Genomic DNA, 45,731 nt, shown 5'->3' on the forward strand with positions numbered 1-45,731 from the left:
GCTCCCGGCCGGGGCTCCAGCTCGTCGACGATCTCCTCGACGGTGACCAGCGACCGCCGAGCCGCCAGCACCGCCTCCTTCTGCACTCCGGCGATGCCCCAGAGCTGGACGTTGCCCGCCCGGTCCGCACGCTGGGCGTGCACGATGGTGACGTCCGGGTTCAGCGCGGGAACGGCCGTGAGCACCTCGCCGGTGAACGGGCAGGTGATCGGCTTGATCGTCTCGGTCTGGGCGGCCAGATCCGTGCCGGTGTAGCCACGCAGCACCGCGAACGGCAGCCCGGACGCGCCGGCGACGTACCTGTTCGCCATGCCCGCGTGACTGTGCTCCTCGATCTCCAGCGGCACCGGCCACGAGTGCTGGACGGCGTCCCGGAACCGGTGCAGTGAACCGACTCCGGGATTGCCGCCCCACGAAAAGATGAGCTTGCGCGCGCAGCCGGCGCCGATCAGCTGGTCGTAGACGATGTCCGGGGTCATCCTGACCAGCGTGAGGTCCTTGCGGCCCTGACGGATGATCTCCTGCCCGGCAGCAACGGGGATCAGATGCGTGAAGCCTTCCAAGGCCACAGTGTCGCCATCGTGCACCAACTCGGCCACCGCATCACTCAACGACACCACCTTCGCCACGGCTGATCTCCCTTCCCGAAGAGCGTTCGTATCGCGCACACACGTTCTACATATGAACATACGCCTAGACGTGGCGATCGTCCAGCGATTACCTCGTCCGGGTGGGTCAGTGGCTCTCAGGCAGCCATTCGACGACCTTGAAATCACCGCGCTCGACAGTCTCGGCGGGCGCACTGCTCAGGCATTTCGGCACCGACCCGGTGCCCGCGGTACCGAGCACCCAGCTGTAGCCGACGCGGTCGCGCCTGCCGTGGTCGTACACGGTCATGCCCCGGCGCACCCCCTGCAGGCCTGGCACGTTCGTGGCGGTGACGACGCCGGTCACCACCGCGACCGGGCCACCCACGAGCAGGCAGTCGACGGCCCCTTCGAACCAGCCCGACTCCCCGCCGAACGCGTGAAAGACACGGAACGTGCCGCGCGCGCCGGTGGCGAAACCGTGCGCGTCGAAGGTGAACTGGACGTCATCTCCCGCTGGGCGGTACATCTTGGCGTGCCCCACCAGGCTCGGTTCCGGCGGCTTGGCTTCGGCGGCACTCGCCGTGCCGGTCGCGGCGAGCACGAGCGCGGCACCGACGGCCGCGGCGTAGTTGCGGTACATCTGATTACCCCCTTGTCTGCGCGGGAATTTCCCGCCGCGACAAGGGTCTCGATGCCACGGCCGCAGCGGCTCACCCGCGGAGGGGAACCCGCTCCCCCACAGAGGGGGCCCGCCAGTGCCTTAGGCTGTCGATGTGCGACCAAAGATCGCCGTCACAAGGCGGATTCCAGACGAAGCGATGCGGGTACTGGCCGAAGCGGGCGAGGTGGTCGTCTCACCGGAAGACCGGCCGCTGACCCCCGATGAGCTGCACGAACTCATCCAGGGCGCGTCCGCCGTGGTGAGCATGGCGTTCGACCGGATCGACCCGGCCAAGATCGGCCAAGAACTCCGAGTCGTCTCCAATGTCGCCGTCGGCTACGACAATCTCGACGTTCCCGGATTCGCCGAGCGCGGCGTGATCGTGACGAATACGCCGGGTGTGCTCACCGACGCCACGGCCGATCTCGCGTTCGGGCTGCTGCTGGCGGTGACACGGCGGCTCGGCGAGGGCGAACGGCTGTTGCGCGCGAAGCAGCCGTGGTCGTTCCACCTCGGGTTCATGCTCGGAACCGGCCTGCAGGGCAAGACGCTCGGCATCGTCGGGCTCGGCCAGATCGGGCAGGCCTTCGCCAAGCGCGCGCTCGCCTTCGGCCTGCGGATCGTCTACTCAGGACGGTCCCGTGTCGCCCCCGAGATCGAAGAGGCCTTGGGCGCCAAGTACTTGCCGTTCGACGAGCTGATCGCGTCGTCGGACTTCGTTTCACTGCACTGCCCGCTGACGCCGTCGACCCGGCACCTGATCGACGCGGACGTCCTGCGTGCCATGAAGCCGAGCGCGTACCTGGTCAACACCACGCGCGGCCCGGTCGTCGACGAACCGGCGCTCGCGGACGCCTTGCTGGCAGGCGAGATCGCGGGCGCGGCGCTGGACGTGTTCGAGAAGGAGCCCGAGGTGGAACCCCGGCTGCTGGAGCTGGACAACGTGGTGGTGATGCCGCATCTGGGTTCGGCCACCGTCGAGACCAGGACCGAGATGGCACTGCTGGCCGCGCGCAATGCCGTGTCGGTGCTGGCGGGCAACGGCCCGATCACCGAGGTGCGCCCGTGAAGGTCGTGGTGGCTCCCGACAAGTTCAAGGGCAGCGTGACCGCGGTCGAGGCGGCCGACGCCATCGCGCTGGGCGTGCTCGACGCACTCCCCGATGCCTCGGTGGTGCGCTGCCCGGTCGCCGACGGCGGCGAGGGCACACTCGACGTGCTCGCGGCCGCCGGCGCGGAGATCGTCTCGGTGCGCGTCAGCGGGCCGCTCGGCACACCGGTCGACGCCACGTACGCCGTGCTCGACGGCTGCGCGTACGTCGAGTCCGCACGCGCCTGCGGGATCGAGTTCGTCACACCGTCGCCCTCGGTTTCCTTGCAGGCCAACACTTATGGCGTCGGCGAGCTGATCGCGCACGCGCTCTCGCGCGGGGTCGGGCGGCTGGTGCTGACCGTCGGCGGGACCGCTTCGACCGACGGCGGCGCCGGCATGCTGCAGGCACTGGGCGCCCAGGTGCTCGACGGCTCGGACGCCCCGATCGGGCTCGGCGGCGGCCCACTGCGCGAAGTGTCCGAAGTGGACTTGACGGCGGTGCTCACCCGGCTGTCGGGCATCCAGATCGGCGTGGCGACCGACGTGACCAATCCGCTGCTCGGCCCGTCCGGCGCGGCCGCCGTTTTCGGCCCGCAGAAGGGCGCTTCACCCGAAGAGGTCGCCGAGCTCGAAGAGGCACTGACCGCTTGGGCACGGGCATTGCACGTGATCGGCGCCGACGTCGCCGACATCCCGGGTTCGGGTGCGGGCGGCGGTATCGCCGCGGCGGCACTCGCACTGGGCGCTTCCGTCGAATCGGGCTTCGACCTGATCGTCGGCCTCACCGGGGTCGAGTCCGCTTTGGACGGTGCCGACCTGGTGATCACCGGCGAGGGTTCCCTTGACCCCCAAAGCCTCTTGGGCAAGGCCCCGGCCGGAATCGCCCGCCGCGCCAAGGGAATCCCCCTGCTCGCCATCGCGGGCCGGATCGCGCTGGACTCCTCCCAGCTCGCCTCACTCGGCGTCGTGGGCAGCCGTGCGCTGATCGACCACGCCCCGTCGCTCGAGTACGCGCTCGCCAACACCCCGGCCCTGCTGCGCGCCCAAGCCGCCGACCTGGTGCGGACCTGGGCTTCCACCACTTAGGCCCTGGAGTTATTGAGAGGAAAGCCAAATGTGGCGTGCTCGTGGTCTGCTGGTGAAGGCTCCCTTCACCAAGTTCTGGTTGGTGAAGGCTCCCTTCACCCAGCTATGCGGGGTGAACTAGGCCCTCATCGGGCAGTGTTGGGGTGGCGCGAAGGATTTGCGTCGTCCAACGCAGCAGGGGAATCCCTCGCTCAGCCGCGAAATGCCGTGCGCGAGTGGTGACTCTGCTCCGTTGGACGCAGCAGAGTTACCACTCGCAGCCCGTCCGAGCCTGGCGAGGCGAAGACCCCGTCGACCGGCCCGGAGCACGCCACATCTGCCATTCATTAGCCCGAAAGCCACTTCCGCCAGGTCTTATCTGACGAAAGTGGCTTTCGGGGGATCACACCTGACGAACGTCGCTTTCGGGCTAAGACCCGCGGCTAGGCGAGGGGTTGGTCGGGTTGCTGGAGTACGGCGAAGTTCAACTGGCCTTCGTCGTCTCGCTGGACGTCCAGGACCTTGTCGTCGAGGATTTCGGCGGCTCCCTGTTCGAGGAACACCTTGGCGCCGGCGTCGGTGCCGAGAATCTGGTCGCCGTTCTGTGGTTCGGCCGCCACCGACAGCGCCAGCGCCGGTTCGGTGTCTTCGCCCTGCTGCATCGCGAACCGGACACCGGCTGTCTCTTCGTCCAGTTGCGCGGTGAGTGCGCTGATCGCCTCGGCGGCGGCTTCGGTCATCGCAAGCATCTTCGGCCTTCCCTTCGGTCGGTTTCGCGCTTCGCCACCCACCGTAGGGGCAGCAGGATCGTGTCGCCGCGTGAGTGGGCCGACTATGCTTCAGCTCATGCCGGACGATCCCCCGAGATTCACGCTCGGACCTGAACTCCTGGACAGGCTCCTCGAGCATCTCGCCGCACGGGTGGGCAGTCTCGGGGCCGCGCTCAGCACCGCGGACGGCCAGCCGAGGGTGATCCGCGCCACCGGCGACGCCTCGGAATTCGAGGCGCTGCAAGCGAAACTCGACGAGGGGCCGACCAAGCAGGCCGTCGAAGATCGCGAAGTGGTCCATTCGGCGGACCTGCGCCACGACGAACGCTGGCCGCAGCTGGCGAGAGCGTTGGCCGCAAGGGAAAAAGTGGTCGCGCTGGCCGTCACCGGCGGCTGGGACGACGACGGGCCGGTCGTGCTCACCGTCTATCTCGACCACGATCCGACGCCGGAGGACATCCGCGCGATCGAGGAGATCGAGCCGGTGCTCGCGGTTTCGGCCGCGCTGATCGAGTTCTGCGCCGGCGAGGTGGTCAAGGTCGACCAGCTGGTCGGGATGCTCGAATACCGGCGCGTCATCGAGCAGGCCAAGGGCATGATCATGGCGACACGGCGCTGCGACGCCGCCAGCGCGTTCCGCACGCTGGTGAGCACGAGCCAGCACTACAACATCAAGCTCCGCGAACTCGCCGTCGCCACGGTCGAACACGTCGGCCACGCGCCCGCCGAGAGCGGCGCCGAGGAGCAGCTCACGCCGCCCGCCGACGCGGCGCGCAAGGCGGCCGCCCAGATGTGGAACGCGCTGCGCTCAGGGTGACTCGCGGAGCGACTCGGCGACCGAGCCGCCCGCCACATCCGCCTGCTCTTCCGGTTCCGGGTCCGAGTGCCGCCGGTAGACGTGTTCATCGGGCGCCACCTGCTCGATGTCCGGCTCGATCGCGTCGATCGAGTCGTCCAGCTGGTCGGGCGGCGCGATCGCCAGCGGTGTTTCCGGGACCACGTCACCGCCGACGTCCGGCTCCTCCTCGCTGAGCCGCTGCTCCAGCGACTCGCCCTCGCGCACCTCCGCCGCGGTGGTGCCGAACCGGTCGGCGGCGCTGTAGTGCTCGGCGGGCTCCACCCCGGCCTCCACCGGGTCTACGCGCAGTTCGTCCTCGTCGAGCGCTTCGGCGGTGGGCAAGGTGTTAGGTTCTTCCGGACCACTCAAGGCGGTCTCCTTCCGTCTGGGTCACCGACTGCGTACCCGCTGAAACCCCCTGGTCAAACCAGTCGTCCAGATCACACTTTCCTTACTTCACGAGTTTGTGAATCCGAGTATCGTTCGAGGTATGACCATGGCCGTGCGGGAGCCACCGGCTTCCTCCCGGGAGGACCTGGGGCGCCACGCCGCCTGGTACGTCCTCGCGGGCGTGGTCGCGACAGCCACGCAGGCCGTCCTCTTCCTCTTGTTACGCCCTGAAGTCGGCTCACAGGGCGCGAACCTCATCGCGATCGCCATCACCACGGTCGGGAACACCGAGTTCCACCGCCGCGTCACCTTCGAGGGCCGCCAGAGCAAAGCGGCGAAACGGCATTTTCAGGACCTGCTCACCTTTTGTTTCTACGCGGGATACGGCTCACTCGTACTGGCCTCACTCGACGTGCTCGTCGCGCAACCCTCGGCCTTATTGGAAGCTGCCGTATTGCTCGCCGCGAGCCTGGTCGGGGGCATAGTCCGGTTCGCTGTGCTGCGCTGGTGGGTCTTCACTCGCGCCTAGGCGCTAAGGTCCGGGGCGTGCCAGGAAGCGACACCGAACCGGACTATCGCTTCACCCTGGCCAACGAGCGGACCTTCCTCGCCTGGATGCGCACCGCGCTCGGCCTGCTCGCCGGCGGCGTCGCCGCCCACCAGCTGGTTCCGGGGCACGGCACGGCGAAGACGGCACTCGCCACGCTGTGCGTCGTGCTCGCGGCCATGGTCGCGGTGGCGGGTTACCCACGCTGGCGCCGCGTCCAGCGCGCGATGCGCCGGGGCGAGCCCTTGCCGCGCAGCTTGATGACACTCGTCTTGACCTGCGGAATGGTCGTGATCACCGTGCTGGCCGCGATCTTGGTGCTGGCCGGATGACCACGGACGGGGCTCAAGCGCAGCGCACCGGGCTCGCCTGGCGGCGCACGGCGATCGGCGCCGTCGCGTGTTCGCTCCTGCTGCTCCACGGCACGGCGGTCATCCCCGCCGTCTTCGCCGGTTTCACCGCGGTGCTGCTGGCGATCGCCGGCCGTCACCGCGAGCGCCAGCTGAGCGCTGCACAGCCTTCCGCGGCAGGCGCCGTTCTGGCCGCCACCGCTTCGTTCGCCGTCGCGGCCACGGCCGTCACGACCCTCATATCCGGGTGGGACTGGTAATGGACTTACTGATCGTCGCCAAGCAGGTGCTCACCGGTCCGGCCGGTGAACGGGTGGAGCAGGGCGCGGTGCTGGTGCTCGACGGCAAGATCGCCGCTGTGGGCGGCGAAGCCGAGCTGACCGCGCCCGATGGCGTGCCGACCGTCCACTATCCCGATTCGACAGTCCTACCGGGACTCGTCAACGCGCACGTCCACCTCGCCTTCGACACCGGCGCCGACCCGGTCGGCACACTGCGGGCGAGCGACGACGAGACACTCGCGGCCGGAATGGCCGAACGGGCGCGTCAATTATTGGACTGCGGTGTCACCACGGCGCGCGATCTCGGCGACCGCGGCGGCCTCGCGCTCGACCTGCGCGATCGGATCGCGCGCGGCGAGCTGGCGGGCCCGCGCATCCTGACCGCGGGCGCGCCGCTGACGCCACCGGGCGGGCATTGCTGGTTCCTCGGCGGCGAGGTCGACGGCGACGAGCAGATTCGCGCGCGTGTGCGCGAGAACGCGGCGCTCGGCGTCGACGTGATCAAGGTGATGGCCTCGGGCGGCCAGCTGACGCCCGGCGGCGCGGACATGTGGGAGTCGCAGTTCGACGCGCGGCAGTTGCGGGTGATCGTGGCCGAGGCGAGCAAGGCCGGGCTGCCGGTGGCGGCGCACGCGCACAGCACCGAGGCGATCACCGCGGCCGTCATGGCGGGCGTGTCGACCATCGAGCACTGCACCTGGCTGGGCCAGGACGGGACGTACGACCCCCGCCCGGAGATCGCCGAAGAGATGGCCGCGCGCGGCATCGCGGCCTGCTCGGCGATGAGCGGCAACTGGCGGCGGCTGATCGACGTGCTGGGCACCGAACGCGCGGTGCGGCTCTTCGGCAGGCTCCGCTGGCTCGACGAACTGGGTGTCCCGCTGCTGATCGGCACCGACGCCGGGCTGCCCGGCTCGGTCTTCGACGATCTGACCGGCAGCCTGGAGCTTTACGAGCACGTGGGCTTCGGCAACGAGCGGATCATCGAACTGGCGACCACCGGCTCGGCGACGGCACTGGGCCTGGGTGACACGACCGGACGAGTGGCGCCCGGATTCGCCGCCGATCTGCTCGTCGTCGACGGCGATCCCACTACCGAATTGACTGCGCTGCGTCAAGTACGGCTGGTTTTGGCGGGTGGTCGGCAGCACATCCTGCGAGATACGAATCGCACTGTGCGCTGACTGATCTCGTTTGCATAAAGCAGGTTGCTGCTATCGGGGTATCTCTAGTTGAAATCTGGACTGTTGGTGCCGCTCGGCCTACAGTTACGCTCAGTCGCTACGACGGCAAGTAAGACGTGATCTTTTGGAGTACTTGCCGTTGAGAAGTTACTAAGCGTGGACCCCCGACGGCGACTCGTCGCAGGGTCGCCGGGGAGACGACCATGCGAGCCACTTTCCGCACGACAGAACAGGCGCCCGCATTCACTGCGGCGCCGGTTCAGGGTTATGTCACGCCTGAAACGCTACCGAGACCCGGCGGCAGGCTCACCAAAGAAGACCTCGACCCCTTGGTCAAGGACGCCGGCGAGGGGAACCCCGGCGCCATCCAGGCACTGCTGCGGCTGATCGGCCCTGTCGTCGTCCGCTACTGCCGTGCCCGCCTCGGCGGCCGCGACCTGTCCTACCTCTCGGCCGACGACGTCGCGCAGGAGGTCTGCCTCGCCGTGCTCAAGGCGCTGCCGGACTACCAGGACCGAGGCGGCTCCTTCCTCTACCTCGTGCACGCCATCGCGGCCAACAAGGTCGCCGACGCCTACCGCGCCGTCTCCCGCGACCGCTGCGACCCGGTGCCCGAGCTCCCCGAGCGCCCGCTGATCGAAAACGGGCCGGAGAGCCACGCGCTGCACATCGACCTCGGCGCCCGCCTCGGCAAGCTGCTCGGCACCCTGCCCCGCGTGCAGCAGGAGATTCTCGCGCTGCGCATCGCGGTCGGCCTCTCGGCCACCGAAACCGCCGAAGCGCTCGGCATTTCCGCTGGCAACGTCCGGGTCACCCAGCACCGCGCGCTCACCAGGCTCCGCGCCATGGTCACCGCCGACGAAGATTTCTAGGCCCCTGTCACGGGCTTGACACTCGATCTTTAAGGTTGTCCCTCTAGCGGTTGAACACCCAGCCGCAGCGCGCCGGTCCCCCGGGACCGGCGTTCGCGCGAAGCGAGACGCTGCCAGCTGTGGTCCCCGGCCGCCGTTCCCTCGCTCGCGCGCCCACGACGGGATCGACGAGCCAGGGAGCAAGGTGTCGTTAAGGGAGTCCGACGGCTTCGAGGTCGACCAGCGAATCCAGGAACTGCGCGACGAGCTGGACGGCCTACGGCGCGCGCTACGCACGCGCGCGACCATCGAGCAGGCGATGGGTGTGCTCATCGTCGCGCAGCGCTGTGGTCCTGATCAGGCGTTCCGGACGCTGGTGCGGTTGTCCCAGCAGCACAACATCAAGCTGCACCGGATCGCGCAGATGCTGGTCCGCCTCGCCTCGACCGTCCCGCCGGAGCAGCTGGAGCCGCTGCTGCGCCAGGCCATCGCGTCGTCACCTCAGCTCGAGGACGACGAACCGGTGTGGAAACCCGACGGCGATCTGCTCGACCGGGCACGCGCGCTGCTCGAAACGGAATCCGCGCCGGCGCTCGCGTCGCTCTACGAGCTTCTGGTCGACCGCGGCTGGTTACCTCCATACGAGGTACTGGCCGGGTTGGGTAAAGACTCGAAGGACCGGTGAATTCGAGCGCCGGGAAACCGTTCTCACGAATCGAGGGCGTAAGCGCGGCGCGCCGTGTGCTCGAACACCTCGCCGCGCTCGAGGTCCGACAGCGGGCCGGTGAGCGACAAGGCGGCGTCCACCACGACCTCATAGGAGGCCGCGAGTTCGCAGACCGGCCAGTCCGAGCCGAACATGACCCGCTGCGCGCCGAACGACTCGAAGACGTGCTCGGCGTGCCGCCGCAGCTGCCCGACACGCCACTGGTTCCAGTCGGCCTCGGTCACCAGGCCGGAGAGCTTGCAGTACACGTTCGGCCGCTCGGCGAGTTTCGCGAACTCGTCGGCCCACGGCTGCCATTCGCCGCTCGCGATCGGCGGCTTCGCCGCGTGGTCGAGCACGAAGGTCATGTCCGGCAACGCGTCCACTGCAGCGCGGGCCGCCGCCAGCTGCGGTGTCCGCACCAGCAGGTCGTACGCGAGGCCCGCGCGGCCGACCTCGGCGAGCCCGCGGATCACCTCCGGCCTGGCGAGCCAGCCGGGGTCGGGCTCGTTCTCGACCTGATGCCGGATACCCACCAGCGGGCCGGAGTTCGCGAGCCTGGCCAGCTGCGAGTCGACGTCCGGATCGGTCAGGCCGACCCAGCCGACCACGCCGGCGATGATCGGCTCGTCCGCGGCGGTTTCGAGGAATTCGACGGTCTCCTCGACCGAGGACACCGTCTGCACCAGCACTGTCGACCGCACCCCTGCCCGCCGCGTCACCGCGCGGAGATCGTCCACTGTGTAGGGACGCCGGATCGGGTCGAGCGCGGACGCCGACATCCACGGGTAATCACGCCGGGACGGATCCCACAGATGGTGGTGTGCGTCGATCACGGCCGTACTCCCGCCTCCACCACGGTGTCCGCGCGCAGCAGACCCGCCCCGATGAGCTCGGACCACAATGCCGCCGGCACCGTCTTGCGTGCACGCGAAACGTTGACTGTCACCTGTTCGGGCGAATGTGCGCCGACGACGACCGAAGCGACGGCCGGATGCGCCGAAGGCAGCGCGATCGCGGCATCGGGCAGTTCGACGCCGTGCTTCTCGCAGATGGCCGCGATCCGTTCCGCGCGGGCCACGAGTTCCGGTGGCGCGTCGGCGTAGTTGTACTTCGCGCCAGGGCGGTGCGTCGCCAGGATGCCGCCGTTGAACACGCCGGCGGCCATCACCGCCACCTTGCGCTCCACGCACAGCGGCAGCAGTTCGTCCAGCGCGGGCTGGTCCAGCAGCGAGTACCGGCCCGCGACCATGATCGCGTCGAGATCGGCGCGGCGGATGAACTCGGCGAGCATCCCCGACTGGTTCATGCCGACGCCGATCGCCCGCACGACGCCTTGCTCCCGCAGTTCCGCCAAAGCGGGAACCGCACCGGCCATGGCTTCGGCGAAGTGGTCGTCCGGGTCATGGATGTAGGCGATGTCGACGCGGTCCAGCCCCAACCGGGTGAGACTGTCCTCAAGGGAACGCAACACCCCGTCACGGCTGAAATCCCAGCGTCGCAAGAAGCTCGCGGGCACGTCGAAACCCTGCGTGTCACGCTGCGAGACGCCGCCGGGGTCCGGCTCCAGCACCCGGCCGACCTTCGTCGACAGCACGAACTCGTCGCGGGGATACGCCGACAGTGCGGCGCCGAGCCGCCGCTCGGAAAGTCCCAGCCCGTAATGCGGTGCGGTGTCGAAGTAACGGATGCCCGCGTCCCACGCCGTGGACACGGTCGCGCGGGCCGTGTCGTCGGAGATGGCGTGGTAGAGATTGCCGAGCTGGGCACAGCCGAGTCCCAGCCGGGTCACGTTCAGACCAAAATTCAAGGTAACTCCCAAACCAGCGAGATGCCCGAGTCCTTGCCGGAGTAGTCGTCCTCGACCTCCAGCAACTCGGCCATGCGAGCCTGCCACGGAATGTTCGCGGCGTGGTCACGCAAGGCGTCACGCATCGCCGCGTAGTCGTCTACCTCCACCACGTGAAAGAGGTCGCGGCCATCACGCCAAATACGCCAGGAGTGCACTCCTGCCTCGCGTAACGCGGTGTCGAGGTCCGGCGGGATGACCGCGTGGACGCTTTCGTACTCCGCTTCCTTCCCCGGTTTCAGCCGGGTGTGCAATGCGACACGCTGGGGCATCGCGCCTCCTTCAGGCAAGACATGGCAGTCTGGACAAGAACACGTTCAAACATCCGAGGACTAACACGGACTTCCGGGGAGGCGGGTCGGACATGCCGGTCACCGACGTCGCGATCGACAAGATCAAAGACATGATCATCTCGGGCGAGCTGGCTCCTGGCGACCGGCTCCCGAAAGAGGCCGAACTCGCGCAGCGGCTGGGCCTGTCCCGCAGTTCACTGCGTGAGGCTGTCAAGGCACTGTGCCTCATCAGGGTGCTCGACGTCCGGCAGGGTGACGGCACGTACGTCACCAGCCTGGAGCCGAACCTGTTGCTGGACGCGATGACCTTCGTCGTCGACTTCCACCGCGACGACACCGTGCTCGACTTCCTGGCGGTGCGCCGGATCCTGGAGCCCGCCGCGACCGCGCTGGCCGCGCTGCACATGAGCGAAGAGGACATCGCGGAGCTAGGCGAGCTGCTCAACGAGCTCGCCGACTCGCCGACCGTGGAGGCGCTGGTCGCCAACGATCTGCAGTTCCACCGCAAGATCGCCGACGGCTCCGGCAACCCGGTGCTGTGCTCCCTTCTGGACAGTCTTTCCGGCCCCACCGCGCGTGCGCGGATCTGGCGCGGCCTCACCCAGGAGGGTGCGGTCGCCAAGACCCGCGAGCAGCACATGGCGATCTACGACGCGATCGCCGCCCGCGAGCCGGAACTGGCCCGGTCGTGGGCGACGGTCCACGTCGCAGGCGTCGAGCAGTGGCTGCGCAACGCCTTGGGCACCGCCGACGACGTGCCCGTGGAGCCGTAGGGACACGGGTAACTCCCTTTACGTCTGGGGTTTTCCACCCGCGAACCGGGAAATGATCAGCGCCACCAGGATGATGCCACCGTAGATCGCGGTGATCCAGAAGACCGGCACCTGCGCCAGGTTCAGCAGGTTGTTCACCACGCCGAGCAGCAGCACACCGGTGAGCGCACCGAACATACTGCCTTTGCCGCCGTCGAGGGAGATCCCGCCGATGACCGCGGCGGCGAAGACGGTGAAGATCATCCCGTCGCCCTGGTTGGCGTTGAGCGCGCCGACATAGCCGGTGAGCACGAGCCCGCCCAGCGCGGCCAGCACACCGGCGGCCACGAACACCAGCCAGGAGATGCGGTCCACCCGGATACCGGCGGCCCGTGCGGCTTCGCGGTTTCCGCCGATCGCGTAGAGCGCGCGGCCGACGCGGTGATAGCGCAGCACGAACCCGGCGACGGCGTACGCGACCGCCGCGAGCCACACCGACATCGGCAGCCCGGCGAACGTCGTGGTGGCCAGGTCGGTGAACGCGTCCGGCAGGTCGAACAGGGTCTTGCCGTTGGTGGAGCCGATCAGCAGGCCGCGCAGGATGGTCAGCATCGCCAGCGTCACGATGAACGCGTTGAGCTGGAGCTTGACGATCAGGAACCCGTTGACCGCGCCGACCAGCGCGCCGATGAGCAGCACCACCAGAATGCCCGCGAAGGTCGGCAGTTCCGTGCCGAACCCGGCGGACACCGCGGGGATCACCAGCATGGCGCCCAGCGCCGGCGCGATGCCGACGGTGGATTCCAGCGAGAGGTCGAACTTCCCGGAGATCAGCACCAGCGACTCGCCGAGCACGACCAGCGCCAGCGCGGCGGACGCGCCGAGGATGCTGATCAGGTTGTCGACGCCGAGGAAACTGTCGTTGACCAGCGCGCCGAAGATGACGACGACCACCAGCGCCGGGAGCAGCGCGAGTTCACGCAGCCACCCGATCCGTTTTTTGGCCGGTGCGGCGGGAGCCGCACTCTGGCTCTTCGCGAGGACTTCAGTCACCGATCTCGACTCCTTCGATTTCCGCCACCAGGTCACCGTCGGACCAGCCGGCCTGGTGTTCGGCGACCACGGCGCCCGCGCGCAGCACGAGCACCCGGTCGCCGAGGCGCAGATCGTCAAGCTCGTCGCTGACGATCAGCACCGCCTTGCCTTCGGCGCGCACCCGGTCGACGACCGCGAGCAGCGCCTCCTTGGACTTCACATCGACACCGGCGGTGGGGTTGATCAGCACCACCACGCGCGGGTCGCTCGCGAGAGCGCGCGCGAGCACCACCTTCTGCTGGTTGCCACCGGAAAGGTCGGACACCGGCTGGTCGGCGCTCGCGGCCACCACGCCGTAGTCGGCGATGGCGGCGCGGGCGTTGCCGCCGCGCGCGGCCGGTGACGCGATGCCGGCCGGGCCGAGCCGGTCGAGCACGCTCATCGTGGCGTTGTCCGCGATGGACATGCCGAGCACCAGTCCCTGGTGGTGGCGATCCCTTGGCACACAGCCGATCCCGGCCTTGAGCGCGGCCGGGACACTGCCCGGTTTGAGCGGCACGCCGTCGATCTTGACGGTGCCCTCGGTCGGCTTGCGCAGGCCGTAGAGCGTCTCGGCGAGCTGGTGCTTGCCACTGGCGTTGCTGCCCGCCAGGCCGAGCACTTCGCCCTTGCGCAGGCGGAAACTGATGCCGGAGAAGGAATCCCCGGACAGGTTGTCCACGGTGAGCGCCTCGGCCGCGCTGTCGTCCAGCGGGTCGCGCTCGGCCGCGTCGCGCACCGAGAGGCCACCCTGCTCCCCCGTCATCGCGGCGACGAGGTCGGCGCGGCCGAGGTCGGCGACCGGCGCGGTCAACACATGCCGAGCGTCACGCAGCACCGTAACGGCTTCGCAGACCTCGTAAACCTCATGCAGGTGATGGGAAATGAACAGGAAGGTGACGCCACTGGCCTGCAGCTCGCGCATCCGGTCGAAGAGCCGCTCGATGGCCTGGCTGTCGAGCTGGGCCGTCGGCTCGTCGAGCACGATGAACCGCGCGCCATAAGACAAAGCTCGAGCGATCTCGACGAACTGACGGTCCTCGACGGACAGTTCGCCCGCCAGCGTGTCGACGTCGACGGCGACGCCCCACGAGTCGAGCAGCTCACGCGCCTGGCGGCGCAGGCGACTCCAGCTGATCATGAAGTTCTTGCCGGACTGCCTGTTGAGGAACAGGTTCTCCGCGACCGTCAGCTGGGGAATGACGGTCGAGTGCTGGTACACACAGGCGACCTTCTGCCGCCAGCCGTCACGATCGGCCAGCGGCGGCGCCGGTTCGCCGCCGAACTCGACCGACCCGGTGTCCGATTTGGACAGTCCGGTGAGGATCGAGACCAGCGTGGACTTACCGGCGCCGTTCCGGCCGACGAGCGCGTGCGACTCGCCGGGCCGGACTGTCAGGCTGACGTCGGACAAGGCCACGGTCGGACCGTAGCGCTTGCCGACACCGAAAGCACTGACCACCGGGGCGGCGGCTCCCGCAGTGGCTGGCGCGGTCATAAGTTGTTGCCCCACAAAGCCTTGTCGTCGACGTTGTCCTTGGTGACGACCGGCGCGGGCAGCTGGTCCTCGAGGATGCCGGGGTGGGTCTCGACGATGGTGCTGCCGTGGTCGGTCGGGCCAGGCTGGAACTTCTCGCCTGCCATGGCCTTCTTGATCCAGTACATGCCGTACTTGGCGTAGTCGTCGGCAGGCTGCGAGACGGTGGCGTCGAGCTCGCCGTCACGGATCGCCTTGAGCTCCTGCGGGATGCCGTCGTTGCTCACCAGCACGATGTGCTTGGGGTCGCCGACCGGGAAGAAGAGGTTCTTGCGCTTCAGCGTCTGCAGCGTCGGCGCGAGGTAGACGCCACCGGCCTGCATGTACACGGCCTTGATGTCGGGGTTCGCGGTGAGCAGGCCTTCCAGCCCGGACGCGGCCTTGTCGGCCTTCCACTCGGCCGCGATCTCCAGCACCTGGACACCGGCGTACTTGGTCTTCATGCACTCGCGGAAGGCCTCCGACCTTTCGCGGCCGTTGACCGAGGAGAGGTCGCCCATGATCTGCACGACCTTGCCGGAGGTGACCTTGGCGCCGATGGCGTCACACGCCTTGACGCCGTACGCCTTGTTGTCGGCGCGCACGACCATGGCGACCTTGCCGCTTTCGGGCGCGACGTCGACGGCTACCACCGGGACGTTCTTGTTCTCGGCCTGCTTGAGCCCTGCGACGATGGCCGCGGAGTCCAATGGGGTCACCACCAGGCCCCTGACGCCCTGGTTGAGCAGGTTGCCGATGTCGGTGATCTGCTTGGCGGAGTCGCTGTCGGCGTTGACCGTCGGCAGCGCGTCCACACCGGACTGCTGCGCCATCTTCGGCACGTAGTTGTTGTAGGCCTGCCAGAACGGGGAGGTCAGCAGCGGGACGGTCGCGCCGACCTTGCCGCCCTGCGCCTGGCCGCCGTCACCGGCTGGTTTGTCCTTTGTGGAGCCACAGGCTGTGAGTGCGAGACTGGCCATAGCCGTCGCGGCGGCCACTTTCAGCAAAGATGCGCGCACCGGATCCTCCTTGATGCCGGATGGGAAAAGCTCTAGTTCTTCGGCCGTAAGCGCAGGCCGTACATGCCGCCGTCGACGGCCAGCGCGGTGCCGGTCGTGGAAGCCGACAGCGGGCTCGCCAGGTAGACGATCGAGTTGGCGACCTCGCCTGCGGAGACGAGGCGGCCCATCGGCTGGCGTGCTTCGAGCGCGGCGCGCTCGGCGACGGGGTCGTCGGCGTTGTCGAGCAGCCTGCCGACCCACGGGGTGTCCGCGGTGCCCGGCATGACGCAGTTGACCCGGACACCGTCCGGCACGTGGTCGGCCGCCATGGCGAGGGTGAGCGCGTGCACCGCGCCCTTGCTCGCCGAATAGAGCGCACGTGCGGGCAGGCCCGACCAAGCGGCGATCGAACAGGTGTTGACGATCGCCGCCGACGGCGACTTCTTCAGGTGAGGCAAGGCGGCGCGGGCGACGCGGACCATGCCGACGACGTTGACGTCGAGCACACGGTGCCACTCGTCGTCGTCGTTGGCTGTGACGTCACCCTGCGCGCCGATACCGGCGTTGTTGACGACGATGTCGAGGCGGCCGAACCGGTCCACGACCGCGTCGATGGCGGAGGTGACCTCAGCGGCGGAGCTGACGTCACACCGGAAGCCGGTCAGGCCTTCGGGCACCTCGTCGGGCTTCAGGTCCAGCACGGCCACGGTGGCTCCGCGAGCGGCGAGCAGCTCGGCCGTCGCCAGGCCGATCCCCGAAGCGCCTCCGGTGACGGCGGCCACCAGGCCTTCGAAATCAGACATCAGGTCTTAACTCTCCGTCCATTCGGGACCGTCCGGGAACAGGAAACGCCGCAGCGTCGCGTCGTGCATGCGGCTGGAGAACCCAGGTGCGGTCGGTGCCACGTAACGGCCGTCGCGGACGATGGCCGGGTCGGTGAAGTGCTCGTGCAGGTGATCGACCCACTCGATGGAGCGGTCGACGTCACTGCCCGAAACCGAAACATAGTCGAACATCGAGAGGTGGCGCACCATCTCGCAGAGCCCGACCCCGCCTGCGTGCGGGCACACCGGGACACCGAACTTGGCCGCCAGCAACAGGATCGCGACGTTCTCGTTGACGCCGCCGACACGCGCGGCGTCGAGCTGCAGCACCGAGAGCGACTCCGCCTGCAGCATCTGCTTGAACACCACGCGGTTCTGCACGTGCTCGCCGGTGGCGACCTTGATCGGCTTGAGCGCCTTGGCGATCGCCGCGTGCCCGAGCACGTCGTCCGGCGAGGTCGGCTCCTCGATCCAGTACGGGTCGTACGGGGCGAGCTGGTTCATCCACTGGATGGCGGTGGTGACGTCCCAGCGCTGGTTGGCGTCGACGGCGATCCGGATGGCCGGTCCGACCGTCTCGCGGGCCAGTTTCATCCGGCGGACGTCGTCCTCGACGTCGCCGCCGACCTTGAGCTTGATCATCTCGAAGCCGTCGGCGACCGCTTGCTCGGAAAGCCGGACGAGCTTCGAGTCCGAGTAGCCCAGCCAGCCGGGAGTTGTGGTGTAGGCACGATATCCGTGACGCAGCAAGCGTTCCGTGCGCTCGCCACGGCCCGGCTCGGCGGCCTTGAGAATGTCGATCGCCTCTTGCTCGGTGAGCGCGTCGGAGAGGTAGCGGTAGTCGACCAGCCCGGCGATCTCCTCCGGGGTCATCTCCGCCAGGAATCTCCACAGTGGACGGTCAGCGTGCCGGGCCGCCAGGTCCCACGCGGCGTTGACGACCGCGCCGATGGCCATGTGCGCGACACCCTTTTCCGGGCCGAGCCAGCGGAACTGCGAGTCGCCGATCAGATCGGCCGACAGCTTGGCCAGCTCGGACGCGGTGCGGGGCACCCGCTTGCCGACCACATGCGACTCGAGCGCGCTGATCGCGGCGGCCTGCACGTCGTTGCCGCGGCCGATGGTGAACGCGAGGCCGTAGCCGTCGGGGCCGGTGTCGGCCTTCAGCACGACATAGGCGGCCGAGTAGTCGGGGTCCTGGTTCATGGCGTCGGACCCGTCCAGCTCCCGCGACGTGGGGAACCGGACGTCCATGACCTCCATGCCGATGATGTGCGCCATGTCAGGCCTGCCCGACGGACTGCTTCTGGCGGCCGAGGCCGTCGATTTCCAGTTCGATCACGTCACCTTCACGCAGGTACGGCTTGGGGTCAGGCTGGCCGAGCGCGACGCCTTCCGGCGTGCCCGTGTTGATCAGGTCGCCGGGGCGCAGCACCATGAACTGGCTCAGGTAGTGCACGATCTCGGCCACCGTGAACACCATGTCCTTGGTGGACGAGTCCTGCCACTTGTGGCCGTTGACCCACAGCCGCAGCCCGAGCGACTGCGGGTCGGGCACCTGGCTCGCCGGGGTCAGCCACGGCCCGAGCGGGTTGAAGTTCTCGCACGACTTGCCCTTGTCCCACTGCCCGCCCCGGAACAGCTGAAACTCGCGCTCGGAGACGTCGTTGGACACGACGTAGCCCGCGACGTAGTCGAGCGCGTCCTCGACGCGCTCGATGTAGCGGGCGGTCTTGCCGATGACGACGCCGAGTTCCACCTCCCAGTCGGTGCTGGTGGACTTGCGCGGGACGAGCACCTGGTCGTTCGGCCCGACGACGACGTCGGCCGCCTTCATGAAGACGACCGGCTCCTTCGGGATCTCCGCGTTGGTCTCCTCGGCGTGGCGCCGGTAGTTGAGGCCGATGCAGACGACCTTGCCCGGCTGCGCGATCGGCGCGCCCACCCGCAGGTCCTGGGCGTTTTCGATCGACGGAAGCTCGCCACGCTCCAGCGCGGCGGCGGCCCGGGCTATCCCGTCAGCGGCCAGGAAACCGCCGTCTATGTCGGCGGTCAGCGAGGACAGGTCGTGGATCGTGCCGTCCTCGGCACGCACGAAGGGGCGCTCACTTCCCGGTTCACCGAGACGCAACAGCTGCACGGACGTTCCCTCCCGCATTGACTACCCAGACATCCGATGTATATCGCATCGCCAGGCAGGTATCTAGGGTTCGATCGGATTAATGTCGAAAATTGATCGGATCAGTTCATACGATCACTTCCGCTCGTCGGGAAGCTTCCGGCCGCATGGGAATATTTACCCACGCTAAGCAAGTTTCGCACTGTGGGAGAACTACTGGGTGGGAGTCAGATGAGCACAACCATGGCGGAGCCGACGGCATCCGTGCAGGTCAGACCACACAGCAGGCTGCGGTACGCGCTGATACTGGGCGGCCTTTCGGCGTTCGGGCCACTGTCGATCGACATGTATCTGCCCGCGTTCCCGTCGATGACCGCGGACTTCCACAGCGCGCCGTCGACGCTGCAGCTCACCCTCTCCGCGTTCATCATCGGCCTGGCCATCGGGCAGGTGGTCATCGGACCGCTCTCCGACGCGTTCGGCCGCCGCAGGCCACTGCTCGCCGGCCTCGCGCTCTACGTGATCGGTTCCGTACTCTGCGCGTTCGCCCCGACGGCCGAACTGCTCATCGCGGCACGCGTGGTGCAGGCCATCGGCGCCGCCGCGGGCATCGTGATCGCACGGGCAACGGTGCGCGACCTCTTCTCCGGCATCGCGATGACCAAGTTCTTCTCGATGCTCATGCTCGTCAACGGCCTCGCCCCCATCCTGGCGCCGATCATCGGCGGCCAGGTACTCCGGGTGACCTCGTGGCGCGGCGTCTTCGTCGTGCTGGTCGTATTCGGCGTACTGCTGCTGACGGTCGTCGCACTCGCACTGCCGGAACCACTGCCTCCTGAGCGGCGCGTGCCCGCGCGACCGCGCGCGATCCTGCGCACGTACCTCCGCCTGCTGCGCGACCGGACGTTCATGGGCTACACGCTCGCGTCCGGCCTCATGTTCGCAGGCCTCTTCGCCTACATCTCCGGCTCGTCGTTCGTGTTGCAGGAAATCTACGGCCTGAGCCCGCAGGCGTACGCGCTCGCCTTCGGCATCAACGGCATCGGCATCGTGGCGGTCGGCCAGCTCAACGGCGCGATCGTCGGCCGCTTCCCCGAGCGCGTACTGCTGCGCTTCGGCCTGTACTGCTCGGTCCTCGGCGGCGTGCTCGTGGTGCTCGCTGTCGCGTGCGACTGGGGTCTCATCGGGCTGCTGATCGGCCTGTTCGTGGTCGTGTCGAGCATCGGCATGGTCGCCCCGAACGCGAGTTCACTCGGCCTGGCCGAGCAGGCGGGCAACGCGGGCGCGGCCTCGGCCCTCATGGGCGTGCTCCAGTTCCTGGTCGGCGGCCTGGCGACCCCGTTGGTCGGCCTGGGCGGCCCCGGCACCGCGCTTCCCATGGTCATCGTGATCGCGAGCTTCACCTCGCTGGCGCTGCTGGCCTACCTCACCCTGACCGGGAAAAAAAATCCCAATGCGTCGTTAGTCATCTCGTAGGGACCGAAAGACGCATTGGGGCTTCTGCGGGGTAGGCGAAGCGATGGGTCGCTCGCCGTGGGTTTGGGTTGACGGGTCGGATCCAGGGCGGTCCCGTATGAACATTTCCGCTGTCTGGGCCGGATTCCGTGGTGGGTCGCTGCGGAAATATCCGTACGGACCGAGGGCACGCTGGCCACAATCCGTTGTGGCTCACCAAAAATCTCCGCCCGGGACTTGATGCCCGCCTTGGCTGCGGGTCGGGCTACCTCGACCGTGGGCGAGCGATGACGGCTGTGAGATGCGCCGGTCGTTGTGCGGGGGTGTCCCTATGGAAGTTGTCAAACTAGCAGTGGCTCGGGGTGCTGGTAGTAGGCCTTGTTGCGGAGCATGGCGTAGAGGACGTCGCAGCGTCGGTGGGCGAGGCAGATGAGGGCGACGTTGTGTTTCTTGCCTTCGCTCGATTGGGTCGTAGTAGGTGCGGCTGGTCGTGTCGGACAGTGCGGTGAGGATGTCCTCGACTAGTTTCGCGCCCATGCGCGGGGTGTGCTTGGTCGCGATCGAGGCGAGTTTGCGGCCAAACCGACCCCGTGGTGTTCGCTCTTGCCGACGTCCAAGCCGAGGAACACTCCGTAACCGTTGTCCATGCACGGTGTCTTTCGTCTCGTAGCGTGCCGGTCGCCAGTCAGGCATCGACGGCCAGCAGCCACGCCTGCGACGAGGCCTACCCCAACACCGGGCGGCACGTGTCCCTATCAGCGGTCCCTCGATGCCACCCAAGCCCGGTGAGCCCCCGGGATCATGGGAAAGACAGGGGACTAAGTCATGCCGGGCCCGGCGACCGCGGCTCCTTGACCAAGAGCCACGAAGAAGGTGACGAAGTTTCGGCCACTCAGTGGCCAGAATTCCTGCACACGCGATGGGCCGGTGGGCCGCGCGTCCGGTTTCAGGTTCGGCTGGTGTGCAGGGTGTTGCGGCGGGGCGTGCGTGCGGGGTCGATGAAGGCTGGTGGGATGAATTCGGGGTAGCCGTCGGTGGCGATGCGGACTTCCCAGTCGCTGGAGTGGATGAGGCGGTGGTGTCTGCCGCAGAGCAGCACGAGGTTGTCGATCTGGGTTTCCCCGTGGTGTGCCCAGAAAACGATGTGGTGAGCGGTGCATCGCTGGGGTGGCGCATCGCATCCGGGGAAGGCGCAGCCGCCATCTCGGATGGCCAGGGCGAGCCGTTGTGCTGGGGTCGCCAGGCGCTGAGTGCGGCCGACGTCGAGGGGTGCGCCCTGAGCGTTGAGGGTGACCGGGATGATCTTGCAGTCGCACGCCAGGATGCGGGCCTCGGCGGCACTGATGTCGCCGACGAGATCGAGGCAGGCCCGTCCGATCCCGGTCTTGAGTTCTTCCAGGCCGATGGTGACCACCAGGTGCACGCTGTCCCCGGCCTGGGTGGGGATCTCAGGGGCTGGCCATGCCGATCTGAACGAATTCGGCGAATGCATCCCCGAGCCGTTCCCACTGTGACCGGGTGTCCCGGCCTTCTTCTTCGGTGGCGGGGCGGGGTTTGGCGAGGGGGTCGAGTGCGGCTTTGAGGCGGGCGATGGTTTCGGCGTCGGTTGTGATCTTCACGCCGTGGGTGCCGTCGCGGTGGGTCACGAACCCGAGTTCATGCCGCGGGGCGGTGGGGTCGGGGTCTTTGGGTTCGCGTCCGTCGGGGTCGAGCCGATCCCGCAAGTTTGTGGCGGCCTGACCGATCTGGCGGGGCCCGGCGGTGCGGGCGAGGTCGACGAGGATCTGCTCCCCGGTTTCCCGTTCCTCGGCCGATACCCAGGCGGGCAATGCCGCGAGTCCGGTGATGATCGGATCCAGCTGTGCCGCACCCAGGTCCCCGTCCAGCGCGGCCGAAGCGGCATACGGGGCTAGCGCGGGAATCCGGGTGCCGCCGTCCTGACGCGGGTTGAGCGCGCGAGCGCGATCGACGCGGGCTTTGGCTTCGGCGGGTTTGATCTGCACCCAGTCGACCAGTGCCTGCGACAACACCGCGTATCCGGTTACGTCCTTCACACCACGGGATTCGATCTCCGCCAGGATCTGGCCCTGCTCCGCCCTCCAGACGGCGCTTCTCCCGTTCCCGTGCGACGTAGTTCATGAGCAGCGCGTCCTTCCGTCGCAGCACCACTCGGGCGGTGCTGCGACGGAAGGACTTTCGGTGCTGACCATGACTCCATCTTACCTGCGCCCAGAGTCATATGCCACTAGACACGCTGGGTTTTCTGCTTTTCTTGGCCACGCGGACTTCGGGGCAGCCCGCCCCACCACGCAAGGCGGGCAACGAGCCCCGCGCGGAGTTTTCGTTGAATTACAACGGATTGTGGCCAACGCGCCCTCGGTCCGTATGGATATTTCCGCAGCGACCCACCACACAACACGACCCAAACAGCGGAAATGTTCATACGGGACCGCCCTGGAGCCAACCCAAACCGACCAAGGCCCAGGGCAAGCCAAAAAATCCCAATGTGGCTTTCGTCAGGTCTGATCTGACGAAAGCCACATTGGGATTTTCCCAAGCGAGGGGTCAGACCAGGGAGCCCAGGTCAGCAGTGCGCAGCTGATCAGCGGTGACCGTAGCCCGACCGTCCACAAGAGACTTCAGCGCATCCCCGTCGTCCCACATGTTCACGTTCATCGCGGCCGTGACCTGCCCTTGGCGCACCCAGAACGCGATGAACTCGCGCGAAGCCAGGTCACCGCGCACGACCAGTTCGTCGGTGTCGATGTCGGCGATGCCGCGGTATTCGCAGCCCAGGTCGTACTGGTCGGTGAAGAAGTAGGGCGAGTTCAGGTACGGCTCGTTCTCGCCGATGAGGTTCCCTGCCACGTGCGTGCCCTGGTTCTTCGCGTTCGCCCAGTGCTCGACGCGGACGCGTTTGCCGTAGCGCGGGTGGAAGTGGGCCGCGATGTCGCCTGCGGCGTAGACGTCGGGGGCGGCCGTGCGCAGGCCCGCGTCGGCGCAGACGCCGCCGTCGTCGGCGATCTCGAGGCCGGCGGCGTGCGCGAGTTCGACGCGCGGTGCGACGCCGACGGCGACCAGCACCAGGTCGGCGGTGAGCTCGGAGCCGTCGCTCAGCCGGACGCCGCGCACCCCGTCGGGGCCGCCGGTGAACTCCGCGACTCCGGCGCCGAGGCGCCAGGTCACCCCGTGCTCGCTGTGGAGATCGCGGAAGACCGCGGAGATGTCCGGCCCGAGTACCGGCTCAAGCGGGCCGGACACCATGTCGACCACGGTCACTTCGCAGTCGTGCTTACGGGCGGCCGCGGCGACCTCCGTGCCGATCCAGCCCGCGCCGACGACGACCACCCGCTCGGCTTTGGCGAGGTCCTCGCGCAAGCCCAATGCGTCGTCGAGGGTGCGCAGCGTCCGCAGGCCCGGCAGGTCCGCGCCGGGTACCGGCAGCGAACGCGGGCGCGAGCCGGTGGCGAGCAGCAGGCGGTCGAAGCGGTGCTCTCCCCCGTGGCTGTCGAGGACCAGGCGGGCGCCGAGTTCGATGCGGGTCGCGGTGACGCCGCTGCGGAGATCGACGTTGTGCTCGGCGTAGAAGTTCTCGTCGCGTACCCAGTCCGGCTCGTCCTTGTCGCCGAGCAGCAGCCCCTTCGACAGGGGCGGCAACTCGTACGGGCGATGCTTTTCGTCGCCGAGAACGAGAATTTCACCCGAATAGCCGCGCTCTCGCAGGCTCGCCGCGGCGGAGGCACCCGCCAGCCCGGCTCCGACGATGACGATGCGTTTGGGCTCCGACATGGGTTTTCCTCCCGGCACGGCGCGAGTATCAGTCGCACGCTACCGCTGTTACCGGTTTCCGGCATGCCCGCGAAACTCGTCGGTAGATTTTTCCGGATTCCCGCGTCACGCGCGTCACACCCGGTCGTCCCAGCAGGGCACGCACCAAAGATTCGCCAGTCCAATCGGAGGGCAGCAGCCGTGGTACCGCGAGACGAATGGTCGATCAACTGCCGGGATCTAGCAGGCAGGCGCCGCGACGTCACCGTATTCGTGAGCAGCGACAAGGTGGTGCTCGTGGCTCCGCCCGGCGAAGCCGCGGTGCTCGGCCCGTTGGACGTCGGCAGACTGCGCGCGGCATTGCGCGACGCCGTCGTCGCCGTGGCCAACCCTGAGAGCGACTGACCTACCGTTCTTACTGACGAGTAGGTAAGCTCGGTGCATGACGGGCTACTTTGTCACAGGAGCGACCGGTTTCCTCGGAAAACGCCTGGTCACCAGGCTGTTGGCGAGAGAGACGACAGAGACCGTGCACGTCTTGGTGCGTGAGACGTCGCGGAACAAGCTCGCCGCGCTGCCTTGGGCGGCCGATGACAGAGTCGTGCCCGTGGTCGGCGATCTGACCGAGCCCGCGCTCGGCGTCGATCCGACGCAGTTCACCGGGATCCCCCACGTCGTGCACCTGGGCGCGATCTACGACCTCACCGCGTCCGACGAGGCGAACCGGATCGCCAACGTCGAAGGCACCCGCAACGTCCTCGCGTTCGCCGCGGCCGCGAAAGCCCAGTGGCTGCACCATGTTTCGTCGATCGCCGTCGCCGGTGACCACGCGGGCAAGTTCACCGAGTCCGACTTCGATCTCGGCCAGTCGTTCACGTCCCCGTATCACGCGACGAAGTTCGAAGCCGAGAAACTCGTGCGCGCGCAGGACTCCGTGCCCTTCAAGATCTATCGGCCGTCCGCGGTCGTCGGCGACTCGCGCACCGGCGAGATGGACAAGATCGACGGCCCGTACTACTTCCTCCCCGCCATCTCCCGCCTCGCAGCGCTGCCCAAGCGGCTGCCACTGGCCGGGCCGGATCTGGGCAGCACCAACCTGGTCCCGGTCGACTACGTGGTCGCCGCCATGGATCGCCTGATACACGCCGACGCCCCCTCCGGCAGCACCTATCACCTGGCGTCGCCTCGCCCGCAGTCACTGCACGAGGTCTACAACGCCTTCGCGCGCGTGGCGGGCGGCCCGCGAATCGCCCGCACGCTGCCCGCCGGAGTACGTACGGTCGGCACGCGCCTCGCCTCGCTGGCCGCGCGCGGCGTCGACAAGATCCCCGGCGGAAGGCAAGCCCGCGCGAGCGTGTTGAGCGAACTCGGGATCCCGCTGGAAGTCTTGCCGCACTTGAGCATGGCCGTCGACTTCGACACCACGGCGACCCGTGCGGCACTGCCGGACCTGAACCTCCCTGAGCTGCGCGAGTACGCCGGGCCGCTCTACCGCTACTGGCGCGAGCACCTCGACACCGACCGCGCACGCCATCGCGGCTTGACCGGCAAGACCGTGCTCATCACCGGTGCCTCTTCCGGCATCGGCCGGGCGTCCGCGCTGGCCGTCGCACGCCGCGGCGCGACGGTGCTCTTGGTCGCGCGGCGCGCGGACCAGCTGGAGGAGGTCCGGCGCGAGATCGTCGCCGAGGGCGGCAGGGCGTTCGCGTACCCATGCGACCTCACCGACGGCGACGCGATCGACGCGCTGGTCAAGGACGTCCTCACCGAGCACCCGGTCGACATGCTGGTCAACAACGCCGGCCGCTCGATCCGGCGCTCTGTCCACTTGTCGACAGAGCGTTTCCACGACTACGAGCGCACGATGGCGGTCAACTACTTCGGCCCGGTGCGGCTCACACTCGGCCTGCTTCCTTCGATGGCCGCGCAACGCTTCGGCCACGTCGTGAACGTGACCACCCAAGGCCTGCAGACGGACACGCCGCGCTTCTCCGCTTATCTGGCTTCGAAAGCGGCTCTCGAGGAGTTCGGCCTGACCGCCGGGCGCGAGACGCTTTCGGACGGCATCACGTTCACGTCGGTGCGGATGCCGTTGGTGCGCACGGACATGATCACGCCGACGGGCTCGTCTTACCGGGTCATCCCGTCGAGCAGCCCGGAACGCGCGGCGGCTTTGGTGGTCAAGGCCCTGGAGGAACGCCCGGTCGTGCTCAGCCTGCCGGAGGGCCGGGCGGCCGAACTCGCGACGCTCGTCGGCCCGAGGTTCATGCGCTTCGCCGCGCATCTGGCTTACCGGGCGATGCCGGAGTCCGCGCCGGAAACCCGCCACCTGCCGCGCAAGGCTCCCTTGGCGTCGGTGGCGGGCGCCGTGACCCGGCTCGCCTGGCGTCGTCGCGGTTAAGCGAGCAGGCCCTTGGCGATGTGCGTGACCTGGATTTCGTTGCTGCCCGCGTAGATCATCAACGACTTAGCGTCGCGCGCGAGCTGCTCGACGCGGTATTCGGCCATGTAGCCGTTGCCGCCGAAGAGCTGCACGGCCTCCATCGCGACCTCGGTCGCCGCCTCCGAGGAGTACAGCTTCATCGCCGACGCCTCCGCCAGCGTCGGCAGCTTGCCCGCGCGCAGGCGCTCGATCGTCTGGAAGACCATGTTCTGCACGTTGATCCTGGCGATCTCCATCTTCGCCAGCTTCAACTGGACCAGCTGGAACCGACCGATCTCCTGGCCCCACAGCTTCCGGCTCTTCGCGTACTCGACGCTGAGCCGGTGGCACTCGTTGATGATCCCGAGCGCCAGCGCCGCGACCCCCATCCGCTCGTACGAGAAGCTCTCCCGCGCGCTGGCCTCGCCGCCGGACCCGAGCAGCCGGTCCGGCCCGAGCCGGACGTCGTCGAAGAACAACTCGCCGGTCGGCGACGAGTTCATGCCCATCTTCTTGAACGGCTTGCCCTGCGTGAGACCCGGCATTCCCTTGTCCAGCACGAAAGTCAGCACTTGACGGTCGCGCGGCGCCGAGCCGTCGTCCAGTTTGGCGTAGACGACGATCGTGTCCGCGTACGGGCCGTTCGTGATGAACGTCTTCTGTCCATTGAGGACGTAGTCGTCGCCGTCCCGCCGGACATGGGTCTTCATGCCACCGAATGCGTCGGAGCCCGAGTCCGGCTCAGTGATCGCCCACGCGCCGATCTTCTCGAAGGTCGCGAGTCCCGGCAGCCAGCGCTCCTTCTGTTCGTGCGTGCCGCGCGCGAGGATCGTCGCCGCGGTCAGCCCGATGCTGACGCCCATCGACGCGACGATGCCCAGGCTCACCCCGGCCAGCTCGCTGACCGCGATGAGCGCCATGCCCTCCTGCCCGACCGGCCGCTTTCCGGAGCCGGATTCCTTGGACAGCAAGGATTTCACGGCCTGCGCCGCCATCACGTCGATGCCGAAGGCCGCGAACAGCTTCCGGATGATGTCGTACGGCGGCAGCTCACCGCTTTCGAGCGCGTCGGTGTGCGGCCGGATCTCCTTGGCGATGAACTCCCGCAATGCGTCCCTGATCATCAGGTCGGTCTCTGACCATTCGATCATGCCCACGCACCCAGCCGGTCCCCCACGTTCTCGACGGTCCACGGGCCGTCGGTCTCGGTCGTCTGTACGGCGTGCCAGCCTTCCAGCAACGAGATCGCGCCGCCCTGCACCGCGAACAACTTGCCGTTGTGCGGGCATTTCTCGGTCGACAGGTACGCCACCAGCGGCGAGATGTTGGCCGGGCTGAACGCGTCGAACTCGCCCTCTTCGACCTCCTGCGCGAAGATCGCGCCCATGCCGGGTGTCGCGAGGGTGAGCCGGGTGCGTGCGATCGGCGCGATCGCGTTGGCACGCACGCCGTAGCGTTCGAGTTCCTGCGCGGCGACCAGCGTCATCGCGGCGATGCCCGCTTTGGCCGCGCCGTAGTTGACCTGGCCCGCGTTCGGCATGAACGTGCCTGACGCCGAGGCCGTGTTGACGATCGCGGCGGTGACGGGCTTGCCCGATTTCGCCTGGGCTTTCCAGTACGCGGCGGCGTGGCGCATGGTCGCCATGTGTCCCTTGAGGTGCACGGCGATCACATCGTCCCATTGGGACTCATCAAGGCTCGCGATGAACCCGTCACGCAGGATGCCGGCGTTGTTGATCAGCAGATCGAGGCCGCCGAACGTGCCGACGGCCTGCTCGACGAGTGCCTCGGCACCCTTCCAGTCAGCCACGTTGTCGGTGTTGGCGACCGCTTTCCCGCCCGCCGCGACGATTTCGTCCGCGACCTGCTGCGCGGGTCCCGAGTCGGCTCCGCTGCCGTCGTTGCCACCGCCGAGGTCGTTGACGACCACGCTCGCGCCTTCGCGCGCGAAGAGCAGCGCGTGCTCGCGGCCGATGCCGCGCCCGGCGCCGGTGATGATGGCGACGCGTCCGTCCAAGACTCCCATTTACCGCTCCTCCGCGATGACGGCGAGGCCGTCCTTCACCACGACGTCGTCGCCGACTTTTGTTTCGTACGCATAGGCTTCCGTGCCGGATCGCCAGATCTGAGTGGAAATGTCCTGGCCGGGCAGCACCGGCTTCGAGAACCGGACGGCGAGCCGCTTGAGACGTTCGGTGCGCGAGTCCGCGACCTCGGTGAGCACAGCCCACGACGTGAACGCCAGCGTGCACAGGCCGTGCGCGATGATCCCCGGCAGCCCGGACATCTTCGCGATCTCCTCGTCGAGGTGGATCGGCATCGGGTCACCGGATGCGGGCGAATACCGGAACGTCTGATCCTCGTCGACGTGCTGGACGACCTTGGCGACCGGCGCGTCGCCCCGCAGCGCCTCGTCGAACTTGTGGCCGGGAGCGAGCGTTCCCCGCGTCTCGCCCGCGTTGAACTTGCGCACGAACGTGGTCACGTACTGCTCGTTGACCAGCTCGCCGCCCTCGGTGCGGCACTCGATGTAGGTGGCCGAGCGGGTGCCGTTCTCCAGCCCCTCCCAGCCGATCATCTTGGCGCGTGACACCAGCTTGTCGCCTGGCCGGATCGGCCGGTAGAACACGAAGTCCTGCTCGCCGTGCACGACACGCGGGATCAGCTCGACCGGCATGACCTCGACGGCCGGTTCGAGCAGCGAGTCGAAGACCGGGACGATCGCGAACACCGGCGGCGCGATGTCGCCCGCGCGGTGTTCCTCGATCGGGTCATTGGTGGCCTCGGCGTAGGCGATGATCCGCTCGCGGGTGACCTCGAACCGGTTCTCGCCGGTCCACCGGTCGAGGCCTTCGGGGTCGAAGTTCATCCGACCAGCTCGGCGAACTTGGACAGTGAAGCGTCGAGGTTCTTCTTGCCGTCCTTCTCGACGGCCTTTCCCAGCGCGCCGACGATCATCTGGCCGGTGAACTCGGCGTCGATGCTGGCCGTCGACCCGCCAGGGGCGTCCACAACGGACAGAGCGAACTTGACCTTGACGCCCGCCATCCCGGTGCCGGAGATCGAGAGCTTGGACGGCGCCTCGAACTCGTCGACCGTCCATTCGATGGTGTTCGGCATGCCGAGCATCGTGACCACTTCGGACACCTTGGCGCCCTTGGCGAACTCCGTCGGCACGTCACCCTTCCACTTGGTGTGGATGGTCAGCCACTTCTCGAAGTTGTTCGGGTTCGAGAATTCGGCCCACACCTTGTCGGGAGCGGCGGGGAGGTCGACGGAAGCACTGATCTGGCCCATGGTTCTCCTTTAGCGGTTCGCGTGCTGGTAGGCGGTGACGACGGCGGCCCCGCCGAGCCCGATGTTGTGCTGCAAGGCGGCGGTGACACCGTCGACCTGGCGTTCGCCTGCGGTGCCGCGCAGCTGCCAGGTGAGCTCGGCGCACTGCGCGAGCCCGGTGGCGCCGAGCGGATGTCCCTTGGAGATCAGCCCGCCGGACGGGTTGACCACCCAGCGGCCGCCGTAGGTGGTGTCGTTCGCGTCGACGAGCTTGCCGCCCTCGCCCTCGGCACACAGGCCGAGCGCCTCGTAGGTCAGCAACTCGTTGGCGGAGAAGCAGTCGTGCAGCTCGATGACCTGGATGTCCTCGGGGCCGAGCCCGGACTGGTCGTAGACCCGCAAAGCCGCTTGCTTGCTCATATCGGCACCGACGAGCGCGGCGGCGGACTTGGAGTCGAAGGTGCTGCGGAAGTCGGTGGTCATGGCCTGGCCGACGATCTCGACGGCCTGGCCGGCGAGACCATGTTTGTCCACAAAGGACTCACTGGCGATGATCGCCGCGCCGGAACCGTCCGAAGTGGGCGAACACTGGAGCTTGGTGAGCGGCTCGTAGACCATGCGGGAGTCCAGGATGTCCCGCAGCGAGTACTCGTCCTGGAACTGGGCGTACGGGTTGTTGACCGAGTGGCGGTGGTTCTTCTCGCCGATCTTGGCGAACTGCTCGGCGGTCGTGCCGTACTTGTCCATGTGCTCGCGGCCCGCGGCGCCGAACATCCACGGCGCGGGCGGCATCGCGAACTCGTACAGCTCGCCGAGCGCGAGCATGTGGTTGAGCATCGGCTGGACCCGGTCGTCGTAGGTGGAGCCGAGCGAGCCCGGCTTCATCTTCTCGAAGCCGAGCGCGAGCGCGCAGTCGACCGTGCCGCTGCGCACCGCTTGCGCGGCAAGGAAAAGCGCGGTGGACCCGGTCGAGCAGTTGTTGTTGACGTTGACGATCGGGATACCGGTGATGCCGAGCTCGTAGACGGCACGCTGGCCTGCGGTCGACTCGCCGTAGACATACCCGACATACGCCTGCTGGACCTGTTCGTACGCGATCCCGGCGTCTTCGAGCGCCGCGGTGCCGGACTCGCGCGCCATGTCCGGGTAGTCCCAGTTCTCGCAACGGCCGGGCTTCTCGAACTTGGTCATCCCGACGCCGACCACATAAGTCCTGTTCGCCATGGGCGCGAACATACCAACAAGACTGTATGTTTATCAATGGTTATGAAGCTCGCGGGCGCGGTAGGTTAGCCTTGCCTACGTGGTCGCTACAGAAACCCGCCTGCACGGGGACGCGCTGACGCTTGCTTACGACGGGCGCACGGTCGCCGAGGAACTCGCGGTGTCCATCCCGGACCGCTCGTTCACCGTCATCGTCGGCCCCAACGCCTGCGGCAAGACCACACTCCTGCGCGCGCTCGCGCGGATGCTGAAGCCGCGCAAGGGCTCGGTGTTCCTGGACGGCCAGGTCATCACGAGTTACCCGGCGAAGGAGGTCGCGCGCAGGCTCGGCCTGCTGCCGCAGAGCTCGATCGCGCCGGACGGCATCACCGTGTCCGATCTCGTGTCGCGTGGCCGCTACCCGCACCAGAAGCTGCTGCGGCAGGCGTCGGCCGAAGACGGCGAGATCGTCGCCCGCTCGATGGCCGCGACCGGTGTCGACGACCTGGCCGAGCGCCTGGTCGACGAGCTCTCCGGCGGCCAGCGCCAGCGCGTGTGGATGGCGATGGCGCTCGCGCAGGAGACGGACCTGCTGCTGCTCGACGAGCCGACGACCTATTTGGACATCGCGCACCAGATCGACATCCTCGACCTGTGCGCGGATCTGCACGCCGCGCAGGGCCGGACCCTGGTCGCCGTGCTGCACGACCTCAACCACGCGGCCCGCTACGCCACCCACATGATCGCGATGCGCGGCGGCCAGATCATCGCCACCGGCGCACCCGAAGACGTGGTCACCGAAACCAACGTCGAGAAGATCTTCGAACTCCCCTGCCGCGTGATGCCCTGTCCCGAAACGGGCACCCCGCTCGTCATCCCCAAGGCAGGCCGTCGCCTGCACTAGTACCTTGGCAGGGGAGGTCTCATGACACAGGAACTTTGGTCCACAGTAGACGATTACCTCACCACGACCCTGTCCCCGGACGACGCCGCGCTCGAGGCGGCCAGGCGCCGTTCCGATGACGCCGGGCTGCCGCCGATCGCGGTCGCGCCCAACCAGGGCAAGCTTCTTTACCTGCTGGCGAAACTGGCAGGCGCGCGCCGGATACTCGAGGTCGGCACGCTCGGCGGCTACAGCACGATCTGGCTGGCCCGCGCGCTGCCGTCCGACGGCGAGCTGATCACGCTGGAGTTCGACGCCAAGCACGCCGAGGTCGCGCGCGAGAACCTCGCGGCGGCCGGTCTCGGCGATCGCGTCGACATCCGGCTGGGCCTGGCCGCGGAAACGCTGCCGACGCTGGACGGGACGTTCGAGTTCGTGTTCATCGACGCGGACAAGGTGAACAACCCGACCTACTTCACCGAGGCGCTGCGGCTCACCAAGCCGGGCAGCGTGATCGTGGTCGACAACGTGGTGCGCGGCGGCGCGGTCGCGGACGCGGCGAGCACCGACCCGGCGATACTCGGCATCCGCCGGATGAACGAGCTCATCGCGAACGAACCACGGGTGGACGCGACGTCGTTGCAGACGGTCGGCGGCAAGGGGTACGACGGGCTGACGATCGCGCTGGTGGTTGCCTAGGTGCCCATGAAGGCGTTCCAGATGGCGGCGGGGACGTTCTTCCCGCTGAGATGTTCGTCGTCCGCGTCACGCATCCGGCGTTCCTCGTCGGCGCCGACCCAGACCGCCGTGGCGAGCTGCGGGGTGTAGCCGACGTTCCAGGCGTTGGCGGCGTCGCCCGTGTCGTTGAAGCGGAACGCGCCACGCATGACCGGGATGGGCCTGCCGTCGGCGGTTCTCTCCATGAGCGCGCCGGCGATCTCCTTGGCGATGCGCGGGCTCACTCCCGGCGTGCGCTTGGCTTCGCGCTGCCAGATGACCTGGCCGTTCTCGTCGCGGATCCTCGCGACGAAGTGCGTCTCGGCCTTCTGGCCGTCACCGGCGAACGTCGCGTACGCGCCCGCGACGTCACGCGGCCGCAGCCCATAGCGCCCGACCGCGATGCCGGCGCCGATCTTGACGCCGTCCGGCTCACGCAGCGTCGCCTCGCCGTCGACCTCGTCGGGGATGCCCGCGTCGCGCGCGGCCTTGCTGACGGCGTCGACGCCGAACCGCTTGGTCATGTCGACGAACGGGGTGTCGGCCGGCAGCTTGATCGCCTCGCGTGCCGAGCACTTCTTCTCGTCGGCACAATCGTTCTGGTTCTTGAACGTCTCGCCGCCGAACTCCATCTTGAACGGCGCTTCATAAGGCTGCTCGAGCGTGCCGCCGTGCTGCAGCGCGGCGGTGGCGATGAACGGATAGAACGCGGGCCCGGCCGCGTACGGCGTGCCCGCGTAGTCGTGCGCACTCCATTTCCCGCCCTGGTAAGCGCGAATGGCCCCCGTCGCCGGATCGACGGCGACCAGCGCGGCGCGGTAATGGTCCGGCTTGTCCTTGAGCCCTCCTTCGACGGCTTTCGCGGCGTTGGCCTGCGCCTGGCGGTCGAGGGTGGTCTCGACCTTCATGGTGCCGCGGCGGAGCCGGTCGAGCGGGAACCCGAGCCTCTCGAGTTCGGTGAGCACCTGCTGTTTGACGTGATAGTCGGGATAGGTCACGCGCCCGGCGCGGGTCTCGGACGGCGGCAGTATCGAGTCTTTCGGGTACGCCAGCGCGCTGACCTGGTCTTTCGGCACATACCCGCGCGAGGTGAGTTTGTCGGCCACGTACTGCCAGCGCTTGGCGGCATGCTCATGGCTGGACGCGAACGGATCGTGCACACTCGGCGACTGGATCATCCCGGCGAGGAAGGCGGCCTCGCTCCACGTGATCGAGTCGTCGAGCTTGCGCCCGAAGTAGGCGTTCATCGCCGCCGCGGGCCCGGACGTGCTGCGGCCGAACGAGATGATGTTGATGTAGCTCTCGAAGATCTGTTCCTTGCTCTGTTCCTGGGTGATCTTCGTGGCGAGCACGAGCTCGGTGAACTTCCTGCCCGCGGTGGCGTCGTCGTCACCGGTCGACTTCTTGATGTACTGCTGGGTGATCCCGGAGCCCCCGCCGACGCCGGTCACCGCGGCCCTGGCGATGCCCATCGGATCGAAGCCCTGGTTGTCCCAGAACGTCGGATCCTCGACGGCGATGATCGCGTCGCGCAGCTTCTGCGGAATCTCCTGGTAGCGCACGTAAAGCCGGTCACCGTCCGACGGAACGACCTTGAGCAGGTCGGAGCCGTCGGAGTACTGCAGGACCACGGTCTTGTCGAGGTCGGCGAGCACGTCCCGCGGACTCCGCACGTCGAGCATCAGATAGGCGACCCCGAACGCGCTGACCGGCACCGCGATCCCGATACCGGCCAGCCAGTACGCGATCCGGCGCACCACCCGCCACCGCTTCCGCCGCCGTGCCTTCGCCTCGTCCGGAAGATCGTCCACGACCTATAAGACGCCCGACCGGGTGACAGGTTCGGTGAAAAGATCACCAAAAGTTATGAAGATCTTGTCAAGCCACCCGATCGCGCCACCCCGCCACCCGCGCGTCGTCCATCGAGGGCAGCGGGTAGCCCCCGATCCCTCGTGAACCCCGCGCTCGCGCAACCGAAAGGCGAACACAACACACGTATCCGGACGGTCGGCACCTGTGCCTGGCGAGTCGGCACATGTGCCTGGAGGGTCGGCACACGTGCCTGGAGGGTCGGCACACGTACACCGATGGACGGCACGCGTACACAGGCGGACGACACGCGTGCGCGGATGGACGACGCGATGCTGGGCGAAGCGGGGGCGAGGCGAAGCCGGGGTGGGTTAGACGTCAGGGGTGGGGAGGGCTGCGGCGGTGGCGGCTTCGGGGCCTTGGGCGAGCAAGATGCGGAAGCCGGGTTCGTCGAGGACCGGGACTTTGAGCTGGACCGCTTTGTCGTATTTGGAGCCGGGGGCGTCGCCGACCACGAGGAAGGCGGTCTTCTTGGAGACCGAGCCCGCGGCTTTGCCGCCGCGGGCCATGATGGCCTCTTTGGCTTCGTCGCGGGAAAAGCCGGGGAGTGAGCCGGTGACCACGATCGACAGGCCTTCGAGGTTGCGGGGGATGGACTCGTCGCGCTCCTCGACCATGCGGACGCCCGCGCGGCGCCACTTGGTGACGATCTCGCGGTGCCAGTCGACGGCGAACCACTCGACGACCGCGCGCGCGATGGTCGGGCCGACGCCGTCCACGTCGGCCAGCGCTTCTTCCGTCGAGTCCTCGATCACCGTCAGCGAACCGAACTCGCGGGCGAGCGCCCTGGCCGCGATCGGGCCGACGTGGCGGATCGAGAGCGAGACGATGACCTTCCACAGTGGACGGTCCTTGACCACCGCCAGGTTCGCCAGCAGCTTGTGCCCGTTGGCCGACAGCTCACCTGCCATGGTGCGGAACAGCTCGACCTGCAGCAGGTCTTCCTCGGTGAGGTCGAAGAGGTCACCCTCGTTGGCGACGACACCCGAGTCCAGCAGCGCCGCGGCAGCGGACTCGCCGAGCACCTCGATGTCGAAACAGTTGCGGCTGCCCAGGTGGAACAGCCGCCCGTGCAGCTGCGCCGGGCAGAACTGCGAGTTCGGGCAACGGATGTCGATGTCGCCCTCCTTCTGCGCCGCGAGCTCGGTGCCGCACGAGGGACACTCGGCAGGCATGACGAACTCGCGCTCGGCGCCGGTCCGCGCGTCGGCGACCGGGCCCAGCACCTCGGGGATGACCTCGCCCGCCTTGCGCAGTACGACCTTGTCCCCGATCAGCACGCCCTTGCGCTTGACCTCCTGCTGGTTGTGCAGTGTCGCCATCGAGACGGTCGACCCGGCCACCGTCACCGGCTCCATCACGGCGAACGGCGTGACCCGCCCGGTGCGCCCCACGTTGACCTGGATGTCCAGCAGCGTGGTGACGACCTCCTCCGGCGGGTACTTGTACGCGATCGCCCAGCGCGGCGCGCGCGACGTGGAACCCAGCCTGCGCTGCAGCGAGACGTCGTCGACCTTGATGACCACGCCGTCGATCTCGTGCTCGGCGTCGTGCTTGTGCTCGCCCCAGTACTTGATGTGCGCCAGCAGCTCGTCGGCCGACGAGACCACCTTGCTGTGCGTGGAAACCGGCAGCCCCCACGCCGCCAGCGCGTCGTACGCCTCCGACTGCCGCGCGGGCTCGAAACCCTCGCGCCTGCCCAGGCCGTGGCAGATCATCCGCAGGTTCCGGGACCTGGTGATCTTCGGATCCTTCTGCCGCAACGATCCCGCCGCCGTGTTGCGCGGGTTCGCGTACGGCGTCTTGCCTGCCTCGACCATCTTCGCGTTGAGCTCGAGGAAGTCCTCGACACGGAAGAACACCTCGCCGCGCACCTCGACCAGCGCGGGCACCGGGAACTCGGCGGTGCCGGTCAGCTCCTCCGGCAACCCGTCCAGCGTGCGGATGTTGAGTGTGACGTCCTCGCCGGTGCGCCCGTCGCCGCGCGTCAACGCCCTGGTGAGCTTGCCGTTCTCGTAGAGCAGGTTGATCGCGAGCCCGTCGATCTTGAGCTCGGCCAGGTACCGCGTGTGCCCGATCTCCTTCTCGACCCGCTCGACCCACGCCTGCAGCTCGTCGGCGGTGAACACGTTGTCCAGGCTCAGCATGCGCTCGAGATGGTCATGCGTGGCGAAGTCCGTGGAGAACGTGCCGCCGACGTTCTGCGTCGGCGAATCCGGCGTCCGCAGCGAGGGGTGCTCGTCCTCGATGCGCTGCAGCTCGCCGAGCAGCTCGTCGAACTGGCCATCCGACACGATCGGCGAATCCAGCACGTAGTACCGGAACTGATGCCCGCGGATCTCCTCCGCGAGCGCGGCATGGCGCTCGCGGACGTCGGCGGGAACGTCAGCGGGAAGCTCGGCGGTTTCGGTGCTCACAGCGGGTAAGACTAGTCGTCCCCACCGACAGTTCCGGCGAGGCCGCGCACCAGGTCACGGAACTCCAGGAGGGTGATCGCGCCCTGCGGCTCGGCCTCGGCGGTCTCCACCCGGCGTAACCGTTCGGCGGCGAGCCGCTCCCCCAGCGCCGCGTCGAGCGGCAGGAAAGTCAGCGTCGAGCGCGTCTCCGGATCGAGCGAGGCGAACACCGGGTGGTAGACCGCGACGTCCACAACGGACTCGTCGACCTGCGCGGCCACGCGCACATCCGCCAGCGAGATCCGGTGCTGCGCGATGTTGACGGTCACCTCGGCCGGGTCGGGCACCGGCGGCACCGAGTCGTGGTACTCCCAGATCGCGTCCTCCGGTGGCGCGGCGGCCTTCCACGCGTCGGTGTACGGCCGCAGCGCCGGGTCCTCCTGCCCGGTCAGCACGAGCGAATAGATCGCGCGCTGTCCCCGGTCGAGTGAAAAGTGCAGATCCGGGTGCAGCAGCGCGACCGCCTGGCACAGGTCGTGCTCGACCCGCTGCGGCTCGCGTTCGCCCAGCGCGGCGCTGATCAGCGGCAGCAGCTCGAACCAGCGGGTCCAGAACGCCACGGCGGCCGCGTCGGCGTCGGCCGGGATCTCCTGCTCCGGCCACGCCGTGCGCGGGTCGGGGACGTCTTCGGTGCGGTTGCGGCGGAAAAAACCCATGGGTACCTGGCTACCAGGTTTCCGGCGGCTCGACGAAGGCTTTGCCGAGATCGCGGGTGAGAGCGAGCGCACGCCGCATCCACTCCGGCTTCGCACCGGCCAGCCCGCAGGCCGGCGTCGGCACCGCACGCTCGGCCAGGATGCTCCGGTTGAACCCGAGCCGGTCGGCCAGCTGCAACGCGGGCCCGGCGACGTCACGCAGCTTGACGTCGGTGCCGGGGTCGGCCGACGGCACCAGCCCGAGGAAGAAGCTGATCCCGCTGTCCCACGCCTCGCCGAGGTCGTCGAGCAGCGACGCGGGCGTGCCACCCAGCAGGGTGGCGTCGATGGCCAGCGCGCCGGCGCCGGCCGAGCGCAGCAGCGCGACCGGCGGCCGCGCGGCGCAGCAGTGCACGACGACCGGCTGCCCGGTGATCTTCTCGGCGCCTTCGATCACGCGCGCGAGCAGTTCGCGGGCCTCGGGCTCGGGCACCGAGCGGACCGTGCCGTACCCCGACGGCGTGGACAGCGAGCCGGCGAGCACGTCCGGCAGCGTCGGTTCGTCGAACTGGACGACGACCGGGGCGCCGGTCCGCTTGGTCAGCTCGGCGACATGCGAGGCGAGGCCTTCGAGCAGCGAAGACGTGAAGTCGCGGACGGCGCCGGGGTCGGTGAGCACGCGGTGCCCGCGCGCGAGTTCGACGCCGGCGGCCAGCGTCCACGGCCCGGCGAGCTGGGTCTTGAGCACCGGCGGGGTGACGCCGGTCTTCTCGCGGGCCTCCTCGAGCGCGTCGAGGTCGTAGCGCAGCAGGTCGACACCTCGCCGGTGCTCGTGCCCGGGATGCGCGACCACGCGATAGCCGCTCGGCACCGTCTCGACGGCGAGGTCGACCAGCAGCGACGCGGTCCGCCCGATGATGTCGGCGCCGAGCCCGCGCGCGGGCAGTTCAGCCAGGTGGGGGAATTCCGGGAGCTCGCCGAAGACGATGGAAGCGGTTTCAGCCGGGTCGATGCCCGGCATGGAGCCGATTCCGGTGGCCGCACCAGCGGACCAAGGTTGAACAGTCACTCGCACAGTGTGGCAGTACCCGTGACACGGACATTGGGCGCATTTCCCCGGACTGGCTCCACTTTCGGTGCGGCGCTACTACTCTCACCTGCTATGACAAGCAACCCGCCGCCTCCCGGCTGGTACCCCGATCAGCAGAATCCCGACCACGTGCGCTGGTGGGACGGCCAGGTCTGGACCGCGAACACCCGGAGCGCGAACGACGCCGAGGTGATCGAGCTGGACATCGAGCGCCAGCACGACCCGGCGCGTATCCAGCAGCAGGTCGCGAAGGGCACGCAAGGCCGCGCGGGCGGGAACCAGGGCGGCGGGACGCTGTTCACCGAGCCGGTGCTCGTGGTGAACCAGCGCGCCAAGCTGATCGAGATGGCCAACGAGTTCGGCGTGTTCGACCAGAACGGCAACCGGCTCGGCGGCGTCGTGCAGGTCGGGCAGAGCACGCTGAAGAAGGCCATCCGGCTGCTCACCAACTACGACCAGTTCCTCACGCACAAGTTCGAGGTCCGCGACGCCAACCACAGCACCGTGCTGAAGGTGACGAGACCGGCGAAGGTGTTCAAGTCGCGGTTCCTGGTGACCCGTGCCGACGACTCGCCGATCGGCGAGATCGTGCAGGAGAACATGATCGGCAAGATCCGGTTCTCGTTCATGGTCAACGGGCAGAAGATCGGCGGCATCCAGGCGGAGAACTGGCGTGCCTGGAACTTCTCGATCAAAGACCACACCGAGACCGAGGTCGCGCGGGTCACCAAGACCTGGGGCGGGTTCATCAAGGCCGCCTTCACCACCGCGGACAACTACGTGGTCGAGATCCACCGGCCGCTGCAGGATCCGCTGGCCAGCATGGTGGTCGCGACCGCGCTGACGATCGACACCGCGCTCAAGCAGGACGATCGTTAGTGACGTGTGTCTCAAGGTAGCGCGTTAGCGGCACTCGTCGGCCCAAGGTGAAGGGCACGCGAGAGACAAAGGGGTCGCCGTGGAGCTGCTGGAAGACGACAACACCCGTCACTGGGCCGAGCCGGGCGTCTACGCCGTGGCGCCCGGCGTGTACCGGATCCCGCTGCCGTTGCCGCACGACGCGTTGCGCGCGGTCAACGTCTACGCCATCACCGACGGCTCGGAGCTCGTGCTCATCGACTCCGGCTGGGCGCTCGACGAGGCGCGGGAGCTGCTTTCGCTGGGATTGAAGGCGATCGGCGCCGATCTGGCCGACATCGGCCAGTTCCTGGTCACCCATGTGCACCGTGATCACTACACGCAGGCCATCGTGCTGCGCCGCGAGTTCGGCAGCAAGGTCGCGCTCGGGGAGCACGAGGAGCCCTCGCTGCTGCTCGCCGCGGACACCGAGGTGTTCGGCATGGCCAGGCAGGTCGAACTGCTGCGCCTGCACGACGCCGCGCCGGTGATCGACGAGCTGGCCCGGTTCATCGGCGACGCCAAGCGCACCGACATCGACCTCTGGGAGCACCCCGACGAGTGGCTGTCCCCCGGCCGCCGCACGGTGATGCCGGGCCGTGAGCTGGACGTCATCCACACCCCTGGGCATACGGCAGGGCATGTCGTGTTCGACGACGGCGCCGCCGGGCTGATGTTCACCGGCGACCACGTGCTGCCGCACATCACCCCGTCGATCGGTTTCCAGCCGGAGCCGGGCAAGCTGCCGCTTCGCGACTACATCGACTCGCTGAAGGTGGTCAGGGCGCTGCCGGACCGCCGGATGCTGCCCGCGCACGGCGCCGTCTCGCCCAGTGTCCACGCGCGCGCCGACGCGCTGCTGGAGCATCACCGGGAGCGGCTGGAGATCATGGGCGGGAAGATCACCGACGGCGCGAGCACGGCGTACGAGGTCGCGGCAGGACTGGGCTGGACCAGGCATCAGCGCAAACTCGGCGACATGGACGCGTTCAACCAGATGCTCGCCGTGCTGGAGACCGCGGCGCACCTGGATCTGCTGGTGGTGAACGGAAAGCTGCACGCGTCCGATGTGGACGGTGTGCGGCATTACACGGCCTGAGCGACCAGCAACGGCTGGAAGAAACCGCTGTCTTCCGGCTCGACCCAGCGCAGGTCGGCGAACCCCGCCCCGGCGACGAGCGGGGTCAGCCGATCACGGGTGATGGCCCAGTAGGTCATCTGTCGCGTGTGGACAGTCCAGGTCTCGCCATCCGGCAATAGCTGGAAAACCTCGGCGTCGTAACGCTCTCCGTCGTCGTGCCAGTGCCAGAGCTGGAACGTGATCGCCCGGCCGTTCGCGGTGTGCTTGACCGACGGCGGCTGCGAGCCGGGACGGCCCCCGTCGTACGGCCGGGTGCTGATCACCAGCCCGCCACCCGGCTTGAGCACCCGGCGCATTTCGGCGAGACCGGCGCTCATCTCCTCGGGCGTGGTGAGATGCGGAAGCGAGTTGTCGGCGCACACAACGGCTTCGAACGTGGCGTCCCCGAACGGCAACGCGCGCATGTCGGCGGTCGCGAACGAAACGCGCACGCCCCGTTGCGCGGCCTCACGCCGAGCACGCGCGACCGCGACCGGGCTCAGGTCCGTGCCTATGACGTCGCGGCCTTTTAGCGCGAGGCCGAGTGACTGGGTGCCGATGCCGCACGCGCAGTCGAGCACCCGGCCCGCGGGCAGGAACCAGTCGAGTGCCTTGGCCTGGCGCGCCATGCTCGCGTCCCAGTCGGCGTACAGGAGGTCGTACGTGCCGGCGAGGTCGTCATAGAAGCCCCTGGTCATGGCTTGTAGTTTGGCACCGTGATCGAAATACGACGAGCCGTCGAAGCCGACCTCGAAGCCATCGTGCGCATGCTCGCCGACGACCAGCTCGGCCTCACCCGCGACTCGGCCGACGACCTCACGCCGTACATCAAGGCGTTCAAGGAGATCGACGCCGACCCGGCGCAGCTGCTGATGGTCGCCGTCGACGGCACGGACGTGGTCGGCACGCTCCAGCTGACGATCATTCCCGGGCTGGCCCGCGGCGGCGCGTCGCGAGGCCTGGTCGAAGCGGTGCGCGTGCGCTCGGACCAGCGCGGCAAGCGCATCGGCGAGCAGCTCATGCGGTGGTCGATCGACGAGTCACGCCGCCGCGGCTGCGCGCTCGTGCAGCTCACGTCGGACAACAAGCGCGTGGACGCGCACCGCTTCTACGACCGGCTGGGCTTCGTCGCGAGCCACACCGGCTTCAAACTCGCTTTGGGGTCGTGAGCGTCGCGGGCGGTTCTATTTGGGCGGAAAGTCGAAGGTGGCGTGCTCCGAGTCCGCTGGTGAAGGCCTCCTTCACCAAGTTCGGGTTGGTGAAGGGAGCCTTCACCCAGCTCTGCGTGGTGAGCTAGGCCCTCATCCGGCGGATCCCGGGTGGTGCGAAGGATTCGCGTCGTCCAACGCCGCAAATCCTTCGCACCACAGCCAGCGTTCCTCCAGTGGAGTCAGAGGTCGTGAGTGGTATTGCCGGTTAGAACCGGCGTAAACACTCACGACCCCTTTAACGCGTGGCGCGGATTTTCGCGCTGCCCAGCACGACGTCGCCCTTGTACAAAACGACGACCTGGCCCGGCGCGACGCCCTTCAACGGCTCGCGCAGCTGGATCGTGACGTCGTCGCCATCGGCCTCGGCGACCGCCTCGACGATGCCGCCGTGCGCGCGGACCTGGATCGTGCACTCGGTCGGGCCGTCGAGCGGCCGCTCGCTCGGCCAGATCGGGCGGTCCGCCTCGATGACGTCGACGCCGAGGTTGTCCGCCGAGCCGACCTTCACGGTGCCCGAGACGGGCTCCAGCGAGAGGACGTAGCGCGGGCGGCCGTCGGGCGCCGGCGCCTCGATGCCGAGGCCCTTGCGCTGACCGATGGTGAAGCCGTGCACGCCGGTGTGCTGACCGAGTACCGCGCCGGTCTCGGCGTCGATCAGCTGGCCCGGGGCCTGGCCGAGGCGCTTCTCCAGGAAGCCCTTGGTGTCGCCGTCGGGGATGAAGCAGATGTCGTGACTGTCCGGCTTGTTCGCCACGGACAGGCCACGGCGGTCGGCCTCGGCACGGACGTCGGTCTTCCACGAGTCACCGAGCGGGAACATCGAGTGCCGCAGCTGCTCCGGGGTGAGCGAGGCGAGCACGTACGACTGGTCCTTGCCGACGTCGACGCTGCGGCTCAGCGACGGCACGCCGTCCACAATGGACAGCTGGGCGTAGTGGCCGGTGGCGACGGCGTCGAAACCGAGCGCCATCGCCTTGTCCAGCAACGCCTCGAACTTGATCTTCTCGTTGCACGTGACGCACGGATTGGGCGTGCGGCCCGCGGCGTACTCGCCGACGAAGGTCTCGATGACCTCCTCGGTGAACCGCTCGGCGAAGTCCCAGACGTAGAACGGGATGCCGAGGATGTCCGCGGCGCGGCGCGCGTCGTGCGAGTCCTCGATCGTGCAGCAGCCACGGGAACCCGTGCGCAGCGTGCCCGGCTTCGCGGACAGCGCGAGGTGCACGCCGACGACATCGTGCCCGGCGTCGACGGCCCGCGCGGCCGCCACCGCCGAATCCACTCCCCCGCTCATAGCGGCCAAAACGCGCATTTGCTACACCTCCTGCTTTTGTTTACGCATACCCGCGAGACCTGCTTGCCTTGCTCTCGTGACGACGCCACCGATTTCCCGCGCGACGGCTTCGACGTCGGCGCGGGTCGAGGTGTGGCCCATCGAGAACCGCAGCGAGCCCCTCGCGGCCATCGGATCGGCGCCCATCGCCAGCAGCACGTGGCTGGGCTGCGCTACGCCCGCGGTGCACGCGGAGCCCGTCGAGCACTCGATGCCCTTGGCGTCGAGCAGCATCAGCAGGCTGTCGCCCGCACAGCCGGGGAACGTGAAGTGCGCCGTGCCCGGCAGCCCGTCGCGGTCGCCGTTGAGCACCGCGTCCGGCACCGCGCCCAGCACCGCGCCGACGAGCTCGTCACGCAGCTCGGCCAGCTCGATCGCCTTCTTCTCCTGCTGGTCGACGGCCACCCGGACGGCCGTGGCGAAACTGTGGATCGCGGGCACGTCGAGCGTGCCGGAGCGCACGTCGCGCTCCTGGCCGCCGCCGTGCAGCAGCGGCACGCAGGGCGTGTCGCGCGCGAGCAGCAGCGCGCCGACGCCGTACGGCCCGCCGAGTTTGTGGCCGGTCAGCGTCAGCGCGCTCGCGCCGCTGACCGCGAAGTCGACCGGGATCGCGCCGACCGCCTGGACGGCGTCGGTGTGCAGCGGGATGCCGTGCTCGGCGCAGATGGCGGCGAGCTCGGCGATCGGGTTGACCGTGCCGACCTCGTTGTTGGCCCACATGACGGTGACCAGCGCCACACTGCCGGGGTCCTCGGCGATGGCGGCGCGCAGCGTCTCCGGGCTGACGCGGCCGTGCTCGTCGACCTCGAGCCAGGTGATCTCGGCTCCCGAGTGCTCGACCAGCCATTCGACGGTGTCCAGCACGGCGTGGTGCTCGACGGCGCTGGCGAGGATCCGGGGCTTCTCACGGGCCCAGAAGATGCCCTTGACCGCGAGATTGTCGCTTTCGGTGCCGCCGGCGGTGAAGATCACCTCGGACGGCCGCGCGCCCAGCGAGGCGGCGATGACCTCGCGGGCCTCCTCGACCATCCGGCGGGCCCGCCTGCCCGAGGAATGCAGCGACGAGGCGTTGCCCACTGTGGACAGCGCCTCGGTCATCGCCGCTATGGCTTCGGGCAACATGGGGGTCGTCGCCGCGTGGTCGAGATAGGTCATCGCCCACCCAGGATAGTCGCACTGGGCTCAGGCTTTTTCCGGCCACCGTCCGGTGAGGAAAACACCCGAAAAGGCGACACCGATCGTGATCAGCGCCAGCACGGCCATCGCCGGTCCCGGATGCTCGGCCGAGGCCAGCGCGGCCAGCAGCACACCGCCGATCCCGATCAGCAGCGCCGAGCCCACCCAGTCGACCAGCTGGAGCGCGGAAGTGTTGAACCCGCGCTCGTTTTCCGGCGAGTAGCGGTAGAGCAGCACGGAGATGGCGGGCATCGCGATGCCCATCCCGGCGCCGCCGATGGTGCAGACTGCGAACGCGATCCAGCCGGGCAGCCACGGCTGGCTGACCAGCAGGAACCCGATCAGGCCCAAGCCGACCAGCGCGAACCCCAGCCGCAGCGAGTTCTCCCTCGACCAGTCCGGGTACCGGCCCTGCACCGCGGAGCCGGCCGACCAGCCGAGCGCGGTCAGCGTCAGCGGCAGCCCGGCCATCGACGGGCTGTAGCCGTGCACGGCGGACATGGTCAGCGGCAGGAACGCCTCCATCGAGGCGTACGCGGCGGCGATCAGCCCGCGCGCGGCGACCACGGTCGGCAAGCCACGCCTGCCAGTCAGCGTCCCGGCGGGCAGCAGCTTCCGCAGGGCGACGGCGAGCACGGCCAGCGCCACGGCGCCGTAGCCGAGCGCGACGAGTGAAGGATGCTGCGCCGCCCAGCTCAACGCGGCGATGCCGAGTGCCGTGGCGACCGCGGCAGGCACACTCGCGCGCGCCTGCCGTTCACCGGGCGCGTGCGGCGGGAGCCGCCGGGTGACCACGACCAGCATCGCCGTGCCGACCGCGACGAACGGCACCAGCCCGAGGAACACCCACCGCCACCCGAAGTGAACGGTGACCAGCCCGCCGACGAACGGCCCGAGCACGGCGGGCAGCACCCACGCCGCCGCGGTGGCCGCGTACATCACCGGCCGCTCACGGTCGGTGTAGGTGAGCGCGATCAGCAGCGAGAAGGCGACCAGGAAGAACCCGGAACCGACACCCTGCAGCACCCGCCCGGCCAGCAGCGTGGCCATGTTCTGCGCGCTGCCCGAAAGCAACAGGCCCGCGACGAAGACGACCAGCCCGCCGAGCAGCGCGGGCACCGGGCCCTTGCGGTCGCCGAGGCGTCCGGACAGGACGGTCGCCACCACGCTGGCGACCAGGAACCCGGTGAACGGCCACGAGTACAGGCTCTGCCCGTGCAGCGCGGCGACCATGGTCGGCATGGCGGTCGCCACACCCATCGCCTCGAACGCCACCAGCGTGACGAGCAGCAGGAGGCCGGCGGTGGTGAAGCGGTGCTCCGGCGTCCACAGCACGCCCTTCTTGGGCGGTGCCCCCAGTGTGTCGGTCATGGTCCCCAGCCTGGTACCTCGACCGGGGTGGAGGTCAAGCCGTTAAGGGCTCGTGAGTGGTACGGCCGGGTGTAAACGGGCGGGCCAAGAACGCAC

47 protein-coding genes (1 of these 47 cut by a window edge) are annotated in these 45,731 nt (G+C 68.4%); 18 read left to right on the forward strand and 29 right to left on the reverse strand.

Annotated features, from left to right (window positions below; genetic code table 11):
* Together ACFV15_RS09895 and ACFV15_RS09900 are read right to left on the reverse strand one after the other, a co-directional pair.
* On the reverse strand, nucleotides 1-629 hold the 5' portion of the coding sequence (locus tag ACFV15_RS09895) for a CoA transferase subunit A (protein WP_378349818.1). The gene continues 172 nt to the left of window position 1, outside the view; 629 of the gene's 801 nt are visible here — the first part of the coding sequence; the start codon lies at nucleotides 627-629; its stop codon lies off the left edge, out of view.
* 106 nt (nucleotides 630-735) lie between these two features.
* Nucleotides 736-1,230, reverse strand: coding sequence for a hypothetical protein (locus ACFV15_RS09900; RefSeq protein ID WP_378349819.1), 495 nt, complete (start codon nucleotides 1,228-1,230; stop codon nucleotides 736-738).
* Between the two features lie 133 nt (nucleotides 1,231-1,363).
* On the opposite strand from ACFV15_RS09900, the gene ACFV15_RS09905 reads away from it, so the two are divergent.
* Both ACFV15_RS09905 and ACFV15_RS09910 read left to right on the forward strand, forming a co-directional pair.
* Entirely contained in the window at nucleotides 1,364-2,320 is a 957-nt protein-coding gene (locus tag ACFV15_RS09905; RefSeq protein ID WP_378349820.1) for a 2-hydroxyacid dehydrogenase, read from the forward strand.
* Nucleotides 2,317-3,429, forward strand: a complete 1,113-nt coding sequence (locus ACFV15_RS09910; RefSeq protein WP_378349821.1) for a glycerate kinase — start codon at nucleotides 2,317-2,319, stop codon at nucleotides 3,427-3,429. The genes ACFV15_RS09905 and ACFV15_RS09910 overlap by 4 nt, the downstream gene beginning before the upstream one ends.
* Nucleotides 3,430-3,851: 422 nt before the next feature.
* Here the strand turns inward: ACFV15_RS09910 and ACFV15_RS09915 are convergent, their stop codons facing one another.
* Nucleotides 3,852-4,148 (reverse strand): iron-sulfur cluster biosynthesis protein, encoded by a 297-nt coding sequence (locus ACFV15_RS09915; protein WP_378349822.1) that lies wholly within the window; start codon nucleotides 4,146-4,148, stop codon nucleotides 3,852-3,854.
* 106 nt (nucleotides 4,149-4,254) lie between these two features.
* On the opposite strand from ACFV15_RS09915, the gene ACFV15_RS09920 reads away from it, so the two are divergent.
* Complete coding sequence (locus ACFV15_RS09920; protein ID WP_378349823.1) at nucleotides 4,255-4,995, forward strand: GAF and ANTAR domain-containing protein; 741 nt, start codon at nucleotides 4,255-4,257, stop codon at nucleotides 4,993-4,995.
* Here ACFV15_RS09920 and ACFV15_RS09925 read toward each other — a convergent pair.
* Nucleotides 4,987-5,358, reverse strand: coding sequence for a hypothetical protein (locus ACFV15_RS09925; RefSeq protein ID WP_378349824.1), 372 nt, complete (start codon nucleotides 5,356-5,358; stop codon nucleotides 4,987-4,989). The genes ACFV15_RS09920 and ACFV15_RS09925 overlap by 9 nt on opposite strands.
* 148 nt (nucleotides 5,359-5,506) lie before the next feature.
* Here ACFV15_RS09925 and ACFV15_RS09930 point away from each other — a divergent pair, with 148 nt between their 5' ends.
* From ACFV15_RS09930 to ACFV15_RS09955, 6 genes are all read left to right on the forward strand, one after another.
* Nucleotides 5,507-5,935: a GtrA family protein gene (locus tag ACFV15_RS09930; protein WP_378349825.1), complete on the forward strand. Its 429-nt coding sequence runs from the start codon at nucleotides 5,507-5,509 to the stop codon at nucleotides 5,933-5,935.
* A 17-nt stretch (nucleotides 5,936-5,952) separates the two neighbouring features.
* Nucleotides 5,953-6,285 carry a YidH family protein gene (locus ACFV15_RS09935; protein WP_378349826.1) on the forward strand — a complete coding sequence of 111 codons (333 nt, stop codon included), beginning with the start codon at nucleotides 5,953-5,955 and terminating at the stop codon, nucleotides 6,283-6,285.
* Nucleotides 6,282-6,563, forward strand: coding sequence for a hypothetical protein (locus ACFV15_RS09940; protein ID WP_378349827.1), 282 nt, complete (start codon nucleotides 6,282-6,284; stop codon nucleotides 6,561-6,563). Before ACFV15_RS09935 ends, ACFV15_RS09940 begins: the two co-directional genes overlap by 4 nt.
* On the forward strand, nucleotides 6,563-7,768 hold the full coding sequence (locus tag ACFV15_RS09945) for an amidohydrolase family protein (protein ID WP_378349828.1): 1,206 nt from the start codon (nucleotides 6,563-6,565) through the stop codon (nucleotides 7,766-7,768). The genes ACFV15_RS09940 and ACFV15_RS09945 overlap by 1 nt, the downstream gene beginning before the upstream one ends.
* Nucleotides 7,769-7,971: 203 nt before the next feature.
* Nucleotides 7,972-8,640, forward strand: a complete 669-nt coding sequence (shbA, locus tag ACFV15_RS09950; RefSeq protein ID WP_378349829.1) for an RNA polymerase sigma factor ShbA — start codon at nucleotides 7,972-7,974, stop codon at nucleotides 8,638-8,640.
* Nucleotides 8,641-8,824: 184 nt separating this feature from the next.
* Nucleotides 8,825-9,304 carry an ANTAR domain-containing protein gene (locus ACFV15_RS09955; protein WP_378349830.1) on the forward strand — a complete coding sequence of 160 codons (480 nt, stop codon included), beginning with the start codon at nucleotides 8,825-8,827 and terminating at the stop codon, nucleotides 9,302-9,304.
* A 23-nt stretch (nucleotides 9,305-9,327) separates the two neighbouring features.
* On the opposite strand, the gene ACFV15_RS09960 is transcribed toward ACFV15_RS09955, so the two are convergent.
* The 3 genes from ACFV15_RS09960 to ACFV15_RS09970 are packed head-to-tail and all read right to left on the reverse strand — an operon-like array spanning nucleotide 9,328 to nucleotide 11,446.
* Nucleotides 9,328-10,161: an amidohydrolase family protein gene (locus ACFV15_RS09960; protein WP_378349831.1), complete on the reverse strand. Its 834-nt coding sequence runs from the start codon at nucleotides 10,159-10,161 to the stop codon at nucleotides 9,328-9,330.
* Complete coding sequence (locus tag ACFV15_RS09965) at nucleotides 10,158-11,135, reverse strand: aldo/keto reductase (protein ID WP_378349832.1); 978 nt, start codon at nucleotides 11,133-11,135, stop codon at nucleotides 10,158-10,160. Before ACFV15_RS09965 ends, ACFV15_RS09960 begins: the two co-directional genes overlap by 4 nt.
* Nucleotides 11,132-11,446, reverse strand: a complete 315-nt coding sequence (locus ACFV15_RS09970) for an L-rhamnose mutarotase (protein WP_378349833.1) — start codon at nucleotides 11,444-11,446, stop codon at nucleotides 11,132-11,134. Before ACFV15_RS09970 ends, ACFV15_RS09965 begins: the two co-directional genes overlap by 4 nt.
* Before the next feature lie 92 nt (nucleotides 11,447-11,538).
* Between ACFV15_RS09970 and ACFV15_RS09975 the strand changes: the two genes are divergently transcribed.
* Nucleotides 11,539-12,240, forward strand: coding sequence for a FadR/GntR family transcriptional regulator (locus tag ACFV15_RS09975; RefSeq protein WP_378349834.1), 702 nt, complete (start codon nucleotides 11,539-11,541; stop codon nucleotides 12,238-12,240).
* 18 nt (nucleotides 12,241-12,258) lie between these two features.
* Here the strand turns inward: ACFV15_RS09975 and ACFV15_RS09980 are convergent, their stop codons facing one another.
* The 6 genes from ACFV15_RS09980 to ACFV15_RS10005 are packed head-to-tail and all read right to left on the reverse strand — an operon-like array spanning nucleotide 12,259 to nucleotide 18,774.
* On the reverse strand, nucleotides 12,259-13,212 hold the full coding sequence (locus ACFV15_RS09980; RefSeq protein ID WP_378349870.1) for an ABC transporter permease: 954 nt from the start codon (nucleotides 13,210-13,212) through the stop codon (nucleotides 12,259-12,261).
* A 52-nt stretch (nucleotides 13,213-13,264) separates the two neighbouring features.
* Entirely contained in the window at nucleotides 13,265-14,791 is a 1,527-nt protein-coding gene (locus ACFV15_RS09985) for a sugar ABC transporter ATP-binding protein (protein ID WP_378349835.1), read from the reverse strand.
* Nucleotides 14,788-15,816: a sugar ABC transporter substrate-binding protein gene (locus ACFV15_RS09990; RefSeq protein WP_378349871.1), complete on the reverse strand. Its 1,029-nt coding sequence runs from the start codon at nucleotides 15,814-15,816 to the stop codon at nucleotides 14,788-14,790. Before ACFV15_RS09990 ends, ACFV15_RS09985 begins: the two co-directional genes overlap by 4 nt.
* A 44-nt stretch (nucleotides 15,817-15,860) precedes the next feature.
* Entirely contained in the window at nucleotides 15,861-16,613 is a 753-nt protein-coding gene (locus tag ACFV15_RS09995) for an SDR family NAD(P)-dependent oxidoreductase (protein WP_378349836.1), read from the reverse strand.
* 6 nt (nucleotides 16,614-16,619) lie between these two features.
* Complete coding sequence (locus ACFV15_RS10000) at nucleotides 16,620-17,915, reverse strand: enolase C-terminal domain-like protein (RefSeq protein WP_378349837.1); 1,296 nt, start codon at nucleotides 17,913-17,915, stop codon at nucleotides 16,620-16,622.
* Nucleotide 17,916: 1 nt separating this feature from the next.
* A complete protein-coding gene (locus ACFV15_RS10005) occupies nucleotides 17,917-18,774 on the reverse strand; it encodes a fumarylacetoacetate hydrolase family protein (RefSeq protein ID WP_378349838.1) in 858 nt (285 codons plus the stop codon).
* A gap of 210 nt (nucleotides 18,775-18,984) precedes the next feature.
* On the opposite strand from ACFV15_RS10005, the gene ACFV15_RS10010 reads away from it, so the two are divergent.
* Nucleotides 18,985-20,229: a Bcr/CflA family multidrug efflux MFS transporter gene (locus ACFV15_RS10010; protein WP_378349839.1), complete on the forward strand. Its 1,245-nt coding sequence runs from the start codon at nucleotides 18,985-18,987 to the stop codon at nucleotides 20,227-20,229.
* 925 nt (nucleotides 20,230-21,154) lie between these two features.
* Here the strand turns inward: ACFV15_RS10010 and ACFV15_RS10015 are convergent.
* The 3 genes from ACFV15_RS10015 to ACFV15_RS10025 form a co-directional block, all read right to left on the reverse strand.
* A complete protein-coding gene (locus tag ACFV15_RS10015; RefSeq protein ID WP_378349840.1) occupies nucleotides 21,155-21,622 on the reverse strand; it encodes an HNH endonuclease in 468 nt (155 codons plus the stop codon).
* A 34-nt stretch (nucleotides 21,623-21,656) separates the two neighbouring features.
* Complete coding sequence (locus ACFV15_RS10020) at nucleotides 21,657-22,262, reverse strand: DUF222 domain-containing protein (RefSeq protein ID WP_378349841.1); 606 nt, start codon at nucleotides 22,260-22,262, stop codon at nucleotides 21,657-21,659.
* A gap of 511 nt (nucleotides 22,263-22,773) precedes the next feature.
* Nucleotides 22,774-23,997, reverse strand: coding sequence for an NAD(P)/FAD-dependent oxidoreductase (locus tag ACFV15_RS10025; RefSeq protein ID WP_378349842.1), 1,224 nt, complete (start codon nucleotides 23,995-23,997; stop codon nucleotides 22,774-22,776).
* Nucleotides 23,998-24,177: 180 nt separating this feature from the next.
* Here ACFV15_RS10025 and ACFV15_RS10030 point away from each other — a divergent pair, with 180 nt between their 5' ends.
* Both ACFV15_RS10030 and ACFV15_RS10035 read left to right on the forward strand, forming a co-directional pair.
* Nucleotides 24,178-24,381: a hypothetical protein gene (locus ACFV15_RS10030; RefSeq protein ID WP_378349843.1), complete on the forward strand. Its 204-nt coding sequence runs from the start codon at nucleotides 24,178-24,180 to the stop codon at nucleotides 24,379-24,381.
* Between the two features lie 37 nt (nucleotides 24,382-24,418).
* A complete protein-coding gene (locus ACFV15_RS10035) occupies nucleotides 24,419-26,377 on the forward strand; it encodes an SDR family oxidoreductase (protein WP_378349844.1) in 1,959 nt (652 codons plus the stop codon).
* On the opposite strand, the gene ACFV15_RS10040 is transcribed toward ACFV15_RS10035, so the two are convergent.
* The 5 genes from ACFV15_RS10040 to ACFV15_RS10060 are packed head-to-tail and all read right to left on the reverse strand — an operon-like array spanning nucleotide 26,374 to nucleotide 30,898.
* Nucleotides 26,374-27,549: an acyl-CoA dehydrogenase family protein gene (locus ACFV15_RS10040; protein ID WP_378349845.1), complete on the reverse strand. Its 1,176-nt coding sequence runs from the start codon at nucleotides 27,547-27,549 to the stop codon at nucleotides 26,374-26,376. The two genes, ACFV15_RS10035 and ACFV15_RS10040, sit on opposite strands and share 4 nt — an antisense overlap.
* Nucleotides 27,546-28,424 carry an SDR family oxidoreductase gene (locus tag ACFV15_RS10045; protein WP_378349846.1) on the reverse strand — a complete coding sequence of 293 codons (879 nt, stop codon included), beginning with the start codon at nucleotides 28,422-28,424 and terminating at the stop codon, nucleotides 27,546-27,548. The genes ACFV15_RS10040 and ACFV15_RS10045 overlap by 4 nt, the downstream gene beginning before the upstream one ends.
* Nucleotides 28,425-29,267: a MaoC/PaaZ C-terminal domain-containing protein gene (locus ACFV15_RS10050; protein ID WP_378349847.1), complete on the reverse strand. Its 843-nt coding sequence runs from the start codon at nucleotides 29,265-29,267 to the stop codon at nucleotides 28,425-28,427.
* Nucleotides 29,264-29,695, reverse strand: a complete 432-nt coding sequence (locus ACFV15_RS10055) for an SRPBCC family protein (RefSeq protein ID WP_378349848.1) — start codon at nucleotides 29,693-29,695, stop codon at nucleotides 29,264-29,266. Before ACFV15_RS10055 ends, ACFV15_RS10050 begins: the two co-directional genes overlap by 4 nt.
* A gap of 9 nt (nucleotides 29,696-29,704) precedes the next feature.
* Complete coding sequence (locus tag ACFV15_RS10060) at nucleotides 29,705-30,898, reverse strand: lipid-transfer protein (RefSeq protein WP_378349849.1); 1,194 nt, start codon at nucleotides 30,896-30,898, stop codon at nucleotides 29,705-29,707.
* Between the two features lie 79 nt (nucleotides 30,899-30,977).
* Here ACFV15_RS10060 and ACFV15_RS10065 point away from each other — a divergent pair, with 79 nt between their 5' ends.
* Complete coding sequence (locus ACFV15_RS10065) at nucleotides 30,978-31,781, forward strand: ABC transporter ATP-binding protein (RefSeq protein ID WP_378349850.1); 804 nt, start codon at nucleotides 30,978-30,980, stop codon at nucleotides 31,779-31,781.
* A 21-nt stretch (nucleotides 31,782-31,802) separates the two neighbouring features.
* A complete protein-coding gene (locus tag ACFV15_RS10070; protein WP_378349851.1) occupies nucleotides 31,803-32,459 on the forward strand; it encodes an O-methyltransferase in 657 nt (218 codons plus the stop codon).
* Here ACFV15_RS10070 and ACFV15_RS10075 read toward each other — a convergent pair.
* The 4 genes from ACFV15_RS10075 to ACFV15_RS10090 form a co-directional block, all read right to left on the reverse strand.
* Nucleotides 32,456-34,288: a transglycosylase domain-containing protein gene (locus tag ACFV15_RS10075; protein ID WP_378349852.1), complete on the reverse strand. Its 1,833-nt coding sequence runs from the start codon at nucleotides 34,286-34,288 to the stop codon at nucleotides 32,456-32,458. The two genes, ACFV15_RS10070 and ACFV15_RS10075, sit on opposite strands and share 4 nt — an antisense overlap.
* 369 nt (nucleotides 34,289-34,657) lie before the next feature.
* A complete protein-coding gene (gene ligA, locus ACFV15_RS10080; RefSeq protein ID WP_378349853.1) occupies nucleotides 34,658-36,763 on the reverse strand; it encodes an NAD-dependent DNA ligase LigA in 2,106 nt (701 codons plus the stop codon).
* An 11-nt stretch (nucleotides 36,764-36,774) separates the two neighbouring features.
* The gene (locus tag ACFV15_RS10085) at nucleotides 36,775-37,458 is read right to left on the reverse strand and encodes a hypothetical protein (RefSeq protein ID WP_378349854.1); all 684 of its coding nucleotides are present in this window, start codon (nucleotides 37,456-37,458) and stop codon (nucleotides 36,775-36,777) included.
* 10 nt (nucleotides 37,459-37,468) lie between these two features.
* Nucleotides 37,469-38,506 carry a methionine synthase gene (locus ACFV15_RS10090; RefSeq protein ID WP_378349855.1) on the reverse strand — a complete coding sequence of 346 codons (1,038 nt, stop codon included), beginning with the start codon at nucleotides 38,504-38,506 and terminating at the stop codon, nucleotides 37,469-37,471.
* A 93-nt stretch (nucleotides 38,507-38,599) separates the two neighbouring features.
* Between ACFV15_RS10090 and ACFV15_RS10095 the strand changes: the two genes are divergently transcribed.
* A complete protein-coding gene (locus ACFV15_RS10095) occupies nucleotides 38,600-39,406 on the forward strand; it encodes a phospholipid scramblase-related protein (RefSeq protein ID WP_378349856.1) in 807 nt (268 codons plus the stop codon).
* A gap of 79 nt (nucleotides 39,407-39,485) precedes the next feature.
* Nucleotides 39,486-40,523 (forward strand): MBL fold metallo-hydrolase, encoded by a 1,038-nt coding sequence (locus ACFV15_RS10100; RefSeq protein WP_378349857.1) that lies wholly within the window; start codon nucleotides 39,486-39,488, stop codon nucleotides 40,521-40,523.
* Here ACFV15_RS10100 and ACFV15_RS10105 read toward each other — a convergent pair.
* Entirely contained in the window at nucleotides 40,511-41,242 is a 732-nt protein-coding gene (locus ACFV15_RS10105) for a class I SAM-dependent methyltransferase (protein WP_378349858.1), read from the reverse strand. The genes ACFV15_RS10100 and ACFV15_RS10105 overlap by 13 nt on opposite strands.
* A gap of 21 nt (nucleotides 41,243-41,263) precedes the next feature.
* Between ACFV15_RS10105 and ACFV15_RS10110 the strand changes: the two genes are divergently transcribed.
* Complete coding sequence (locus ACFV15_RS10110) at nucleotides 41,264-41,713, forward strand: GNAT family N-acetyltransferase (protein ID WP_378349872.1); 450 nt, start codon at nucleotides 41,264-41,266, stop codon at nucleotides 41,711-41,713.
* 277 nt (nucleotides 41,714-41,990) lie between these two features.
* Here ACFV15_RS10110 and mnmA read toward each other — a convergent pair whose 3' ends face one another.
* Genes mnmA through ACFV15_RS10125 form a run of 3 tightly spaced genes read right to left on the reverse strand, consistent with a single transcriptional unit; the run spans nucleotide 41,991 to nucleotide 45,635 of the window.
* Nucleotides 41,991-43,067, reverse strand: coding sequence for a tRNA 2-thiouridine(34) synthase MnmA (gene mnmA, locus ACFV15_RS10115; RefSeq protein WP_378349859.1), 1,077 nt, complete (start codon nucleotides 43,065-43,067; stop codon nucleotides 41,991-41,993).
* A 3-nt stretch (nucleotides 43,068-43,070) separates the two neighbouring features.
* Nucleotides 43,071-44,243, reverse strand: a complete 1,173-nt coding sequence (locus tag ACFV15_RS10120) for a cysteine desulfurase family protein (protein ID WP_378349860.1) — start codon at nucleotides 44,241-44,243, stop codon at nucleotides 43,071-43,073.
* 27 nt (nucleotides 44,244-44,270) lie between these two features.
* A complete protein-coding gene (locus tag ACFV15_RS10125) occupies nucleotides 44,271-45,635 on the reverse strand; it encodes an MFS transporter (protein ID WP_378349861.1) in 1,365 nt (454 codons plus the stop codon).
* Between the last annotated feature and the right edge of the window lie 96 nt (nucleotides 45,636-45,731).

The sequence above is a fragment of the Amycolatopsis sp. NPDC059657 genome, from assembly GCF_042734395.1.
GTDB lineage: Bacteria > Actinomycetota > Actinomycetes > Mycobacteriales > Pseudonocardiaceae > Amycolatopsis.

Bases quoted from the DNA above. Each gene is read 5' to 3' on its own strand.
- ACFV15_RS09900 (WP_378349819.1), bottom strand. From the start codon at position 1,230: ATGTACCGCAACTACGCCGCGGCCGTCGGTGCCGCGCTCGTGCTCGCC.
- ACFV15_RS09915 (WP_378349822.1), bottom strand. From the start codon at position 4,148: ATGACCGAAGCCGCCGCCGAGGCGATCAGCGCACTCACCGCGCAACTG.
- ACFV15_RS09920 (WP_378349823.1), top strand. From the start codon at position 4,255: ATGCCGGACGATCCCCCGAGATTCACGCTCGGACCTGAACTCCTGGAC.
- ACFV15_RS09930 (WP_378349825.1), top strand. From the start codon at position 5,507: ATGACCATGGCCGTGCGGGAGCCACCGGCTTCCTCCCGGGAGGACCTG.
- ACFV15_RS09940 (WP_378349827.1), top strand. From the start codon at position 6,282: ATGACCACGGACGGGGCTCAAGCGCAGCGCACCGGGCTCGCCTGGCGG.
- ACFV15_RS09945 (WP_378349828.1), top strand. From the start codon at position 6,563: ATGGACTTACTGATCGTCGCCAAGCAGGTGCTCACCGGTCCGGCCGGT.
- shbA (WP_378349829.1), top strand. From the start codon at position 7,972: ATGCGAGCCACTTTCCGCACGACAGAACAGGCGCCCGCATTCACTGCG.
- ACFV15_RS09970 (WP_378349833.1), bottom strand. From the start codon at position 11,446: ATGCCCCAGCGTGTCGCATTGCACACCCGGCTGAAACCGGGGAAGGAA.
- ACFV15_RS09975 (WP_378349834.1), top strand. From the start codon at position 11,539: ATGCCGGTCACCGACGTCGCGATCGACAAGATCAAAGACATGATCATC.
- ACFV15_RS09985 (WP_378349835.1), bottom strand. From the start codon at position 14,791: ATGACCGCGCCAGCCACTGCGGGAGCCGCCGCCCCGGTGGTCAGTGCT.
- ACFV15_RS09995 (WP_378349836.1), bottom strand. From the start codon at position 16,613: ATGTCTGATTTCGAAGGCCTGGTGGCCGCCGTCACCGGAGGCGCTTCG.
- ACFV15_RS10000 (WP_378349837.1), bottom strand. From the start codon at position 17,915: ATGGCGCACATCATCGGCATGGAGGTCATGGACGTCCGGTTCCCCACG.
- ACFV15_RS10010 (WP_378349839.1), top strand. From the start codon at position 18,985: ATGAGCACAACCATGGCGGAGCCGACGGCATCCGTGCAGGTCAGACCA.
- ACFV15_RS10025 (WP_378349842.1), bottom strand. From the start codon at position 23,997: ATGTCGGAGCCCAAACGCATCGTCATCGTCGGAGCCGGGCTGGCGGGT.
- ACFV15_RS10035 (WP_378349844.1), top strand. From the start codon at position 24,419: ATGACGGGCTACTTTGTCACAGGAGCGACCGGTTTCCTCGGAAAACGC.
- ACFV15_RS10040 (WP_378349845.1), bottom strand. From the start codon at position 27,549: ATGATCGAATGGTCAGAGACCGACCTGATGATCAGGGACGCATTGCGG.
- ACFV15_RS10045 (WP_378349846.1), bottom strand. From the start codon at position 28,424: ATGGGAGTCTTGGACGGACGCGTCGCCATCATCACCGGCGCCGGGCGC.
- ACFV15_RS10050 (WP_378349847.1), bottom strand. From the start codon at position 29,267: ATGAACTTCGACCCCGAAGGCCTCGACCGGTGGACCGGCGAGAACCGG.
- ACFV15_RS10055 (WP_378349848.1), bottom strand. From the start codon at position 29,695: ATGGGCCAGATCAGTGCTTCCGTCGACCTCCCCGCCGCTCCCGACAAG.
- ACFV15_RS10060 (WP_378349849.1), bottom strand. From the start codon at position 30,898: ATGGCGAACAGGACTTATGTGGTCGGCGTCGGGATGACCAAGTTCGAG.
- ACFV15_RS10070 (WP_378349851.1), top strand. From the start codon at position 31,803: ATGACACAGGAACTTTGGTCCACAGTAGACGATTACCTCACCACGACC.
- ACFV15_RS10085 (WP_378349854.1), bottom strand. From the start codon at position 37,458: ATGGGTTTTTTCCGCCGCAACCGCACCGAAGACGTCCCCGACCCGCGC.
- ACFV15_RS10095 (WP_378349856.1), top strand. From the start codon at position 38,600: ATGACAAGCAACCCGCCGCCTCCCGGCTGGTACCCCGATCAGCAGAAT.
- ACFV15_RS10105 (WP_378349858.1), bottom strand. From the start codon at position 41,242: ATGACCAGGGGCTTCTATGACGACCTCGCCGGCACGTACGACCTCCTG.
- mnmA (WP_378349859.1), bottom strand. From the start codon at position 43,067: ATGCGCGTTTTGGCCGCTATGAGCGGGGGAGTGGATTCGGCGGTGGCG.
- ACFV15_RS10120 (WP_378349860.1), bottom strand. From the start codon at position 44,243: ATGACCTATCTCGACCACGCGGCGACGACCCCCATGTTGCCCGAAGCC.
- ACFV15_RS10125 (WP_378349861.1), bottom strand. From the start codon at position 45,635: ATGACCGACACACTGGGGGCACCGCCCAAGAAGGGCGTGCTGTGGACG.